General features: G+C 62.3%; 50 protein-coding genes, 1 tRNA gene and 1 pseudogene (1 of these 52 only partly in view). 18 read left to right on the top strand and 34 right to left on the bottom strand.

What is annotated here, in order from left to right; translation table 11 throughout:
* Nucleotides 1-586, bottom strand: the 5' portion of a protein-coding gene (locus M2375_RS16980) for a cytochrome c (RefSeq protein ID WP_259169059.1). The gene continues 95 nt to the left of window position 1, outside the view; the window shows 586 of its 681 coding nt (coding positions 1-586); its start codon is at nt 584-586; the stop codon falls past the left edge of the window.
* 103 nt (nt 587-689) lie between these two features.
* On the opposite strand from M2375_RS16980, the gene M2375_RS16975 reads away from it, so the two are divergent.
* From M2375_RS16975 to M2375_RS16965, 3 genes are read left to right on the top strand one after another with little or no spacing between them, the layout of a single operon-like run.
* Entirely contained in the window at nt 690-1,544 is an 855-nt protein-coding gene (locus M2375_RS16975) for a MoxR family ATPase (protein WP_259169058.1), read from the top strand.
* 7 nt (nt 1,545-1,551) lie between these two features.
* Nucleotides 1,552-1,779: a hypothetical protein gene (locus M2375_RS16970; RefSeq protein WP_259169057.1), complete on the top strand. Its 228-nt coding sequence runs from the start codon at nt 1,552-1,554 to the stop codon at nt 1,777-1,779.
* A gap of 23 nt (nt 1,780-1,802) precedes the next feature.
* A complete protein-coding gene (locus M2375_RS16965) occupies nt 1,803-2,396 on the top strand; it encodes a GNAT family N-acetyltransferase (protein WP_259169056.1) in 594 nt (197 codons plus the stop codon).
* 31 nt (nt 2,397-2,427) lie between these two features.
* Here M2375_RS16965 and M2375_RS16960 read toward each other — a convergent pair whose 3' ends face one another.
* Nucleotides 2,428-3,003 (bottom strand): hypothetical protein, encoded by a 576-nt coding sequence (locus M2375_RS16960; protein WP_259169055.1) that lies wholly within the window; start codon nt 3,001-3,003, stop codon nt 2,428-2,430.
* 72 nt (nt 3,004-3,075) lie between these two features.
* Between M2375_RS16960 and M2375_RS16955 the strand changes: the two genes are divergently transcribed.
* The 3 genes from M2375_RS16955 to M2375_RS16945 are packed head-to-tail and all read left to right on the top strand — an operon-like array spanning nt 3,076 to nt 10,552.
* A complete protein-coding gene (locus M2375_RS16955) occupies nt 3,076-4,263 on the top strand; it encodes a VWA domain-containing protein (RefSeq protein ID WP_021025348.1) in 1,188 nt (395 codons plus the stop codon).
* A 2-nt stretch (nt 4,264-4,265) separates the two neighbouring features.
* A complete protein-coding gene (locus M2375_RS16950; protein ID WP_259169054.1) occupies nt 4,266-6,152 on the top strand; it encodes an autotransporter assembly complex family protein in 1,887 nt (628 codons plus the stop codon).
* A gap of 2 nt (nt 6,153-6,154) precedes the next feature.
* Nucleotides 6,155-10,552: a translocation/assembly module TamB domain-containing protein gene (locus M2375_RS16945; RefSeq protein WP_259169053.1), complete on the top strand. Its 4,398-nt coding sequence runs from the start codon at nt 6,155-6,157 to the stop codon at nt 10,550-10,552.
* A gap of 107 nt (nt 10,553-10,659) precedes the next feature.
* Here the strand turns inward: M2375_RS16945 and M2375_RS16940 are convergent, their stop codons facing one another.
* From M2375_RS16940 to M2375_RS16930, 4 genes and pseudogenes are all read right to left on the bottom strand, one after another.
* Nucleotides 10,660-11,361, bottom strand: coding sequence for an MOSC domain-containing protein (locus tag M2375_RS16940; protein ID WP_259169052.1), 702 nt, complete (start codon nt 11,359-11,361; stop codon nt 10,660-10,662).
* A 956-nt stretch (nt 11,362-12,317) separates the two neighbouring features.
* Nucleotides 12,318-12,794, bottom strand: a pseudogene (locus M2375_RS22550) (midcut-by-XrtH protein); the annotation flags it as partial.
* Nucleotides 12,795-13,493: 699 nt separating this feature from the next.
* A complete protein-coding gene (locus tag M2375_RS16935) occupies nt 13,494-14,621 on the bottom strand; it encodes a fibronectin type III domain-containing protein (protein ID WP_259169051.1) in 1,128 nt (375 codons plus the stop codon).
* 140 nt (nt 14,622-14,761) lie between these two features.
* A complete protein-coding gene (locus tag M2375_RS16930) occupies nt 14,762-14,944 on the bottom strand; it encodes a hypothetical protein (protein ID WP_259169050.1) in 183 nt (60 codons plus the stop codon).
* A gap of 824 nt (nt 14,945-15,768) precedes the next feature.
* Here M2375_RS16930 and M2375_RS16925 point away from each other — a divergent pair.
* Nucleotides 15,769-15,843, top strand: a tRNA-Arg gene (locus M2375_RS16925).
* 875 nt (nt 15,844-16,718) lie between these two features.
* On the opposite strand, the gene M2375_RS16920 is transcribed toward M2375_RS16925, so the two are convergent.
* The 3 genes from M2375_RS16920 to M2375_RS16910 form a co-directional block, all read right to left on the bottom strand.
* On the bottom strand, nt 16,719-16,853 hold the full coding sequence (locus M2375_RS16920) for a hypothetical protein (protein ID WP_259169049.1): 135 nt from the start codon (nt 16,851-16,853) through the stop codon (nt 16,719-16,721).
* Nucleotides 16,854-17,154: 301 nt separating this feature from the next.
* Nucleotides 17,155-17,490: a hypothetical protein gene (locus M2375_RS16915; RefSeq protein WP_259169048.1), complete on the bottom strand. Its 336-nt coding sequence runs from the start codon at nt 17,488-17,490 to the stop codon at nt 17,155-17,157.
* 122 nt (nt 17,491-17,612) lie between these two features.
* Complete coding sequence (locus tag M2375_RS16910) at nt 17,613-18,419, bottom strand: sulfite exporter TauE/SafE family protein (RefSeq protein ID WP_259169047.1); 807 nt, start codon at nt 18,417-18,419, stop codon at nt 17,613-17,615.
* 105 nt (nt 18,420-18,524) lie between these two features.
* Here M2375_RS16910 and M2375_RS16905 point away from each other — a divergent pair, with 105 nt between their 5' ends.
* From M2375_RS16905 to M2375_RS16895, 3 genes are all read left to right on the top strand, one after another.
* Nucleotides 18,525-19,310: a helix-turn-helix domain-containing protein gene (locus M2375_RS16905; RefSeq protein WP_259169046.1), complete on the top strand. Its 786-nt coding sequence runs from the start codon at nt 18,525-18,527 to the stop codon at nt 19,308-19,310.
* A gap of 16 nt (nt 19,311-19,326) precedes the next feature.
* Nucleotides 19,327-19,728, top strand: a complete 402-nt coding sequence (locus M2375_RS16900) for a DUF705 domain-containing protein (protein WP_259169043.1) — start codon at nt 19,327-19,329, stop codon at nt 19,726-19,728.
* A gap of 129 nt (nt 19,729-19,857) precedes the next feature.
* Nucleotides 19,858-20,202 (top strand): c-type cytochrome, encoded by a 345-nt coding sequence (locus tag M2375_RS16895; protein ID WP_404979346.1) that lies wholly within the window; start codon nt 19,858-19,860, stop codon nt 20,200-20,202.
* A gap of 288 nt (nt 20,203-20,490) precedes the next feature.
* Here the strand turns inward: M2375_RS16895 and M2375_RS16890 are convergent, their stop codons facing one another.
* The gene (locus tag M2375_RS16890; RefSeq protein WP_259169038.1) at nt 20,491-20,844 is read right to left on the bottom strand and encodes a hypothetical protein; all 354 of its coding nucleotides are present in this window, start codon (nt 20,842-20,844) and stop codon (nt 20,491-20,493) included.
* A 509-nt stretch (nt 20,845-21,353) separates the two neighbouring features.
* On the opposite strand from M2375_RS16890, the gene M2375_RS16885 reads away from it, so the two are divergent.
* Nucleotides 21,354-22,463, top strand: a complete 1,110-nt coding sequence (locus tag M2375_RS16885) for an IPTL-CTERM sorting domain-containing protein (protein ID WP_259169037.1) — start codon at nt 21,354-21,356, stop codon at nt 22,461-22,463.
* Between the two features lie 240 nt (nt 22,464-22,703).
* Here the strand turns inward: M2375_RS16885 and M2375_RS16880 are convergent, their stop codons facing one another.
* Nucleotides 22,704-23,171, bottom strand: coding sequence for a PRC-barrel domain-containing protein (locus M2375_RS16880; protein ID WP_259169036.1), 468 nt, complete (start codon nt 23,169-23,171; stop codon nt 22,704-22,706).
* Nucleotides 23,172-23,262: 91 nt separating this feature from the next.
* On the opposite strand from M2375_RS16880, the gene M2375_RS16875 reads away from it, so the two are divergent.
* Nucleotides 23,263-23,889: an IPTL-CTERM sorting domain-containing protein gene (locus tag M2375_RS16875; RefSeq protein ID WP_259169035.1), complete on the top strand. Its 627-nt coding sequence runs from the start codon at nt 23,263-23,265 to the stop codon at nt 23,887-23,889.
* Between the two features lie 73 nt (nt 23,890-23,962).
* Here the strand turns inward: M2375_RS16875 and M2375_RS16870 are convergent, their stop codons facing one another.
* The 3 genes from M2375_RS16870 to M2375_RS16860 all read right to left on the bottom strand — a co-directional run bounded on the left by M2375_RS16870 (nt 23,963) and on the right by M2375_RS16860 (nt 25,422).
* Complete coding sequence (locus tag M2375_RS16870) at nt 23,963-24,499, bottom strand: Dps family protein (RefSeq protein WP_259169034.1); 537 nt, start codon at nt 24,497-24,499, stop codon at nt 23,963-23,965.
* A gap of 303 nt (nt 24,500-24,802) precedes the next feature.
* Nucleotides 24,803-25,012, bottom strand: a complete 210-nt coding sequence (locus M2375_RS16865) for a helix-turn-helix transcriptional regulator (RefSeq protein WP_259169033.1) — start codon at nt 25,010-25,012, stop codon at nt 24,803-24,805.
* Nucleotides 25,012-25,422, bottom strand: coding sequence for a hypothetical protein (locus M2375_RS16860; protein ID WP_259169032.1), 411 nt, complete (start codon nt 25,420-25,422; stop codon nt 25,012-25,014). Before M2375_RS16860 ends, M2375_RS16865 begins: the two co-directional genes overlap by 1 nt.
* A gap of 332 nt (nt 25,423-25,754) precedes the next feature.
* Here M2375_RS16860 and M2375_RS16855 point away from each other — a divergent pair, with 332 nt between their 5' ends.
* On the top strand, nt 25,755-26,858 hold the full coding sequence (locus tag M2375_RS16855) for an IPTL-CTERM sorting domain-containing protein (RefSeq protein ID WP_259169031.1): 1,104 nt from the start codon (nt 25,755-25,757) through the stop codon (nt 26,856-26,858).
* Between the two features lie 89 nt (nt 26,859-26,947).
* Here M2375_RS16855 and M2375_RS16850 read toward each other — a convergent pair whose 3' ends face one another.
* The 5 genes from M2375_RS16850 to M2375_RS16830 form a co-directional block, all read right to left on the bottom strand.
* Nucleotides 26,948-28,351 carry a phosphatidylserine/phosphatidylglycerophosphate/cardiolipin synthase family protein gene (locus M2375_RS16850; RefSeq protein WP_259169029.1) on the bottom strand — a complete coding sequence of 468 codons (1,404 nt, stop codon included), beginning with the start codon at nt 28,349-28,351 and terminating at the stop codon, nt 26,948-26,950.
* A 52-nt stretch (nt 28,352-28,403) separates the two neighbouring features.
* Nucleotides 28,404-28,760, bottom strand: coding sequence for an arsenate reductase (glutaredoxin) (gene arsC / locus M2375_RS16845; protein WP_259169028.1), 357 nt, complete (start codon nt 28,758-28,760; stop codon nt 28,404-28,406).
* 13 nt (nt 28,761-28,773) lie between these two features.
* Complete coding sequence (locus M2375_RS16840) at nt 28,774-29,178, bottom strand: hypothetical protein (protein ID WP_116924645.1); 405 nt, start codon at nt 29,176-29,178, stop codon at nt 28,774-28,776.
* Between the two features lie 55 nt (nt 29,179-29,233).
* On the bottom strand, nt 29,234-30,616 hold the full coding sequence (locus tag M2375_RS16835; protein WP_259169027.1) for an ATP-binding cassette domain-containing protein: 1,383 nt from the start codon (nt 30,614-30,616) through the stop codon (nt 29,234-29,236).
* A 382-nt stretch (nt 30,617-30,998) separates the two neighbouring features.
* Nucleotides 30,999-32,633, bottom strand: a complete 1,635-nt coding sequence (locus M2375_RS16830) for an iron ABC transporter permease (protein ID WP_259169026.1) — start codon at nt 32,631-32,633, stop codon at nt 30,999-31,001.
* A gap of 88 nt (nt 32,634-32,721) precedes the next feature.
* On the opposite strand from M2375_RS16830, the gene M2375_RS16825 reads away from it, so the two are divergent.
* On the top strand, nt 32,722-33,768 hold the full coding sequence (locus M2375_RS16825) for an ABC transporter ATP-binding protein (protein ID WP_259169025.1): 1,047 nt from the start codon (nt 32,722-32,724) through the stop codon (nt 33,766-33,768).
* A gap of 33 nt (nt 33,769-33,801) precedes the next feature.
* Here M2375_RS16825 and M2375_RS16820 read toward each other — a convergent pair whose 3' ends face one another.
* From M2375_RS16820 to M2375_RS16785, 8 genes are all read right to left on the bottom strand, one after another.
* Nucleotides 33,802-34,557 (bottom strand): 1-acyl-sn-glycerol-3-phosphate acyltransferase, encoded by a 756-nt coding sequence (locus M2375_RS16820; protein ID WP_259169024.1) that lies wholly within the window; start codon nt 34,555-34,557, stop codon nt 33,802-33,804.
* A gap of 24 nt (nt 34,558-34,581) precedes the next feature.
* Nucleotides 34,582-35,031: a Holliday junction resolvase RuvX gene (ruvX, locus tag M2375_RS16815; RefSeq protein ID WP_259169023.1), complete on the bottom strand. Its 450-nt coding sequence runs from the start codon at nt 35,029-35,031 to the stop codon at nt 34,582-34,584.
* Nucleotides 35,028-35,636, bottom strand: a complete 609-nt coding sequence (locus M2375_RS16810) for a YqgE/AlgH family protein (protein WP_259169022.1) — start codon at nt 35,634-35,636, stop codon at nt 35,028-35,030. The genes ruvX and M2375_RS16810 overlap by 4 nt, the downstream gene beginning before the upstream one ends.
* 100 nt (nt 35,637-35,736) lie before the next feature.
* Nucleotides 35,737-41,940: an Hpt domain-containing protein gene (locus tag M2375_RS16805; RefSeq protein WP_310473184.1), complete on the bottom strand. Its 6,204-nt coding sequence runs from the start codon at nt 41,938-41,940 to the stop codon at nt 35,737-35,739.
* A gap of 111 nt (nt 41,941-42,051) precedes the next feature.
* The gene (locus M2375_RS16800) at nt 42,052-44,316 is read right to left on the bottom strand and encodes a methyl-accepting chemotaxis protein (RefSeq protein WP_259169019.1); all 2,265 of its coding nucleotides are present in this window, start codon (nt 44,314-44,316) and stop codon (nt 42,052-42,054) included.
* 38 nt (nt 44,317-44,354) lie between these two features.
* Nucleotides 44,355-44,882 (bottom strand): chemotaxis protein CheW, encoded by a 528-nt coding sequence (locus M2375_RS16795; RefSeq protein WP_259169018.1) that lies wholly within the window; start codon nt 44,880-44,882, stop codon nt 44,355-44,357.
* A gap of 3 nt (nt 44,883-44,885) precedes the next feature.
* Nucleotides 44,886-45,251, bottom strand: coding sequence for a PleD family two-component system response regulator (locus M2375_RS16790; RefSeq protein ID WP_259169017.1), 366 nt, complete (start codon nt 45,249-45,251; stop codon nt 44,886-44,888).
* A 9-nt stretch (nt 45,252-45,260) separates the two neighbouring features.
* Nucleotides 45,261-45,647: a PleD family two-component system response regulator gene (locus tag M2375_RS16785; protein WP_021027286.1), complete on the bottom strand. Its 387-nt coding sequence runs from the start codon at nt 45,645-45,647 to the stop codon at nt 45,261-45,263.
* Between the two features lie 292 nt (nt 45,648-45,939).
* Between M2375_RS16785 and M2375_RS16780 the strand changes: the two genes are divergently transcribed.
* Both M2375_RS16780 and hemL read left to right on the top strand, forming a co-directional pair.
* Nucleotides 45,940-46,893, top strand: a complete 954-nt coding sequence (locus M2375_RS16780; RefSeq protein ID WP_259169016.1) for a hydroxymethylpyrimidine/phosphomethylpyrimidine kinase — start codon at nt 45,940-45,942, stop codon at nt 46,891-46,893.
* A gap of 68 nt (nt 46,894-46,961) precedes the next feature.
* Nucleotides 46,962-48,260 (top strand): glutamate-1-semialdehyde 2,1-aminomutase, encoded by a 1,299-nt coding sequence (gene hemL / locus M2375_RS16775; protein ID WP_259169015.1) that lies wholly within the window; start codon nt 46,962-46,964, stop codon nt 48,258-48,260.
* Between the two features lie 85 nt (nt 48,261-48,345).
* Here hemL and M2375_RS16770 read toward each other — a convergent pair whose 3' ends face one another.
* The 5 genes from M2375_RS16770 to dusB all read right to left on the bottom strand — a co-directional run bounded on the left by M2375_RS16770 (nt 48,346) and on the right by dusB (nt 52,776).
* Nucleotides 48,346-49,056, bottom strand: a complete 711-nt coding sequence (locus M2375_RS16770) for a Bax inhibitor-1 family protein (RefSeq protein ID WP_259169014.1) — start codon at nt 49,054-49,056, stop codon at nt 48,346-48,348.
* A gap of 145 nt (nt 49,057-49,201) precedes the next feature.
* Nucleotides 49,202-49,690, bottom strand: coding sequence for a c-type cytochrome (locus M2375_RS16765; RefSeq protein ID WP_259169013.1), 489 nt, complete (start codon nt 49,688-49,690; stop codon nt 49,202-49,204).
* A gap of 106 nt (nt 49,691-49,796) precedes the next feature.
* Nucleotides 49,797-51,395 carry a bifunctional phosphoribosylaminoimidazolecarboxamide formyltransferase/IMP cyclohydrolase gene (gene purH, locus M2375_RS16760; RefSeq protein ID WP_259169012.1) on the bottom strand — a complete coding sequence of 533 codons (1,599 nt, stop codon included), beginning with the start codon at nt 51,393-51,395 and terminating at the stop codon, nt 49,797-49,799.
* A gap of 77 nt (nt 51,396-51,472) precedes the next feature.
* Nucleotides 51,473-51,706 carry a Fis family transcriptional regulator gene (locus M2375_RS16755; protein WP_021027292.1) on the bottom strand — a complete coding sequence of 78 codons (234 nt, stop codon included), beginning with the start codon at nt 51,704-51,706 and terminating at the stop codon, nt 51,473-51,475.
* Complete coding sequence (gene dusB, locus M2375_RS16750; protein WP_259169010.1) at nt 51,703-52,776, bottom strand: tRNA dihydrouridine synthase DusB; 1,074 nt, start codon at nt 52,774-52,776, stop codon at nt 51,703-51,705. Before dusB ends, M2375_RS16755 begins: the two co-directional genes overlap by 4 nt.
* Before the next feature lie 307 nt (nt 52,777-53,083).
* Here dusB and M2375_RS16745 point away from each other — a divergent pair, with 307 nt between their 5' ends.
* Nucleotides 53,084-53,626: a YqaA family protein gene (locus M2375_RS16745; protein WP_259169009.1), complete on the top strand. Its 543-nt coding sequence runs from the start codon at nt 53,084-53,086 to the stop codon at nt 53,624-53,626.
* Nucleotides 53,619-54,173, top strand: coding sequence for a hypothetical protein (locus tag M2375_RS16740; RefSeq protein ID WP_259169007.1), 555 nt, complete (start codon nt 53,619-53,621; stop codon nt 54,171-54,173). The genes M2375_RS16745 and M2375_RS16740 overlap by 8 nt, the downstream gene beginning before the upstream one ends.
* A gap of 90 nt (nt 54,174-54,263) precedes the next feature.
* On the opposite strand, the gene ychF is transcribed toward M2375_RS16740, so the two are convergent.
* Nucleotides 54,264-55,358 (bottom strand): redox-regulated ATPase YchF, encoded by a 1,095-nt coding sequence (gene ychF / locus M2375_RS16735; RefSeq protein WP_259169006.1) that lies wholly within the window; start codon nt 55,356-55,358, stop codon nt 54,264-54,266.
* A 184-nt stretch (nt 55,359-55,542) separates the two neighbouring features.
* Complete coding sequence (locus M2375_RS16730; RefSeq protein ID WP_259169005.1) at nt 55,543-56,424, bottom strand: MOSC domain-containing protein; 882 nt, start codon at nt 56,422-56,424, stop codon at nt 55,543-55,545.
* Nucleotides 56,425-56,739: the final 315 nt, after the last annotated feature.

Genomic DNA, 56,739 nt, shown 5'->3' with positions numbered 1-56,739 from the left:
CAGCATGGGTCAGCTGCTTGGCCATGCCGACCATGATCGGGTGGTTGCGGCCGATGCGGGTGTTTTTCTCAACGGTGTAAGACTTCAGCGCCGCGTAGAGGTAGTCAGGGTGCTGACCACCCAGCTTGGCGTATGAAGGATCGAGCGGCTTGGAGAAGTTGTCGCCATGGCAGCTGACGCAGGTGCCTTTTTTCAGCAGCTCCGCCACCTCGGCACTGGGCACCTTGGACGGCTTGTCTGCCAGCTGGGTTTCGCCCACGGTGTGCTGCGCGTAGTAGGCGGCCAGGTCCGCAATATCCTGCTCACTCAGTGAATCGGCAATCGCGCGCATGGTGGGATGTTTGCGGTCGCCCTTCTTGTAGGCATGCAGGGCCGCATCAATGTATTTCTCGCTCTGGCCCGATATCTTGGGCACCTGGTAGACCTCGGGAAAGCTGGCCTTGTAGCCCACAATGCCGTGGCAGCCAATGCACATCGCTACCTTGCCTTCAGCCGCCTTGGCATTACCCTTGATCTCCTGCGCGCAGACAGCGCCGGTCGCTGACGCGACAAGCAAGGCAAATATCGTGGTCCATCTTTTATTCATTGTGCGCACAATCGTGTGGTTCAGGCCGCCGCTTTGCTGCGGAGATCTGGGTTTATAGTCAACGCTGTACCGGCCCCGTCATCACGATTCTGCATCCACTTCCATGAAATTCCAAGGCACACAGAACTACGTCGCGACCACTGACCTCATGCTGGCGGTCAATGCGGCCATTACCCTTCAAAGACCGCTTCTCGTCAAGGGGGAACCAGGGACAGGGAAAACCATGCTGGCGGAGGAAGTCGCACAGGCGTTAGGCATGCCGCTGCTGCAGTGGCATATCAAGTCCACCACCAAGGCGCAGCAGGGTTTGTATGAATACGATGCAGTCAGTCGTTTGCGTGACAGCCAGCTCGCCGATCCCGAAAGCGCCGGCCGCGTCAAGGACATCAACAACTACATCATCAAGGGCGTGCTGTGGCAGGCCTTCACGGCCGACCAGCCGGTGGCCCTGCTGATCGACGAGATTGACAAGGCGGATATCGAGTTCCCAAATGACCTCTTGCGTGAAATCGATCGCATGGAGTTCTACTGCTACGAGACGCGCCAGATGATCCGCGCCAAGCACCGCCCGCTGGTCTTTATCACCTCGAACAACGAAAAAGAGCTGCCTGATGCTTTTCTGCGTCGCTGCTTTTTCCACTACATCAAGTTCCCGGATGCCGAGACGATGCAGCAGATCGTTGAAGTGCACTTTCCCACCCTCAAGCAAGAGCTGCTGTCCGCAGCGATGCGGGTGTTCTTCGATATCCGCAACCTGCCCGGCCTGAAGAAAAAGCCCTCCACCAGCGAGCTGATCGACTGGCTCAAACTGCTGGTGGCCGAAGACATTCCGCCAGAAGTGCTGCAGACCGCAGACCAAAAGATCGCCATCCCGCCGCTGGTGGGTGCCCTGTTGAAAAACGAGCAGGATGTGAGCCTGTTCGAAAAGCTGGTCTTCATGAACCAGCGCAACCGCTAAAGCGCCCATGGCCACGCCACAGCAATTGCTGATCGAAGGGCTGACGGACGCCGTCGGCTTTGTCGCGGGCGCCATACTGGGCTGGGGCCTGGGCAGCCTGCTGGGCTGGGAGCTGTTCTCCGAAGGCTATGGCGCTGGCAGCATCGCAGCCATTGTGCTGGTGGGCCTGGGCGGTGGCGTTGGCCTGCAACTGGCCCGGCGCTGGCGCAGCCGCAGGGCCGACAAAAACTCCTAAAACAAGCAACCGGAAAGAGCCATATGGCCTTTGTAGAACCCATTGAACTGCGCGCCCGAGGCGTGCTGCTGACCCCCCTGACCTTGGCGCATGAGGCCGGCCTGCGCGCCGCCGCGCAAGACGGTGAGTTGTGGAACATCCGCGTCACCTCGGTGCCCGAGCCCGAGAACACCCGGGCTTACATCGAGCAGGCGCTGGCCATGCGCGAGGCCGGCAGCCGCATGCCCTTTGCCGTGGTGGACGAGGCCAGCGGCCAGCTGCTGGGCACCAGCAGCTTCCACGATATTGTCCCGGCGCTGAAGCGGGTGGAGATTGGCTACACCTGGTACGCCCGCAGCGTGCAGCGCAGCCATGTCAACACCACCTGCAAGCTGCTGCTGCTGACCCACGCTTTTGAGACGCTGGGCGCCGCCGTGGTCGGCTGGCGTACCGACAACTACAACTTTGCCAGCCAGCGCGCCATTGAGCGCCTGGGCGCCAAGAAGGATGGCGTCATCCGCCACCATGCACCGCGCCGCGATGGCACCGTGCGCGACACCGTGCTCTACAGCATGCTCGCCGGTGAATGGCCCGAGGCCAAGGCGCAGCTGCTGTACCTGCTGAACCAGCCGCGCTGACGAGTGTTTGACTGACTCGCTGCGTGGCTGCTTAGGCCGTTTGCAGGTTCAGCACGCCCAGGTACTGCTCCGGCAGAATCTGCCGCAAATGGGTTTTGACATTGTCGGCATAGCCGGTGTTGGTCATCTGCTCCAGAAAGCTGACCATGTCTAACAGGCCCAGCAGCAGCTCGGTCTCGTCGCCCGCTTGCTGCACCCGCACGGCCAGCGCCATCGCGTCGGCACTGCGCTGCATCTGCAAAATGCCCACCGCATACATCTTGCAGCCCGCCAGCGAACGTTTGCTGCCCTGGCTGGCGCGGGTTTGCTCGACATACACGGGCGCACTGGGCGCGCTGGGCACCCCCTGTAACGACGCAGGGGCTGCGACTGGCGGTGGAAGCGAAGGTGGTGGGGGTGGCGGCGGTGCCGGAGGCTGGTGCATGGCCAGATAACCCGCCGTGACCAAGGCATCCAAGACGCTGCCGGCACTGTCCCCGACCCAACGCGCAATCTCTTGACGCGAGCGGTTGCCATCGCACAAGATCAGAATCTGGCGCTCCTGCACGGACAGGCTGCCCCGATCACGCAAAGCCTGGCGTGCCTTGTCCGTTTTGATCATCACCATGACAGCTTGCCCTCTGAGTACCCTTTAGACTGGAGAGGCTAGCGCCAAACTGTTACGGATTGTTTACAAACCATGTTGATAGACTTTTTCTACACCTTGCGCGCGGCCAAGTTGCCGGTGTCGGTCAAGGAGCTGCTCACCCTGCTCGAAGCACTGGACAAGGGCCTGGCCGGGCCGCGCTCCGAGGATGCCTGGAGCCTGGACGATTTTTATTTTCTGGCCCGCCTTTGCCTGGTCAAGGATGAAAAGCTGTTCGACAAGTTCGACCAGGCCTTTGGCGCCTACTTCAAGGGCATGGAAATGCTCACCGACTGGAAGAAGGAGCTGCCCGAAGACTGGCTCAAGCAGGTGCTGGAAAAAGAGCTGAGCGCCGAACAAAAGGCCGCCATCGAGGCGATGGGCTGGGACGAGCTGATGGAGACGCTCAAAAAGCGCCTGGAAGAGCAAAAAGGCCGGCACGAAGGCGGCAACAAATGGATTGGCACCAACGGCACCAGCCCCTTTGGCCATGGCGGCTACAACCCGGCGGGCGTACGCATTGGCGGCCCCGGCAAAAGCCGCAGCGCTGTCAAAGTGTGGGAGCAGCGCGCCTACCGCGATTACGACGACACGCAAGAGCTGGGCACCCGCAATATCAAGGTGGCGCTGCGCCGTCTGCGCCGCTTTGCCCGCGAAGGCAATGAGCTGGAGCTGGACCTGCCAGACACCATTCGCGCCACCGCCGCCAATGCCGGTTATCTGGATATCAAGATGGTGCCCGAGCGCCATAACCATGTAAAGGTGCTGCTGCTGATGGACGTGGGCGGCACCATGGACGACCACATCCAGCGGGTCGAAGAACTATTCAGCGCCGTCAAAAGCGAGTTCAAACACCTGGAGTTTTATTATTTTCACAATTGCGTCTACGACTACATGTGGAAGAACAATAAACGCCGTTACGCTGAGAAATTCCCCACCTGGGACATCATCAGAAAATACAACAAAGATTACAAACTCATCTTTGTGGGCGATGCCACAATGAGTCCATACGAAGTCCTACAAGCCGGAGGCTCTGTTGAGTACAACAATGAGGAGCCTGGGGCCGAGTGGCTTAAGCGATTGACCCACGCCTTTCCCAAGCACGCCTGGATCAATCCGGAACCCCAAGGCGTTTGGCAATACCGCCAAAGCATCAGCCTGATACAACAACTCGTAGGCGACCGCATGTTTCCCCTGTCACTCAAAGGGCTGGAGGACACCATGCGCTTGCTGTCTAAGTGACCATGCGACAACGTCTGACGACGCCGGTCCTGCCGGCGTTTTTTATTCTTACTGCTGCCCTGCTGGCAGGCTGCAGCAGCACCCCCAAGGCCGACGACGCGGACGACACCGCGACGCATGCCAGCAGCGAGCCCGCGTTTGATATCACCGTCAAGGCGCCCAAGAAGGTGCAGGAGTACCTGGAGCAGTATGTGGAGCTCAAGCGCTACCGCAACTTTCCCGGGCTGCAGATGAGCGAGATGACGCGCCTGCTCGGCGGCGCTGATGAGAATGTGCGTGAGCTGCTGGGCACCCTGGGCTACTTCAGCCCCGAGATCAAGATCGATGTCTACGACACCGGCGCTGCACCCGCGGACAGCGGCATATCCACAGAAAACAGCCAGACCCGTCCCCAGCTGATGATCGAGGTCGAGCCCGGCCCGCAGACCACGGTCGCCGAGGTGCAGCTGGACTACAGCGGCGAAGTGACAGAGGAAAAGAATTTCGCCAGCCGTCGCGCCCGCTTTGAGCGCAACTGGGATCTGCAGCCTGGCGAGGGCTTTACCCAAAAAGGCTGGGACGGAGCCAAGTCAGAGGGCCTGCGCAGCCTGCAGCGCAACCGCTACCCCACGGCAAAAATCAGCAACAGCCGCGCCGACATCGATGGCGACACCAACCAGGCCAAGCTGTCCGTAGGCTACGACAGTGGTGCCCTGTACAAGTTTGGCCCGCTGCGTATAGAAGGCGCTGAGCGCTACGACGCCCAGGGCATTGCCCGCATTGGCCGCTTGCCCACCGGCCAGAACTACAGCGAAGCCGACATGCTGGACGCCCAGACCCGACTGGCAACCAGTGGCTACTACGACTCGGTGTTCCTGACCCTGGACACCGAAGCGCCCAACCCCAAGGAAGCGCCCGTGGTGGCCCAGGTGCGCGAGGCCAAGCTGCAAAAAGTGGTGTTTGGTATCGGTATGTCCACCGACACCGGCCCACGCCTGAGCCTGGACCACACCCATAACAAGATACCCGGTCTGGGCTGGCGGGCGGTGAGCAAGTTCTCTTTCGAGCGCGACAAGAAGCTGCTGTCCACCGAGTGGACCGACCTGCCCAAGGAAAGTGGCTGGGCCTATTTCGGCGCGGGGGAGCTCAAGCGCGAGCTCAATGGCGACTTCAACGTCAACTCCATGCAGCTGCGCGGCGGCCACAAAAAGAGCACAGACCACATCGACCGCAGCGCCTTCCTGCAATACGACTTCTCGTCCGTGCAGGGCCAGGAACGAATCCCCTCCAGCAGTGCCTTGAGCATCAACTACGGCTGGACGGGCCGCTACTTCAACAACAACACCGACCCCACGCGCGGCTACGGCATTGCCGCCGAGCTGGGCGCGGGCTACACCATCACCCCCGACCGCGAACCCTTTGTGCGCAGCTTGCTGCGCTGGCAGGGCTTTGTGCCAGCGGGCAAGGTGACAGCGCCCAACGGCAGCTCGCGCAGCGCCCGCATTGCGCTGCGCGCCGAGGGCGGTGCCATCGTGGCCAAGGACTCGGCCGTGATCCCCGCCACCCAGCTGTTCATCACCGGCGGCGACACCACCGTGCGTGGCTATGGCTACAAGAAGATCGGCACCCGCGTGGCCGATGACCAGGTCTATGGCGGCCGCTACATGTATGTGGGCAGTGTCGAATACCAGCGCCCCCTCGTGCGCAATGGCGAGATCAGCGCCTGGGAATCGGCCGTGTTTGCCGATGTGGGCTCGGTCGCCGACAAGGCCGGTGATTTGTCGCCCTACTGGGGCATTGGCACGGGCCTGCGCTGGCGCAGCCCCGTGGGTGCGCTGCAGGCCGATGTGGCCTATGGCTTGAAAGACGAACGCTTCCGCTTGCACGTGCGCTTGGGATACAGCTTTTAAACATGGCAGATACAAACGCTATTGCACCAACGGCCAGCGCAACGCAGGCCCCGGCTTCTCCGCCCTCCGGCCCCTCCTCCCCCAAAAAGCGCAGCGGGCTGCGGCGCGCCGCGCGCTACCTGCTGTGGCTGCTCATTGCGCTGGTCCTGCTGCTGGCTGCCCTGCTGGGCGGCGCCTGGTGGTGGAGCGGGCAAAACGATTCGCTCGCGCGCACCCTGGCCCTGGCCCAGCGCTTTTTGCCCGCTGACATGCAATTGCAAGCGCAGGATGTGAACGGCAGCCTGCGCGGCGGCGGCAGCATCGGCCAGCTGCAGTGGAGCAACCCGTCCATCAGCGTGCAAGTGGAGCAAGCCAGCATCGGCTGGAGCCTCGACAAGATCTGGGACCGCGAGCTGCGCCTGGCGCCCATCCATATCGCCAAAGTCACCATCACGCCTTCGGGCATCGAACAACCCAAGGAACCCAGCAAGCCTTTGGAGCAGCTGCCACTGCCTTTGCGCGTGCTGGAGGTCCCCTTTGCCGTGGACGAAATCGTCTGGGCCGCACCGCAGCCCATCACGGTGACACAGCTCAAAGGCCACTATCGGTATGCCGCCGACAAGCACCAGCTGCAGATCGACCAGGTCGAGGCCTTCAACAGCAGCCTGCAACTCAAAGCCGATGTAGATGCACTCACGCCCATGCACATCGCCGCCGATCTGAAAGCCCGGCTGGACCAGCCCGCCACCGAGACCCTGCCCGCCATCCTGGCCGATGCCGGCGTGCAGGTCACCGGCACCCTGTCCGGCCTGGATGCCGCTTTGCGCGTACAGGCCCAGGTCAACCCCCAGTTCGAAGCGGCGGCCCCCAAGCCCGCCGCTGCCAGCGCACCAGCACCCGCTGCCGCCCGTAAAAAGGCCGCTGCCAAGGCACCATCGGCACAAGAAAAAGCCGCCAAGGCCCAGGCCGCCCGCTCGGCCCAGGCCCTGGCTGGCGCTGCCCCCATGCAGGCCAATGTCGATGCCACCGTCTACCCCTGGCGCCCCTGGCCGCTGGGCCCCGCGCAGGCCCAGTTGCAAAGCATCAACCTGGCTGCCTTTTTGCCCAGCCTGCCAACCACCTTGCTCAATGGCCAGTTGGCGGTCAGCGAAGCGGCGCCCGAACGCATCAGCCACACCCATGCCGCCCATCCAGCGCCAGCGCTGGTGGATGTGCCCGTGGACCCGATGGCCACCAGCAGCGCTGCGACAGCAGGTTCCGATACATCAGATACCAAGCCCGCAACGCCGCCAGCCCTGCTGCCCGTGCCGCTGGATATCCAGATCGACCTCAGCAACGCCCTGCCCGGCCCGCTGAACCACCAGCACCTGCCCATCAGCGCCATCCAGACCCATGCGCTGTTTGACGGCCAGCGGGTGGACGTGCTCGAAGGCAGCGAAGTCCAGTTGGGCAGCGGCAGCCTGAGCGCCCAAGGCCACTACCGTCTGACGGACCAGCATGCCGGCATCCAGGCCGCGCTACGCGCCATCAACCCGGCGCTGGTCGATACCCGCATCGACAGCGCGCCGCTGTCCGGCACCCTGTCGGCCCAGTCGCAAAACGACGCGATTGTATTTGATGCCAACATCACATCCGACCGCCGCACGCCGGCCAAGGCCAGCGCGGCCAGCAGTACCCTGCCGATTGACCGCGTCGTGGCCAAGGGCCAGTGGAAGGCCCCCGAGCTGCAGCTGCAAAGCGCGCAGATCGATGCGCTGGGCGCGCATATCAGTGCCAAGCAGATCCGCGCCAACATCGACCAGCGCAGTGGCGCGGGCGAGCTGTCCGTTCAGGCACCCGGCGCCAACCTGGATGCCAAAGCCCAGGCCGCGCCCCAGCAAGGCCAGGGCAATATCGCACTGCGGCTGAGCAGTGCCGAGCAGTTGCTGCAGTGGCTGCGCAAGCTGCCCGGCATGGCCCAGGCGCTGCCCGAAGGCATGCTGGCCCAGGGCAGCCTGGATGCCAAGCTGCGCTTTAGCGGCGGCTATGGCGATGCGCTGCGCCAGCTGCAGCAAGCGGGCCTGCTGGCCCAGCTGCCAGCGGGCATTCCCTTAGGCGGCCAGCCCTTTGCGCTGGATGCCAACATCAGCACCCCGCAGCTGAGCGTACGCACCTCTGCCGATGCCGCTGACCTGTGGCAGCTGCGCGATACCGAACTGGCGCTGGTTGGCAACCTCAAGAAAGTGCAACTGGATCTGCGTGCGCAAGCCCAGCATGGCGAGCAGCAGATGGCCGCCCAGGTCAGCCTGGCCGCCAATAGCACGGCGGCCAAGCAGTGGAGCGGCGCCGTGAGCAAGCTCCAGGCGCGTGCCAGCCTGCCACCCAACAAAGAACCCTGGCAGCTGCAGCTGCAGCAGCCATTGGACTTCAAACTGCAGCTGCCCGCCGGCAAGCAGCCGCTGCGCGCCAGCACCGGCAGCAGCCAGCTGCAGCTGACCGGGCCCAAGCCCGGCACCGTGACCTTGCAGTGGAACCCCTTGCAGTTCAGCCAAGGGGCCGACCAGGCCGTGCAGCTGCAAAGCACCGGCAGCCTGCAGGGCCTGCCCGTGCGCTGGATCCGCGCTTTTCAAAAGCCCGACCCCAGCCAGGCGCAAAAGCACAGCCCACTCGATTCGGACCTCGTGGTCCAGGGCCGCTGGGATGTCAACACGCAAAACGGCCTCAACGCCAAGGTCGAAGTCGAGCGCGCCAGCGGCGATCTGCAGCTGCACACCCAAGGCAGCGCGCCCACCAACGTCACGTTCCACTCCAGCGGCAAGGAAGGTGCGGTGTCCAAGGCTTTCTCGGCCGAAGGGCAGACCATCACAGCCCGCATCCGCACCGCCAAGGTCGAGCTGACCGTGCAAGACCGCCAGGTGCGCAGCCGCGTGCAGTGGGATTCCGTCAACGCCGGCCAGCTCACAGCCGATGTACAAACGGCGCTGCAGTACGAAGGCAAGAACTACCTGGCTGCCACCCTAGCCCCCGATGCCCCACTGGCGGGCAATGTGCAGGCCCAAATGCCTGACCTGGGCATCTGGGCCAGCTTTGCACCACCGGGCTGGCGCGTGGCCGGCAGCCTGGCAGCCAATGTGCAACTGGCTGGCAATCTGCAAGACCCGCGCTGGAGCGGCTCCATCACCGCGGACAAGATGCATATCCAGTCGCAGCTGGATGGCGTGGATCTGCGCAATGGCAGCCTGCGCGCACAGCTCAACGGCAATGTGCTGGAGCTGCAAAGCCTGCACTTTGACGGCGGCGAAGGCAGCCGTGCCCGCATCGCCGGCTTTAGCGGCAACCTGACCGCCGCACCCACCAGCGGCGGCAGCTTGGATGCCACCGGCACCATCAGCTGGACCATGCCGCAAAACGGCGCTGCGCCCGACATCCGCATGGACATCCGCACCCAGGCCAAGGCCCTGCAGGTGCTGGTGCGCGCGGACCGCCAGGTCAGCATCTCCGGCCAGGTGCGCAGCCAGCTGCAGCAAGGCCAGCTCAGCATCACCGGCGACCTGACCGTGGACCGCGCCAGCATCATGCTGGCCGATGAGTCCTCACCCAAGCTGGGCAGCGATGTGGTGGTGAGCACCAAGGCCAGCCGCGCAGCCGCCGCCGAAAAGGCCAAGCAAGAAGCGGCCAAGGCCGCGCAGGCCAAGCTCGATGCCCCCGCCGGTCGGGTCGAGCCTGCCAAACCGCTGATCCTGAACGTCAAGCTCGACATGGGCCGTGACTTTGCGCTGCAAGGCTATGGCATCACTACCCGCCTGACCGGCACACTCAACGTGCAAAGCAGCGGCGGCGCCGGCATAGGCATGCCGCGCATCACCGGTGTCATCAGCACCGAAGAAGGCCGCTACCGCGCCTGGGGCCAGGTGCTGAATGTGGAAACCGGCCTGATCCGCTTCAACGGCCCCTACAACAACCCCTCGCTCGATATTCTGGCGCTGCGCCCCAATATCGCCGTCAAGGCGGGCGTGCAGGTCAGCGGCTCCGCCCAGGCACCGCGTGTGCGCCTGTATTCCAACCCCGAGATGCCCGATGCGGAAAAGATTTCCTGGGTGGTGATGGGGCGCGACCCTGCCGGCGGCGGCGCCAGCAGCGCGCTGATGCAGCAGGCCGCGCTCGCCTTGCTGAGCGGCGGCTCCGGCGAGAGCCTGACCGGCAATGTGGCCAAGAGCCTGGGCCTGGATGAAATCGGCTTTGGCGGCACCGACGGCGATTCCGCCAGCCTGTCGGTGGGCAAACGCCTGTCGCAGGATCTGTACGTCACCTACGAAGCAGGCCTGGCCGGCACCCTGGGCGCCCTCTACATCTTCTACGACTTCACCCGCAACCTGCAGCTGCGTGGATCAGCCGGAACCACCAGTGCGCTGGATTTGATCTATACCTTGCGCTACGACTGAGCGAGGCGACTTCTACCGCGTGCAGCGCTCAAAAACATGCCCCCGCAGTTGTGAAACGGCGGGGGCATGTTTGCGAGTGGACCGGCAGGAATTGGCTGGTTGAAAAATCAATCCATGGCCATCCCGAAGAATCCCGCCCCAGACCACGGCGCAGCTCCCGCAGCACGCTGCGGGCTGCCCACCCTTTTTGCGACGCGCTCTGGCAACTGGGACAGCACTTTGGGAAAGGCCCTGCAGTAGGCGGTATGGACCCCGGCCATCTCGGCCAGCTGCCGGTAGCTGATCCATGCGCCCTCCGGTACAGCGCGGGCCACCTGGATGACGCGCTCCTGCCAATGGTCACTCAACGCAGGCACCATTGCAGGGCACACCGATATCTCTGCACCGCTGTGGATGATTCCGCCTCTTAACACGCGAGCGAGCATCCCCCGATCCCGCCCAATCTTTGACAAGCTTCCCGGGGCCCTGCGCTCCAGCAGCCGACAAGGTTCACAGACGAAGGTGATCCAAATCACGACATCGCTGCCAATCCGCAACAGATCGCCTGAAGCAAGGCCACTGGTGGAGAAGTCCACCCGCAAATTCTCTCTGAGAGACGCTTCAACCAGGCCCCAGCGCCGGTAGGCATCGTCTCCGGCGATCAGTAGCTGCCTGGGAGACAACAGGGAAGCATGCCGGTCCCCTGCCAAACCATGGCCGCTGACGGCCTGGACATCGGCCACCGATCGGGGCTCTGGCTCTTTGCCCACCCTGACATAAAGCCGTTGAAGGGAACCCATCGGTTGCCAGCTGTCTTGCAGGGTTGCCAAAGCGAGGCGTTGGGAGGGATGAGCAGGGAGCATGCGGTGAATTGTGCGCTTCTCAATGCGGGAGGGTGACTGTCCAGCCGACCATCCACCCGGAATGCCGAGCACTGGGAAGTCCTAAAACCGAGAGAGCAAAGACGGCAGCCGGCCAGGTCAGAGGACCGCCCGAAACCGCTTACGAGCCAGTCCGCCAGCGGTGCCGGGGAACGGCAGCTTCTGGCGTCGCCAAGCGCATGCATCCCAGCCATTCCAAAACTGGAGTCATCTGGCGCAGCAGACTGGCAGATCGTCCGCGGGGCTTGGCAAATCCTCTACGACAAGCGGCTGTCACTCTCCGTAGTTCAGGGGGAGAATTAGGGGTAAATTCTATTACCCGTATTAATTCGTATCAACGAATATCCTCGAGGTATTGCCTTTCAGAGTGAATCTTGTATGAATTCACAAGGATGGACGCAAGGCACTACGCTATGCCTGCCCAGGACTTCGTGATGCAGCGATGTGCTGACATAGCGACACCGAGATCTAACCTGAAAGCACTGCGCCTTTTGCGCCGCCAGCCATACCGCTTAGTATTTTCGTTTGTAGATCGCTAGCGGTAGGCAGCCTGTCAGTCAGCGGCCTGTACAGCCATTCCATTACGAACCCACGCCATACCTGGTCGTTGAAAACTGGCTGTATAGATTTGTGGGCTTACCGCCGACTCAGGCAAGACGACCATCGCCGGCACCCATTCCTCCATCTAAACGTCACATCTACACACCACCGCCGCCTATACCACCACCTCCGCCACCGATACCACCACCCCCACCACCTATACCGCCACCTCCACCACCGATACCGCCACCCCCGCCACCGATACCACCACCTCCACCGCCTTCACCTCCACTGCAAGTGGGAAGGACGGTGCATGACGCACCAGGGGCAAGTTGGGTTCCCACGCTGCAGGTGCCGGCCTCATTTGGGTTACTCACTGCAGTTATGCGCAGGAGCACCCCGCTAGTATTGGTAACCACAAGGGGCTGAGCGGTGTCAGTAGATGGAATTGAAATAGCATCCTCTGCCAATGTGCCGCCCGAAGGAGCACTGAGCTCAAAAGGGCCTGCAGCGCGCACAGTGTTGACCAGAGGGCTGCCTCCAATGGCAATAAAAGAGGCTGCTGCGGTTAAACCTACAACGGTCAGGATTCGGTTCATGCCAGCCTTATTGCGATTGCGCCAAGCTATGCCAGCAATGAAAAGGCCCAATGTAGCAATCCCTATGAACGTGAGACTAGGAACAGCTGATGCGCTAGATCCTGGAACAATGGCAGGTACATAAGACAATGAAAAGGCGCAAGTGCTAGTCGCTTGTGCCCATGCCGAGGATCCAGCACCCAGCAAAGGAATGCTCACTGCGATCCCTGTTCTAGTTAGATGTTTCAGGTTTAAGTACTTCATGGCGTGGTCCTTAATAAATATAATTTATAACCCTATTAATGTATATGCTCTGTAGTCCGTAGTCGCACTCTGCCCGTCGGTTGCATCAACCGATCTTCGCTTGTAACATTGTTTTTCAATCATGACAAGCGTAAGTAATTCCCATGCATTAGTGGTGCTGTTGAACAAATAAAGCAGAAATCAGATCTTGCAGCTGCTGTTCGCCATGAAGGAGCGAAGAAAAGCGGCATGTCACAGGATTGCAGACCAGCGGTGTTAGCGGCTTTGAGGCATAAAAGGCATCACTTCATAACCTCACCTCAGGTGCAAGCTCAGTTGTTCGTTTTGGTCCTTAACCCCGACGCACTGGATGGCATAAGCTCGTAGGAATTCGAGCTTGGCTGCGTCTTCTTTGACGCTGGCTCGGAGATCAAGAACAGCGAGTCCAGTATCGCCATCGAGCGCGGTGCTTGCATCGCCCATGCTGCCGGCGGCGGCATCGAGGCCCCCACCATTGTTCAGATGAAGTAGGTAACCACGGCGGCCAGAGCAAGGGCAGACCCCAGCTGTGACTTGGCGGCTTCGAATAATTGGGTGAAGTCCATGCCGCCTCTTTCGGACAATAAAAAAGCCCGCTCAAAGGCGGGCCAGACAAGAAAAAGCCCTCCGAGGAGGGCTTCTAGATCAGTTCGATTTGCGTCGTCGCATGAGTCCCATGGATCATGCCACTACTCCGGAGAGAAGCAGCAGTCCGGCGCCGCCCAAGGCGGGCACTGGTGTTGGTGTGGCTTGAACCACTGGCGCAGCGGTAACCACGATCGTGAAGGTTTGCTCGGCAACGTGGAGTGCCTTGGCCGCCAGTTCAGCTTGCACTGCGCTATCCATAGCCATGACCGAAAAACTATACGTGCCGGGCGTCGTAGGCGTGCCAGAGACGACACCGGTTGCGGAGTCGAGTGCCAAGCCGGGAGGCAGTTCGCCAGTTACGGAGAATGTGTACGGAGGCAGTCCGCCAGTTACCTGTAGAGTTTGAGAATAAGCAGCTGCAACCACGCCTCCAGCAAGCGTGATATTTGGCCCGGCACCAACAAACGTGAGATCGGCACTTGGCACTGCTTCTGCGCTTTCGGGCGAAGCAACGCTGTCGCCATTCGCGTTGGTGGCTACAACGGTAAATTTATAGGCCGTACCGTTGGTGAGGCCAGTCACCGTGCAGCTTGTAGCAGGCGTGGTCGCTGGCGGAACAACTTCTGTTGTGCAAGATCCGCCAGGAACTCCCGTAACGGTGTACTTTGTGACGGCCGAGCCGTTGTCATTCGGAGCAGTCCAGTTGACTGTAAGCGCTCCATCCCCAGCATTCGAAATACTCACTGCCGGGACAGGCTCGGGTTTGGGTGGCTGAAACTGCACATCAAGAATAACCTTCATTGACGGATTAAAATTGAGCCCATTCCAATTGACCCAAATATGGTCCTCATCAAAGGATATTCTGGACGCATCAAGCCCAACCATGGATGTAGACTCATTTACCGTAACACCATAGATCTTTGGAATCGTTCCTTCAACATCAAAGAATTCTGGGCCATTGAATGAAGTGTTATTCCAAATTGACGAGGTATTAAATCCCAGAGTTATGGATGACGCGGAAACATCGGCATTGAAGTTACCGTCGCAGACAGAGGTAAACTCGACTCCTCCGCCTACTACAGCCGTTTGGGGAGCTTCATATTGAGTCGACTGTTCAGGGAACAAATACCTGATTTGTATTTTGTGACCTGAGAATTCTGCATGAGCTATAGATGAAAGCGCGACGAGCGCAACTCCTACTGATTTCTTGAAAAATTCCATTCCAAACTCCAAAGCAAAGCTAACAATTTGTCAATAAGGAAATATGCAGTTTTTTGTAAGCATGGTCAATCCCTGAAACAAGTGATAGGGTTACCACGTACTCACAACCCATCGATAAGGGATGCGAGTTGCCGACTGGGTCACTCAACTGCCGTGATAACGATGCCAGCGAAATCCATGTGAGCCTCGGGCGGCAGGCCGCTGTTGATTAGCTCACGGGCCACCTCCCAGCGTTTGCTATCCTTCGTCTCCGCAGTGAAGCTGGCCCGGCCGTCACTGAATGCGATGTTGATGAAGCGCATTGCGCCATCGGTACTGCGCATGGAAGAGGACAAGGCAAACGAAGGTCTGTTGATGATTGCGCAAGACTTTGGTGTTGATGCCAAGGCGGTAAAAGCGAAGACTAAAGCTATCAGCGCGCAGTAGATGCCGCTAAAAAGCAGGCAGAAGCCCAAAAAGCGGCACAAAGTACGCAATCTCCCGATCCACTGAAGCCCCGGGAAACCGCTTCTACCCCGCCCCCCCGGCTGCGCAAGCGCAGAAGTTGCGTGGGGGAAGAGGAAATCCAAGGTGGACGAAAAGCCCAAGCTCAGCGCTGCCGCTGCGCAGGCCGCGATTTCTGAGGCTATGCAAGCTGCCGAGTCGCAAAACCCCGCCGCTGACCCGGCCGAGCCCCGGGACGCTGGCCAGGGAGACATACCAAGTCGTCAACGCTCAGACGTTGCGCATCGAGTTACCCAAGATGCAAGTCAAGCGTCTTGAGCATGTAGTGCGAGTTGGATTTATCAGAGATGGGTCGGGTCTTCTCCATGAGCTTGCGGTACTCATGTATCAGCGCGTTGACGGTGAACGATCCCCCTCGTATGACATCACCCACAGGCACCCGCCCGGAGCCTAGATCCGCCTCGATGCGCGTTGCCCACGTCACGGCTTGCACCTTCACCGTAAAGGTTTTGCAATATGATGGGAACCCCTTGCGACGAACGAGTGCCCGCCACTTCCCGTTGACTGTCTGACGCTTGCCATTGCCCTTGATCCTCCAAGTGATACGGTATCAATCCCGTATCACTGAGCTAGTGAGAAGCAATGATCAATCATGATGCGTACAGAGGGAGACGCCTAAAAACGTCGTATAGTCTTGCCTCCCCTCCCTGTAGTTCAATGGATAGAACGAGTGCCTCCTAAGCGCTAGATACAGGTTCGATTCCTGTCGGGGGGACCATTTTTTCTCAATGAAATCAAGTGGCTCACTGTTTTGAAAACCCGCCGGGGACATTGCGGGGACATGAACCACCGATTTCTGTCTAATTTTGCTGGCTCCTTTTGGAGCCTTTTTTGCGCTCTGACGAGCTCTTTTCGCCGCCTTCCCCCGGCTCCAGCGCCAGGCTATCGCCGCTCCGGCGCGGCACCAGAGCGAGGTATTTGCCGCCGGACCATGGCGGAACCCCCACCCTCCGCCGAGTTAGTCTGGCGCTGCCTCATGGCCGCCGCCCAATGTTGATTTTTCGGACCTGGGTTGTTGGCCGGGAGAATCAACATTAGGGGGAGTCGAGTAGGACTCGACAGTGCAGGTTTGCGATTCTGTGCAAATCAATGAGATGGGGTTGGATGCCAAGCGCATAAGTTCCGCTTTTGCCCTGTGCGCTGCCGGACGCGGGCCGAATCCCAGGAATCCACCGCGCCGTCACCCTGGCCAGGCGCATAGAGCACACTGACCGCAAAGCGCCCCCATCGCTTGGCCTTCCATGAGGCGTAAAACCAGAAGATGAGCGAGCACGCCGAAGATGCAGGCCCAACGCGGGAAGGGCTCAGCACCTGCCGGCGACGTGATACTCGGTAGAAGCTCCAAGAACGGCGATGGCGATCTGCGCTATCTGCACTGCGAGACTCCAAATTACTGTGCCACCCAACAGCATTGAAAGCCTGGCACATCCCAGAATGTGGGCACCACCAACCACAAGATTGCCTGCCCAGTGCCATAGTGGCGCCGGGGAGGCGCTTTGCTTTTGCATCGGTGCCAATCCCACGCATGAGAAAGCCCACCAAGGTGGGCCATGAAAACGACCTAGGCCGTTGTTTCATTCAACGCAAGCACCATCACTTTGGTTGCGTGTTTGGCTGCTTGCTGTCTGGCTGCTTCTGATTAGGACTTTGCTGGTCCTGCTGGCCAGGTTTTTTCTGGTCTTGTCCGGGTTGCTGCTGACCAGTGTTCTGCTGTTGTTGCTGAGACATGATGATTCCTTAAATCGAGTGAGGGATAAGGTGCTTCTGTCGCTAGCGGGAGCGCCTCTTGAATCAGTGTTTTGCCTTTGCATTGCACTGATGGACAGTGTCCGCCGCCACCCTCTGCGCAGACGTAGGAGATGCAGGCGCTTACATCCTGATTTGTACTCTCTCAGTTTGAGACAGCTGTATCTGGGACCAAGGAGGGGCTCGATAAAGGACAAAAAACCCGGGCCCGATCCATGCCAAATGGACGAGATAGCGCAGCTCCCCACCGGGGCTCATCTCATCAGCGGCCAGAGACCATGGCTCATCGCTGCCGGCAGTTCGGCCCATACCAAGCGTTATGTGCGGTGTCCAAATTGTTGTCCATATCGCCTGCGGAGCAGATGGGAAAACGCGTATCGCCATTGCGCTCTATGCTCAAGGCTTTCATGCGGGCATCGCTGGGATGGTCCTTGGCATCGCGCTTGTCTCGCGCGACATCGATGGTCATCATGCAACGGGCAAACTGGTCGCTGCCGGGCTCGTAACCGTAGCCTGCGCAACGCCCGTGGTCGGCTTGCGCTTGGGTTTGCGACGGTGCAGATCCGCAGCCGGCCAAGACAACCATACCCACCAATAACACTGAGGAAATTTTCACCACTTGCGATCTCCTGAAGCTGGGAACACCAACCTGATGGAAAGCACTGCACCACCTCGAGCCACCGACCTGGTGCAGCTTCGTTCACATGGTAGCGGCATTGGCTCAAACCGCCACAGGTTTTGCTAGACGACGGCCATCGCCAGCAGCACCGCACACAGCAAGGCGATATAGGCTTTGGCATGGATGCTGTCAGGGATCTTGCCAATCCAGCGTGATGCCACCTGGATACCCAGCCAAGAGCCCGCAACAAGCACCAGACAGGCCCGCAGATCGATGAAGCCGATATACCAGTCACCCAAGGGGGCTGCGTTCCAGGCCAGCAGCGCGTAGGTGCCAGTGCCCACGATGGCCATGGGCAGCGACAGCGGGTTGGCAGCGGCCGTTGCCGCCGCCATGCTGGCACCGCGTCGGCGCATCAGGGGCACGGTCATCACACTGCCACCCACCCCCAGAAAGGCGGCGATCGCACCCATCGACAGCCCCGCCACAGCGGCCACAGGTTTGGCCAATGGGCGCATCTGTGCGGCATTCTTCCAGGTGAAACCGGACCGAAACAGGCTGTCCAGAATCGTCAGTCCCAGGTAAAAAATGAATGCCCAGCGAATCCAGCTTCCGCTCAAGACCATCGCCGCGATGGCACCCGGTATGGCCCCGATGGCGACATAGCCCAGCAGCGGCCTGACCTGGCCCCACGGCACCGTGCCTGCCTTGTGGTGCCGCAGGCTCGCCAGCCCTGCCCCAAAGATCATCACGCAGGTGGAGGTGGCCACTGCAATATGCATGGCGGCGCGCCCCAACGCACTGTCGGCGCCATACATGCCCAGCAGCACCGAATACAACACAGGCACAACGACAAAGCCGCCGCCAAAACCAAACAGCACGGTGGTCACACCGGCAAGAACACCAAAGCACAACAGCAGCAAATACATGGATCAGGACCATCAGAGGTTGCAAAGCTCCACGATAGAAAGATACGCAGCGGCTGACATTCGATAAATTGCCAACCATCCTTGCGTTTAGGCCAAAATCCAGCCATGCACAACGTCCCTCTCGCTTCTGTGGATACCGTGGCCCGGCCGCTGCTGGCCATCGGCACCGACTACGAACCCGGCACCCTGCTGGACACCCACAGCCATCGCCGCGCGCAGGTGCTGTATGGAATGAGCGGCTTGATGGCGGTGGAGACGGATGATGGGGCCTGGGTCATCCCGCCCTACAGCGGTGTATGGATTCCAGCCGGCAAGCCCCACCGGGTGCGCATGCAGGGCGTCAGCACCCGCAGCCTTTACATCGAGCCTGCTGCCGCTCCGCGAGAAGGCACGCACTGCGAAGCCCTGGTGATCAGTCCGCTGCTGCACCAGTTGCTATTGGCGTCGATGGCCATTCCGGCGCTGTATGACGAACAGGGGCGCGATGGCGCCTTGGCGCAATTGCTGCTGCATGAAGTGCGCTTGGCACCCACCATGCCCTTGTTCGCCCCCATTCCGCAGGATGTGCGCCTTGCCCAACAATGCAAGGCGTTTTTGCAGTCGCCGAACATCCAGACAGCACCAGACGATTGGGCGCTGCAGTTGCACAAGAGCTTGCGCAGCTTTAACCGGCTTTTTCGGCAGCAAACGGGCATGAGCTTTGGCGCCTGGCGCCAGCAGGCCTGCCTGCTCGCTGCGCTGCCGCGTTTATCGGCTGGCCAATCCGTCACCCAGGTCGCACTGGAGCTGGGCTACGACAGCCCCAGCGCCTTCTCGACCATGTTCCGCAAGCGGCTGGGGCGGGTTCCCAGCGGGTTCGGCCGGGCGGCATCAGCCGGCGTCAACAGATGATTGAGAGCAGCGACGATTGACGTGGGACCTGCGTTTGCGAGCGCGAGCAAGCAAGCTTTTGCAACGGCATGCCTTCGTCTACGATGACTGCTCCATCAACCCTATGGGGGCCCAGCATATGCACAAGAAAGTGATATTCATCGATGTCGACGACACCCTGGTACGCACGGTGGGGTCCAAGAGAATTCCTATGCCATCGGTGATTGCGCAGGTACGGCGCCTGCATCAAGAAGAGGCCGTCTTGTATCTCTGGAGCTCCGGTGGCGCCGACTACTGCCGCAATACCGCCGATGCGCTGGGAATAGCGGATTGCTTTTCAGGTTTTCTCCCAAAGCCCACCACCTATGTGGATGACCAGCCTGTACAGGACTGGCGTGACTGCCGGCACTTCTACCCCATGCAGGCCTCCGAGGCCTGAACCCGCCCAGAAAAAACGGCTGGGGCGTGACCAATATGCGGTGGAATACCTCTGGCCTGCTCCAAAATACCGAGGCAAAAAAAAATTCCACACACCATGCAAAAATCCATCGTCATTTCGCTAGCACTCATGCTCAGCGCCCATGCCACCTGGTCACAGGCAGAAAACAGCAATGGGAAAGGCATCTTTGTTCAGCGCTGCGCCATGTGCCATGGCACAGACCTCAAAGGCACGGGCCCATTGGCAAACAAAAGCCTGCCGCCTACGCCTGACCTCACCACGGCCGCGTTCAAAAAGCGCCTCAGCGATTACCCAGGCGTCATCGTCTCGTCGGTGGTGCTGCGCCCCAATGGCGATTTGATTCCGAAAACGCTGCAAGCCAACGGCGTAAAACTGCCGGCGTTTGCTTGGCGGGTGAAGGATTTGCGCGACCTGAACCAGTACATGGCGGCAGAGATTACGAAGCGGCGATAGCCAAAAGCCCAGCACAGGCCCGGTACAAGCCCCGCAGAACCCTTCTGGCTCAGCCCCTTCGACGGCCGTTTTGAACCGGATCTGTGGCCAACGCCGGCACAGCATCTCCAACCAGGTGGACAAGCCACTCACAGCCAACGCAGCGGCAAACGCTGAGCATTCCACAAAACCCGTTTCGAGACCGGTGGACCCGTGCACTCGGATGGGAGATGCCCAGCGGTATTTCTGAGCGCGAGACTCAGCGCGCAACGCCGTCACGCCGCCCGGCCACCACTCGCTGGCCTGCGTTCACGCTTGTGGCAAACCATCGGCAGCAAATACCACACCGCGCGCTTCCAACTTGGCACGCGCTGCATGGTGTACAACGCCGCGCTTGCGCACATCCGCCTCCAACAATCTCACAAGCGTAGCTTGGCTGACATTGGCGTGGTGCACGACCTCCATGCGTACGCCCCAGCACCGGTCACTCGCAAAGCGATCCAGGATGTCGGCGTCCGCATCCGGGTTCATCGCTGCGGCAGCCCGTATCGCCTGGTTGGGGTCCGTCAAAAATGGCTCCAGTTCCGCTGCGTTCGCAGCGCCTGAAGCGGCGATATAGCGCCGCTCCTCAGCGGCTTTTTGCTCAGCGGTTTTTTTGGCCATGGCTTGTCCTGATCCGGTGGAAGAAGCATCACTTGCCAAGCGATCTGAAGGAGCCTCTGAAAAAAATCCTTGCCGAGGTCTGCACGCGGTCTCGGGTGGTCCGCGTCCATCCCATTGAGCCAGGGCTCTGCAGCGGGGCTGGCCCTCTGCAGGGCATGCCTGGCATTTATGGCCGCAAGATGATTAATCGCTTTATTTTATTCAAATCACTATTTGGCGACTGAATGGATTGTCAACAATATAAATCTCATCGGTATTTTGCTAAATACCTCTTTTAAGCGCCATAAAAGCAAACGCTTGTCGTAAAAACCAAAGGCCAAGCCCCCGGCCACCATTGTATATTTTGCTTACTTTTTAGAGTCCGTCTATCGAGTATCCAATGGGGAATTTCAATAGTCAGACGATGGAATTAAATATGCCCTGGGTTACTGCCACGCGTGACCAGAAACTACACCGCCATGGATAACAAGCCAAGGCGCTAGCGGCTCAAAATGTGAATGGAAAGCATGATGCAAAAACAGATTCTGACCCTTGTCGCAGCGCTTGCGATGGCCTTGCCCAGTTTGTCTACGGCCGCGTTTGTATCAGGCCCCGTTTTCTATAACTACAGCGACATCTATTCTGGAACATCAGAAGATTTGACCTATGACGCCGATGGCACGCCGTACAGCGACTTGCCGGTGCTTTTGATTTGCATCGACCACAGCACACAACCCCCCTTTGACTACAAAGTCAATCCTGCTCAATTCGACACGCAAGCAGGCGCCAGCGCCATCAAAGGCCCCTCCGGTGCCGCAGGCGAGGCGGCGGTCTACTGGCTGCTCGACCAGTACTACCTCAGCTACTACAAGACCGGCACCACGGAGCAGCGGCGCGCATTGCAATACGCGCTGTGGGAGATTGGCAACGACTACGATGGAAGTGCCGGCAGCATCAACATCAGCGCAGGAGCCTCGCGCCCAGCCTCCGAGAACGTCCTTGACTATGGCGGTACTGACCAAGCCGCGTTTGTCACCGCCTACAACACCTTGTACGACGCCATGAAGGCCAGTCTGCCGACGCTGCGCACGTCCTACCGCTCCAACACCTACACGATGGACCTGTTCCGCAACCGGAATCCGGCGTACCAGCACATGGTGGCCCTGATCGAGCGCGCACCACCCAATATCGTACCGACTGCCGAGCCAGCCATTTCAGGAACACCCCAGGTCGGCTCGACGGTCACGGGCAGCTATACCTATGCCGACACCAACGCCGATGTGGAAGACCCCAGCGGCACGGGCAGCAGCTACCAGTTTGTTACCAGCGCCAACCCCAGCATTGGCAGCTCCAGTGAAGGCACGGTCGTAGCCAGCGGCACGACCGGGGGTGCTGGCCAAACCGTCAGCTACACCTTGCAGCCTGCCGATCTGAACCAGTACGTGTTTTTCTGCGTCACGCCCGCCGCACAAACCGGCGCTAGCCCCGGGCTTCAGGTATGCACAAGCCCGGTGGGTCGTGTCACCCCTCGCGTGGTGCAGCAAGCCCCAACGCCCGTGCCGGGCCTGGGACCATGGGCACTGGTCAGCCTGACACCGCTGATCGCCTTGCTGGGGATCCGGCGTCAGCGCAGGTCCTGACGCCATGGAGCCGCCTTCGGGCCAATGCCAGTCAGTTAAGCCCTGGCTGGCATTGACCGCAAGCTGGCTTTTTATCGTCAATAGATTCTTGGCGGATGTGCCAGCGGCTGCGGCAGCCCGCAGGTTTGCTTCGCTGGGATTTCCCGGCAGGAAGCGGGCAGCCCGACAGAAAGACCAGCACGGCAAAAGCGCCGGTGCTGCGTTTCACAGCACCCGGCGCTCTGCGGAAGACGGCAGGCCTTAAGCGGCTGCCTTGGGATACACAAACTGCGGCAGACCCTGCAAGGTCTCCTTGCTCGCGTCGGGCAGCAGCAAGCCATATTTACCCAGCTTGAAGCGCGAGAACTCAATGGCGACGTCATAGGTGCCCAAGCCCATGAAGCCACCGATCCCGACGATCGCAAAAATCAGGCTGTCCTCTTTGCCCACGATCACGTCATCGACGGTGCCGATCTCTTGGCCATTGGTGTCGTGCACCGGCTCGCCAATGAATTCTTTCTTGACGCTCCAGCCGGTGGCCAGCACTTCCGCCCCGCGGGGCGAGATGGCGAAGGGGGTATGAATTGTGACTTTTTCCTGGGTTTCCATAAACGCACCATAAAAAATGGAGTAGTCACAGACTGTATCAAGATCTGTGGGGCTCAAGAAAGACCCTATTGCTGCTTTTTGCAAAGACGGCGCGGCGTCTGACAGAGCAAGAATGGGCATTCAGACCGCCCGCACTCAGGCAGGGATGGACTTATCAATCATTGACATTTCTGATACATTTGCTTGCATTCAATCCCCTTGAGAATCCCCGATGAAAAAATTACTGTGCGCGGGCGCATTGGCGCTGGCGGTGGGTGGCTTTGCCTCGGCAGCCCATGCCGCCTTGGTGCAATGGACCCTGACGAATGTGACATTCGTTGATGGAGGCACTGCCTCTGGCTCCTATGTGTTCGATGCAGAAACCAACACCTTCAGCCGGATCAGCATTGCCACCACCGGCACGGAAGGCGTTCCAGCCGCCAGCTTTAGCAATACCTGCGATGGTACGAACTGCGCAGCTCCGTCGCCCCTGCCTGCCCAATTCATCTTTTTTGCGCCTGCTGATACCAGCGACATGACGGGCAAGCAGGTTCTGGCGCTGGATCTGCAAAGCGCCATGACCGATGCCGGCGGCACCATCGCCATCAACCCTCCCAACGTGGAGCCCGAGGCCACGGTGGCTTTGCGCAGCAAAGCCTTTTCCACGGTGTGCCCTGATGCCCAATGCCCATTCCCTGGCCCCATGCGCTTCATCGCCTCCGGTGACGTCGTCGGCCGTGCGTTTGTAGCGCCCACCGCAGTCGCCACCCCCGTGCCCACGCTGGCACCCTGGGGCCTGGCCTTGCTGTCGCTGCTGCTGGCCCCACTGGCCTGGTTGAACCAACGCCGCCAGCGGTAAGCGTCTACACCGGCGCACGCCCAGCGCCACGCTGCCCTGGGCTTACGCCACCGAGGGCAGCATGCGCGCTCAATCAGCCTGCGCTGCGGCTGGATTCAAACAGGAACCAGGTGCGGCGCTCGGTCTCATCGATCCAGTTTTCCAGCAGGCTCGATGATGCAATGTCGCGGTGCTCGTCCGTTACGTTGTGGGCCTCGCGCAGGCGGGCCGCCATCTGCTGGTTGTCCTCGCGCAGTTCAGCCAGCATATCCAGCGGATCGACATAGTCGGCATCGTTGTCGCTGATGCGCTGCAAGCGCGCGATATGGCCAATGGAGCGCAAGGTCGTGCCACCCACCTTGCGGATGCGCTCGGCAATGGGGTCGGTCATCGCATAGAGCTGGTCGGCCTGTTCATCGAGCAGCAGGTGGTAATCGCGAAAATGCGGACCACTCATGTGCCAATGGAAATTCTTGGTTTTGAGGTAGAGCGCAAACACGTCCGCCAGGATGCCGTTGAGCGCCGCGCTGATGTCCTTGGTGGCGCCAGCGGCCAGATCGCTGGGCGTTACCAGCGGCGCCTTGCGGCGAGCCTTGCTATCACTTTTACTGCTGCTGTCAGATTTGGCCATGGTGTAGCTTTCAAACAAAGGTCGACGATGAACGAAGCGAAAGCGAGCGATCAAGCCAGGGCGTATCTGCCGACCAGATGGCAGCCCGATGGCCATGGCTCGCCCGCCCGTGCAGGCTCTGCAAACCACCCGTCACCCGCCATAAATAGAACAGAAGACTAGGTTTATGCAGATGTTCTCTAGCTTCAACCGAAAGCAGAAATATTGCAAATAAAACCCTGTCAGCCTATGCCGATGATGCCGGCCACCGCGCAGACCCATGACCCAGATCAGTGATGCGCCAAGCATTTGGCCGTTAAAAAATCAGGCCTCGGCGCTGCGATAGGGGTTGCAGAAGATCGCCTCGACGGGCAGCGCGAACACCACGCTGATGCGGTAGGCCAGATCAAGCGAGGGATCGTGCTTGCCCGTCTCCAGCGCATTCACCGCCTGGCGCGACACCCCCAGGCGCTGCGCCAGATCGGCCTGCGTCCACTGGGCCTTGGCGCGCAGCGTGCGCAAATGGTTGTCCATCAGCCACGCACCCGCATGATGCACGTCACCAGCGCCCACACCAGCCAGAACAGCGGCACCACCAGCCAGGCCGGCGCATGGGGCGCTGCGGCATAGCTCTCGCCAAACCCCCAGACGCTGCACAGCATCAGCACCAGGCCGCAGGCAATCACCACGCTGCGAATGGCCTGCGCGCGCTGGTATTCATCCGCCGCCTGTATCCACTGCAAGGAGGCGCGCAGCTGCGCCGCAATCGGCAGCGAAACGGCCAGCGCCAGCAGCCAGGCCGCTGGGGTGCCAACGATGGCATCAAAAACGCCCACGATGACCAGTGCATGGATGGCGCAGTACAGGCCCATCCACAACGCGGTGCGGATGAGGTAGGCGCGCATGGAAGGGCTGGGGTATGGGGGAGGCAGTGCGTGTTGCATGGTCAAGATGAAAGCGAAAATGTAAAGTAGACCTGACTTTAGCAAATGTCAGGTTTACTTGTCAATGCATCCCAGCCCTTGTTGCAGCGGAGCGGTGGCAGACGGCCTGCTTGCTCCTGAACCTGTAGCAAATGTCACAACTCTGTGGACAATTCTCAACAGCTATAGATTGATCAGAATTGACTACAGACAATTTCTATTGGATTTGAAAGAATCATAAATCAATTGATTTATTAAATCCAATCGCCATGCTCCATCGACAAATACACCCAGGTCGCCCATGGGCCCTCCATGCCCTTCTGGCAGCGACCTTGGGGCTCTGCGCGCTGCAGGTGCAAGCACAAACCCCTGTCACCATCGATTGCAGCCCCAACTCGCTGGCGCAGCTCAACACCGGCCAGCCCAGCGCAGCCAACCCTGCCATCGACGGGCGTTGGCGCTTCCAGTACCTGCAGGCCTACGCGGGCAGCAGCCCGGTCAACTGGGGCAGCTTTGGTGATGCAGCCATCGTCACCAACCGCAATGCCAACTGGACCAGCACGCCAGCCAACAGCAGCGCTGCGCAATGGATTGGGCTGAATGCCTGGGGTAGCCAGCCCTACATCGACGGGGCCAACTACGGCAATATCGATGCGCTGTTCCAGGTGGAGTTCAATCTTGATCCCAGCGTCTCTCTGGGCAGCTTTCAGCCCTCGATGACTTACAGCGCGGACAACTCGGTGGTGGATATCTTCATCAACGGCCAATCGCAGCTGGCACGGGGCGCGGGAACCTGGGGCCTGCCCCAGGCGGGCACCACCAACCAGTTCAACTACAACGGCTTTGGCAGCTACCGCTGGCTCAGCATTGCCATGGCATCGCCCGATTGGCAGGCAGGGGCCAACACCATCACGGTCTATGTCAAAAGCGGCAACCCCGCCATGGGCTTTGCAGCGGCCATCTCGGGCGCCAATGCCTGCGTCGCCAATGATGCACCCAGTGCCGTCCCTGCCGTCAGCGGCCAGCCCGAAGTCGGCCAGACACTGACAGGCACCTACAGCTATGCGGACACCGAAACCGATCCGGAAGACAGCAGCAGCGCGGGCACGCGCTACCAATGGGTGCGCAGCGCCAATGCCAGCCTGACCCAAGCCGCTCAGGGCACGGTGCTGCAATCGGGCAGTACGCTGGGTGCAGCGGCCACGGTGGCCTACACCACGCAAGCAGCCGACGACAAGGCCTATCTGTACTACTGCGTCACCCCTGTCGCAGTGCGTGGCACCTTGGTCGGGCCCGAGGTGTGCAGTGCTGCCTTCGGCCCCATCAAGACCGCCACCCCGCCGCAACCCGTGGCTGCCAAGGCGGTTCCCACGCTCGGTATCTGGGGATTGCTGGGCCTGTCGGGCCTGATGGCGGGATGGGGCATGGCCCGTTCACGCCGACGCGCTCAACGATGATGCCAGCCGCCTTCGGGCGGTTTTCTTTTAGAGCCCGAGGGCCTGGTTTCACGGGTCCGAGCAGGTCTGGACCGCCAAGCCGCTCACGCCTACAGCTGGAAGGCCACCGCGCGCACCAGACCCTCGCCCACATCCCGCCACCAGCTGGGCCGGCGGTAGACATAGGCACTGCTTTGCTGCATCTGCTGGCTGCACCATTGGTGCAGCCAGGCAATCTCGGAGGCGCTGTAGAAAGCGGTCATGGCTTCGTAGTTCAAGAACAGGCTGCGCCCATCCAGGTTGGCCGACCCGCACAGCCCCATGCTGTCGTCCACAATCACCACCTTGGCATGCACCATATGCGGTGAGCAGAACACCTCGGCCCCCGCCAGCACCAAGGCGCGCAAGGCACGCTCACGGGCCCAGTCCGCCAGGCGGTGGTTAGAGCACTGGGGCACCACAATGCGCAGCCGCACACCCCGCCGGCAGGCCAGGCACCAGGCCTCCAGCAGCGCATCGTCGGGCACAAAATAAGGGCTCACCAAGGTGATGGAGCGCTGCGCGTGGAAGGCGCTGGCCAGGTACAGCGCATGCAGGGTATCGTCGGCATGGTCGGGCCCGCTGGGCAGCCACTGGGCCCAGGCCTGGTCGCCCCCGCCCAGCGCCATCGCGGGCGACAACCACATAGGGCGGCGCCGGCCCCGTGCGGCGCGCCAGTCGGCCTCAAACTGCGCGGTCACCACACCGGCCAGGGCGCCCTGCACGCTAAAGCTCAGGTCCACCCAGGCCGGGTGCCCGGCGCTGCTGGGCAGAAAGTACTCGTCGGCCAGGTTGCGCCCTCCGCTCCAGACATGCACGCCATCAGCCACCGCCAGTTTGCGGTGGTTGCGCAGGTTGCTGCCACCGCGAATCGGCTGCAGCATGGGCACCATAAAGCGGCGCACCAGCACCCCCGAGCGCCGCAACTGGCGCAGCCGCGAAGGCAGCAAGCGCCAGCAGCCCACGCCATCGATCAGCAGCCGCACCTTGACACCGCGCTGTGCCGCCTGCTGCAGCGCCGCGCCAATCTGGCGCCCCACCACATCATCGGCAAATACATAGGTGCTCAGGTCCAGGCTGCGCCGGGCTTGCTCAATCAACAGCAATAACTGCTGCAGCGCCTGCAGCCCATCCTCGTGAAAAACCACTTGTGCATTGGGCTGGGCCGCATCCAGCTCCATGCTGGCCAGCAGCTGGCCGGCCCAGGCGGGCACCTGCTGGGGCACGGTGCTGCGGCGCAGGCCAGCGTTGGGCGTAACGGCATGCGCCGGCGGCCGCACCGCCTTGCGCGGCCCAAACACCAAAAACAGCGGCAAAAACAGATAGGGAAACGTGAGCATGCCCAGCACCCAGCCAATCGCCGAGGCGGGGTGGCGGCGCTGGTGCCCGGCGCGGGTGACCAGGGTGTAGATCAGCAGCGCCACCATCACCGCAATCGTGTGGCCCAGGCCAGAAAGTACGGTCACGCGCAGCATGGTCTGGGCCCTGGCTAAGGCCGCTGCGCAGCGGGGGTCCGCGCCAGGCCCATCACAGCAGTTCGAGCACGCGCTCAGGTGGACGGCACAAACGCGCGCCCTTGGCGCTCACCACAATCGGCCGGTTGAGCAGCGCGGGGTGGGCAGCGATCTGCGCGATCAGCTCGGCATCGCTCAGGCCCTCGCGGCCCAGACCCAGTTCCTGGTAGAGGGCGTCCTTGCTGCGCATGACCTCGCGCACCGGCAGGCCCAGCTGGGCGATCAGCGCGCCCAGATGCGCGGCGTCCAGCTGCGCATGCAGGTAGTCGACGATCTGGGGCTGGACGCCTTGCGCCTCCAACAGCGCCAGCGCGCTGCGCGAGTTGCTGCAGCGCGGGTTGTGGTAGATGGTGATCGTGTCTTGGGCCATGCCCCCGATCTTATTACAGAGAGGCTTCGAGCTCGGGCATGATGATGCGCGCCTTGGTCAGCGCCATGCCCAGGTTGGCCGTGCGCCGGCACACCAGCACGGCCACATACTCGGGGTTGGTCTTGCCGCGCATGAAGATGTGGATCAGGTTGTCGCTGTTGACGATGATCTCCTGGAAGTAGTGGTGGCCATCGTCTTGCAGGCCACGCGACTTCTTGAACATGCGCTCGATCATCGACACATTGGGGCCGTTGAAGAGGTCGGCCGTCGCAGCGGCCACCAGGTCGATCACCTCACGGGGGTGCGAATCCACCGTGCGAATGGCCAGCAGCATGCCGGTGGCCACATCGACATAGCCGGCGGCCAGGCATTCGGGCACAAAGGTGGCAACTTTCTGCAAAACGGTATCCATGGACATGTAATGTGTTCCTTCAAAGGGGTTTGATGACAGGGGCCGGCGCCAGTCGCCGGTTTCAGCCCATTTTTTCCAGCAGCATTTCTTCGTAAGCCGAGAGCGCGTTTTCCTGTCGCTCCGACTGCACGTACTGCGGCTCGATCACGCGCACACGGCGCAGCGCTTCCTCGGCCGTGATGCCTTCAAATACCAGCCAGGCGGCCAGCACGGTGCCGGTGCGGCCCAGGCCTGCCAGGCAGTGCACGGCCAACACCTCGCCGTCCAGCAGCAGGCGTTTCATCTTGAGCATCAGCATCTGCAACTGCGATACCGAGGGCGGCTCGCGGTCATGCACGGGCAGATGCACATTGCGCAGGCCATGGCGGGCCAGCGCGGCTTGGTCGATGTCCTGCTCGGTGAGCGACACCAGCACGGTGACGCCACAGCGCTTCAAGGCCTGCATGTCGACATCGACGTCGTTGACCACACCGGGCAGCGGCGTGCCGGCCAGCTTGCCGGGCACCAGCCAGGCAAAGCCACGCGGCCCGCGCGCACCGGGCACATAGTGCGCGGCGGCCAGCACCGGGTTGGCCAGGGCCAGATCGGGCAAGACGGCACGCTGGCTTTGGCGCGCCGCCTGGGCGGCCGTAGGTGCCGGCACCGCCGCTGCAGGCGCAGGCTCGGCCTGCATGGCCTCCTGCACCGACAGCTCGGGCACCACCACCGCACAGCTGCCGCTGCGCACAAACTGCTGGCCGGCCGGAGAGTACGGGGCCGAGAAAAATGGCTCGGCACGGCTGGTCTCCTGCACCGCCCCGCCCGCCAGCAGCAGCACATGGTCGGCCACCTTGTGGGCATGGCGCTGGTTGTGGGTCACCAGCAGCACCGCCCGCTCCCGGGCAAGGCGTTTGAGCAACTCCAGCAGCAGGTAGCTGTCGTAATCCTGCAGATCGGCGGTGGGCTCGTCGCACATCAGCAAGGCCGGCTCAGCGGCTGCCTCGCGCAAGATGGCAATGGCGCGTTGGTAGAGCGGGGACAGCTCGATGGCTGGCTGCGCCAGCATGGGTTTGATATCGGCAAACCCCATGCGCTCCAGGTAGGCCTCGCACCAGGCGCGCCGGTCAAGACCGGACAGCGGATGGGCCAGTTGCAGCAGCTCACTGAGCGAGTCCTGCACGCTGGCCTGCATCAGCCGCACATGCTGGCGCACCAGGTGCGGCCGGTGCTCGCCCGCCAGGGGCTGGCCGGCATAGCGCAGCTGCCCCCATTGCACAAAACGCGGGTTCTCGTCATTGAGGCCGGCCAGGCTGCGCAGCAAGGTGGACTTGCCGCCGCCCACCGGCCCCATCAAGGCCGTGATGGCGCGCGGCGCGATCTGCAGTTGCAGGCCGGTGAGGATGACCTTGTCACCATAGGCCACGCCCCAGTTGTCTGTTTCCAGAACGGGTGTTGTTGGTTGCACGCGATGGAGGCCGCTGGGCGGCATTGGGAGTTGAGCGGTAAGCACAATGGCCGAAGCTGGAGCTCGCACCCCGGCGCAGCGCCAACCGCCCCCTTGCAGTGATCGCAACAACCACCGCCATTGGGAAAAGGAAACACCAATCGTCAATTAATGTTTCGAAAAAATCAGTTTAGGTGGAAACCCCTAATGCACATTTGATCTAGATCAAATGCGAAATAGACGGACGGTGGAACAGGCAAAAGTGCCACAGCCAGGCGACGGCCCGGGAAACGAGGGATGAAGTGCGGCCGGCGAGGTGTGGCCAAAGATGTGTCGCCGCTCAAGTACGGCCGCTGCGCCCCCATGGGCGAGCAGCCTGCGCAACACCTCGCCAAAGGCGGTGTCAGCGGCTGGCAGACACCCGCATGGTGCGGATCAGCAGGATGACGGGCACCAGGCCCACCAGCACCAGCGCCAGCGATGGCAGGGCCGCCTCGCCCAGCCGTTCATCGCGCGCCAGCTGGTAGGCGACGACGGCCAGGGTGTCGCTGTTGAAAGGCCGCAGCACCATGGTGGCGGGCAGCTCCTTCATCACATCAACAAACACCAGCAGGGCGGCCGTCAGTGCCGAGCGGCGCAGCAGCGGCCCATGCACCCGGGCCACCAGGCCGGCACTGCCAACCCCCAGCATGCGCGCCGATTCGTCCAGGCTTTTGGGAATGCGGGTGTAGCCACTTTGCAAGGACTGCAGCGCAATGGCGGTAAAGCGCACCAGGTAGGCCCAGATAATGCCCGTCGAGGTCGCGGTGATCAGGGCCGGAAAGCCCCACTGCGGAAACGACTGCTGCACCCAGCCGACCGGCAGCAGCAAACCCACCACAATCACCGCGCCCGGTACGGCATAACCCAGGCTGATGAGGCCCACCGTCGTGCGGGTGACCCAGTCCTGGCTGCGGCGCGCAGCGTAGGCCGCCAGCGAGGCAATGGCCACGGCCAGCACCGCCGTGATGGTGCCAAAGCGGATGCTGTTGCCGGCCCATTGCACAAAGCGCTCCAGCGGAATCACCGACCAGTCTGCCGCCAGCGGCCGCAGCATGAACAGGACGGGCAACACAAAACCCAGCAGCACCGGCAGGCCACAGACCAGCCACGCGGCCAGGCAGCGCGCGCCTTGCAAGCGGTGGGGCTGGGCCTCGGCAGACGATGCCCGCCCCACCCCGCTGGTGACAAAGCGCATGCGCCGCTGCGCGCGCAGCTCCAGCTGCAGCACCACCAGCACCAAGACCAGCAGCATCGTCGCCAGCTGGGCTGCCGCACTGCGGTTTTCCATCGATAGCCAGGCTTTGTAGATGCCGGTAGTAAAGGTCTGGATGCCGAAGTAACTCACCACGCCAAAATCGGCCAAGGTCTCCATCATCACCAGTGCAACGCCGGCCACCACCGCAGGCCGCGCCATCGGCAAGGCCACGGTCTGGATGCGGCGCGGCAGCGAAGCGCCCAGCAGGCGCGCGGCCTCCATCAGGTGCGCGGCGCGCTCGCTCAAGGCCGTGCGGGCCAGCAGGTAGACATAGGGGTAGAGCGAGACCACAAACACCAGCACCGCGCCGCCCAGCGAGCGCACCTCCGGCAGCAGCCGCCCTTCGAGCCCAAAGCTGGCGCGCATCCACACCTGCAGCGGTCCACTGAACTGCAGAAAATCGGTATAGGCATAGGCCGTTACATAGGCCGGCATGGCCAGCGGCAGCAGCAGCAACCACTCCAAGGTCTTGCGACCGCGAAAGTCGAACAGTGTCACCGCTGCCGCGCACAAGGTGCCCAGCACCGCCGAGCCCAGTGCCACCATCAGGCCCAGCGCCACCGTGGTGCGAATATAGCCTGGCAGCACCGTCGCAAACATCTCGCGCACCACGGCAAAGGCATCCGCATCATTGCCCGCGCCCGGCAGCCAGGCGCTGAAAACAGTGAGCACCGGCAGCACCAACACCAAGGCAATGGCTACGAGCAGAAGCTGGCGACGGAAGCGGGCAAGGTTTTGCAAATGCGAATCACTGACGGACCAAAAGCTGGCGATTCTACCTGCGGCGGCACTAAGCCCTCCTCGCCTATCGGCCCTCTACAATGCAGCCATGTTTCTTGAGGTCTCCCAACTGAATGTGCGCTATGCCGGGCGCCCCCAGCCTGCCGTGGCGCAGGTGTCTTTGCAACTGCAAGCTGGCGACATCGGTGTGCTGATCGGCCCCTCAGGCTGCGGCAAGACCACCTTGTTGCGCGCCGTCGCCGGTCTGGAGCCCATCAGCGGCGGCGAGATCCGCCTGCAAGGCCAGGTGGTCAGCAGCAGCAGCGCCAGCCTGCCGCCTGAAAAGCGCCGCATCGGCATGGTGTTCCAGGATTACGCGCTGTTCCCGCATTTGACGGTGGGCAAGAATGTGTCTTTCGGAATCCACCACCTGCCCAAGGCGGCACAGCAGCACAGGGTGCAGCAAGTGCTGGCCTTGGTGGGGCTGGAGAACAGTGCTGCGCGCTACCCGCATGAGCTATCGGGCGGGCAGCAGCAACGTGTGGCACTGGCCCGGGCGCTGGCGCCCAAGCCCCAGCTGATGCTGCTCGATGAGCCCTTCTCCAACCTCGATGTGGACCTGCGCGAGCGCCTGGCCCATGAGCTGCGCGACATCCTCAAGGCCGCGCAGGCCACTGCCCTGTTCGTCACGCACGACCAGCTCGAAGCCTTTGCCATTGGCGACCAGATCGGCGTGATGGAAAGCGGCCACCTGCACCAGTGGGCCGATGCAAGCACCTTGTTCCAAAAGCCCGCCAGCCGCTTTGTGGCCAACTTCATCGGCCACGGCAGCTTGCTGCCCGCCAGCCCGCTGGCCGCAGGCCAGGGCTGGCAGCTGGACACCCCTTTGGGCGCCATTGCCACACCCGAGGCCCCGCAGGCCTGCGATGTGCTGCTGCGCGCCAGCGAGGTCGTGTTCGACCCGGCCTCGCCCCACCGCGCCACCTTGCTGCGCAAATCGTTCCGGGGATCGCAGTATTTGTACACCTTGCAGCTGCCCAGCCAGCAGCTGGTCTACGCCCAGGTCTCCAGCCAGCTGCAGCACGCCGTGGGTGACAGCATTGGCCTGCGCGCCCAGCCCGAGCACCTGGTCTGCTTTGCGCCGCTGGCGCGCTGAGCCGCTGGCGCGCCCCGTTGGCGCACTAGCGCATCAGCGCTGCACCTGGCGCAATGCGTCAACAGCCGCTTGCAGGTCCGCCGACCAATCGCGCCGGTTGCGGCCTGCATGGGTCTGTGGCTCGCCATAGTTCAGCTGGGCCACCAGGGGCGGCGCCGTCACGGTGCGCCACATCGAGCCGATCAGGCTCTCGTCACCCACATAGCTGGGGGCGCTGCTCATGCGCCCGGTCTGCTTGTCATAAAAGCACAGGCCCAGCGGCTGCACGGCCGCATCGGCCGCAATCGCCGACTGCAGCAAGTTGGCATGGAAAGGCAGCAACTGCTGGCCATCGCCGGTGGTGCCCTCTGGGAACACCGCCACAATATCGCCCTTGCGCAGTGCCTCTTCCATGCGGCTGACGGTACGCATCGCATCGCGGCGCGAATGGCGCTCAATGAACAAGGTACCGGCTGCACTGGCCAGGCTGCCGATGATGGGCCAGGCCTTGACATCGGATTTGGAGACAAAGCGGCAGTGCTTGGCCGCATGGATGGCGGGAATATCCAGCCAGGACAGGTGGTTGGCCACCAGCAGCAAAGGGCCCTGTTGGGGCACGGCGCCCAGCACGCGCAGCTCAATGCCACTCATCTTGAGCAGCTGGCCGGCCCAGCGCTCTACGGCCCGGTTGCGCTCCTCATGGCCCAGGCGGCCAAACGTGAGCCAGATCTTGGTGACACCTAGCACGATGTGCAGGCCCATGCGCGCAAGGCGCCACAGGCCGACGAGGGAGCGAATCAGTGCGTGCATGGGGGTGTTCGAAAAAAACCGCCTTCAGGGGGCAGCATCCAGGTCGGGCACATCCAGGCTGCGCATGAACTGTTCAAGAATGATGCAGGCCGAGGCCGCATCGGCATCGCGCGCGCCGCTGGCCAGGGCCTCGGTGGTGCTGTAGCGCTCATCCACCTCAAACACCAGCAAGCCAAAGCGGCCGCGCAACTGGCGCGCAAAACGCAGTGCATGGGCGGTGTTCTCGTGGGCGGCGCCATCAGGGTGGTAGGGCACGCCCACCACCAGCGCCTCGGGTTGCCACTGCGCGATCAGGCTATCCATCGGGGTAAAGCGGGCCTTGCCCTCGGCATGGATGGTGGGCAGCGGCCGGGCCGTTCCCAGCATGCGCGTGCCATACGCGGCGCCGGTGCGCTTCATGCCAAAGTCAAAAGCCAGAAAGCTCTGCATACCCTGCGCCTGTGCCAGCAAGGGCTTGGTGGCGGCATCCGTCATGCGCGGCCGGCTGCGGCAGACAGCGCCCAGGACTGCACGCCCAGCAGGGCCAGCGCCATGTCGTAGCGCTCTTCCACAGGGGTGTCAAAAATAACGCCCGCATCGGCATGCACGGTGAGCCAGGCGTTCTCGGTGATTTCCGATTCCAGCTGGCCTTCGCCCCAGGTCGAATAGCCCAGCGAGACCAGCACGCGGTGCGGCCCGGCGCCGGTGGACAGGGCTTCGAGCACATCGCGCGAGGTGGTCATCTCCAGCCCGCCAGGAATGGTCAGGGTGGCGGAATAGGCTGATTCGTCACCGGCGCTGGCGTCCAGCACAATCCGGTCATGCAGCACAAAGCCGCGCTCGGTGTGCACGGGCCCGCCCTGGAAGACCGGCTCCAGCTCCAGGTCTTCGCGGCGCAGCGGCAGATCGACCTTGTCGAACAGCTTGCCCATGGTGATGTCCGAGGGCTTGTTGATGATGATGCCCAAGGCACCTTTTTCGCTGTGTTCACAGACATAGACCACGCTGCGGCCAAACATTTCGTCTTGCATGCCAGGCATCGCAATCAGAAAGTGGTGGGTCAGGTTCAGGGTCCCGGAAGTGTCAGTCGCAGCGCTCATAGGCCCATTGTACGGGCAGGCCGACCGCCTTTTTGCTGCGCAGCACGCACAAAAAAAGGGCTGCCCTAGGGCAGCCCTCGTCGCTGTGGCGGTACGCCGTTTACTGCAACGGAGCAGCGTCTGCCGCCTTGATCTCGCCGTCGAGCACACACTGGCGCACCAGCGACAGCAGCACTTCGTCGGCATAGGGCTTGCCCAGGTAATGGTCCACACCCAGGCTGGCCGCATGCTCACGGTGCTTGTCGGCAATGCGCGAGGTGATCATCACCACCGGCAGGTCCTTCATCGCTGCGTCGGCACGGATCTCTCGCACCAGCTCGAAGCCATCCATACGCGGCATCTCGATGTCCGACAGCACCATGACCGGGCGCTCCTCGCGCAAGCGGTCCAGCGCCTGCAGGCCATCGGCCGCCAGCGCCACACGGTAGCCTTCGCGCTGCAGCAAGCGCTGGGTGACGCGGCGCACGGTGATGGAGTCGTCGACCACCAGCACCAACGGCGTCTGCACCACCTGCTCGGCCAGCTCGCGCACGGGTGCCTTGGCCACCTCGGGGTGTACGGCCGCCTCGGCAATGCGGTCGGCAATCTGCTGGCCATACACGGTGTAGAGCGCCACCGGGTTGTAGATCAGCACAATGGCGCCGGACGCCAGCACCGACATGCCGGCCAAGCCAGGCAGACGCGCCAGTTGGGGGCCGAGGTTCTTGACCACGACTTCCTGGTTGCCCAGCACTTCGTCGACGTGTACCGCCAGGCGCTTGGTGGCCGAGCGCAGAATCACCACGGCACTGGTCTTTTCCGGCTCTTCCTGGCTGCGCAGGTTGCCCTGCAGCAAGGCACCGGCAAAGTAGTACGGCAATTCCTGGTTGTTGTCGGTGTAGACACTGTCCTTGTGCGCTTGCTCGATCAGCGCCTTGGGGACGCGCCGCACATACTCCACCAGGTTGGCCGGCACGCCGAACTTGATATCGCCGGCGCGCATCATCACCACCTGGGTGACGGCGGTGGTCAGCGGCATCACCATCTGGAAGCGCGTGCCCTTGTTCTTCTCCGACGTGGTCACGATGTGGCCACCCAGGGACTGGATCTCGGTACGCACCACGTCCATGCCAATGCCACGGCCCGACAGCTCGGAGACCTCGGTGGCGGTAGAGAAACCGGGGGCAAAAATCAGCTGGGCTGCCTTGTCCACATCCAGCGTCTCATCGGCCGCGATCAGGCCCGATTGCAGCGCCTTGTTGCGGATGGCATCGAGCTGCAGGCCCGCGCCATCGTCGTGGATGGAGACCGCAATATCGTTGCCCTCCTGGCGCACATCGATGGCGATAACCCCCACCGCTGGCTTGCCCTGGGCCTTGCGCACTTCGGGCAGCTCAATGCCGTGGGCCACGCTGTTGCGCAGCAAGTGCTCGAAGGCGGGGGTCACCCGGTCGAGCACGCCCCGGTCGATCTCGATCGAGGCGCCGGTGATGTCCAGCTTGACCTGCTTGCCCAGCTCCTTGGAGATCTGGCGCACGATGGCATACAGGCGCTCGGAGATGGAGTCGAACTCCACCATGCGCGTGCGCAGCAGGTCACGCTGCAGCTCACGGGCCTGGCGGCCCTGGGCAATCAGATCGTCTTCGGCACCTTCGGCCGTGCGCTGCAAGTTGCGCTGCACGGTGCCCACGTCGTTGACCGATTCGGCCATCATGCGGGTGAGTTCCTGCACGCGGGTGAAGCGGTCGAACTCCAGCGGGTCAAAGCCCGATTCCGAATCCTTGGCGAGCGCCATGCGCGACTGCATCTGCGACTCGGCCTGCATCTCCACGTCGCGCAGCAAGGTGCGCAAGCGCTCCAGGTTGCTCGACATGTCCTTGATCGATGCGCGGATATTGCTCAGGCGCATGTCCAGGCGCGAGCGGGCAATCAGCACCTCGCCGGCCTCGTTGACCAGGCGGTCGAGCAGCTGCGAGCGCACACGCACCGACTGGCCGGCAGCGGCGCGCACCGGCGCCATGCGCAGCATCAGCGGTTTGTGCTGCACGCCAGCGGCTGCGTCGGCCGCATCGGCCGCTTGCGCAGCAGCCTGTTGAGCGTCAGCGCTCTCCAGCGCGGCGGGGGTGCTGGCGGCCACTTCGGCCACCACTTCACCCATCTCGGTCGCAGCAGGCACCTGCTGGGGCAAAGCACCTTCTGCCAACACCTGGTTGCCACGCTCTTGCAATCCGACAAACTCGTGCTGCAGACCGTCGTAACGGGCGAGCAGGATGTCGATGTCCTGGCCGGTCAGGTTTTCCGTGCCGATGTCTTCCACCTCGGATTCCATGCGGTGCGACATCTCGCCCAGGCGCATGGCTCCCGCCAGGCGTGCACTGCCCTTGAGGGTGTGCAGGTGACGCAGCACTTCGCCGCGCGGCGGCAGGTAGTCCGGGTCGGCCGACCACTCCCGCAAGGCGCCGCCCAACTTGGGCAGCAGCTCCTGCGCTTCTTCTTCAAAGATCAGGAACAGATCCGGGTCGATGACATCGACGACTTCGATGGCATCGTCGTTGCGCAGCTCCAGCAGGTCTGGCAAAACCGGTGTGGAGGACGCTAGCGCTGGCACAAAGGCACGCACCGGCTGCACCACATCGGATGCCCGCTCGCGCAGCTCGGCCAAACCCGAGGGCTCGGCATCGAAATCGGCCATGCCATAGGGCGGGTGCAGCTGCGAGTTGACCTCCTGGTTGGCGATATCGACCAGGTCCTGCACGACGATCTCGCTGGCCGGTTTGACAAAGCCAGCGGCCAGTTGGTGCAGAAGTTTGCGGATCTCCGAGCCTGCGGCCTGGCAGGTGTTGAGCCAGGCCACTTCGGGGTTGGAGAAATTGTGGATGTGCGAGAGCGCATGCTCCAGTGCGCGTGCCAGCTCGGACAGCGAGCCAAAGCCCACCGTCGAGGAGCTGCCAGCCAGAGAATGGGCATAGGCAATCGCATCTTCGGGGAAGTTGCGGTTGGGCGCCTGGGCCCAGCTGTACAGCACCTTCTCCAGGTTGTGCGACCAGTTTTCTGCCTCTGCCAAATAGACATTGAACAGCGCCGTGCTCACGCCCAGCGCATTGGCCGTTTCGGCCTCTGTGTCGCTCGTGGCCACGATCTCAGCTTCAGCGTCAGTTTCAGCTTCAACGGGGGCTGGGGCCTCGATCTCGGCTTGCGCGTCGGTGGCGGCCAGTGCAGGGGCGGGCTCCGGCTCCGGCTCCGGCTCCGGCTCCGCAACGGGCTGCACTTGCACTTGTTCGGCAACCAGACGCGCTACGGTGCTGTCGTCGGCAAGGGGCAGCGCCTCGGGCAGCACCAGATCATCGGGCACCACCAGCAACACCTCGTTCAGCGGCTCCGGCGCCTGCGCCAGGGGCTCAAGATCGGGCAGCATCGTGTCTGCAAACTCGATGTTGTCGGCAAATGCGCTGTGGAACTCGGTCGCCACCGCAGGTTCGCTGGGCAGGTCCAGCGAGGGCAGATCCAGCGGCAAGCGGGTGGGTGCAGGCAGCGGCTGGGCGGTTGCCTCGTCGTCCACAAACTCCAGGGCCGCATCCATGGCGACAAAGTCCAGCGCGCTGTCCTGCAGTTCCAGGGGCTGGGCGACTTCGGGGGTTGCGCTGGGCGCCTGGGCATGGGCCATGGCCTGCGCAAACTCGGAGAAGTCCACCTCTTCGGCGCTCTCGGGCGCCATGGCCAGCGGCACCAGGCCCGAAGGCGTCGCCTGGGCGGGCTCCGGCTCAACGGGCTCCAGGTTCAGGTCAATGCCGTCCAGAGGCCAGACCAGCGCTTGCGCGCTGTCCACCACCGCGCCGGGCTCAGCCAGCGCATCGGCAGCGACCAGCACGGTGTCTGCACCCGTGTCGGTGTCCGCTTCTGGCTCGGCATCCGCCTCTGCGGTGGGCGCATCGGCCTCCAGCGCCATTTGCTGCGTATCGTGTACCCAGGGCTGGTCCGGCTCGCTGTGGCCCGGCGCTGCGGGCACGACCAGCGGAATATGCACGGCGTCCAGACGCATGGCGTCGGCCGAGATGCGGAAAATATCGGGGTTCCAAGTGGATTGGCGTTGCGCACCAATATCTTCAGCCCAGCGGCCAAACCCGCTAAGCGCCTCGGCACTCAGTGCCAGCAGCGGCGCATCGGCCGATTTGTGCTCGGTCAACCAGCTGTTGAGCACCTGCTCCATCGACCAGGCCGCATCGCCATACTGGACCAGGCCCACCATGCGCGAGCTGCCCTTGAGGGTGTGGAAGGCGCGGCGCAAGGTCGTCAAGGCCTCGGCATCTGCCGGATCGCGGCGCAAGGACTGCAGCGCCTGTCCGCCCGTCTGCACCACGGACTGGGCTTCTTCCAGGAAAATCTCCAGCAGCTCCTCGTCCAGCGCGTCCTGGGTTTCCAGCACGGGGACCGCCTGGGCCGCAGGCACCACAATCTGCAGATCGGGCGCCAACACGGCAGGGGCCTTGGGCGCCGGGGCGGGGCTGGCATCGAACAGCGGGGCCGGAATGGTGGGCGCAAAGTAGACGGAGTCGTCTTCGGGCTCTTCCGGCGCTTGCAGGGACGCAGCCAGCACCGGTGCGGCAGGCGCGGGTGCCACATCACCGGCACTTTGGGTGCCCATCACGATACGCAGCTCACCGCTGGTCGCATCAAAAATGAAGAGCTTGCGCGCCAGGGTACGTTGGTAGCCCAGCATGTCGAGCAAAAAGCCCAGCGCGCCCAGGCTGTTGCCCAGCTTTTCAAACACCACGGGTTTGTCGTCGTCGGACACCTGGCCGGCGGCCAGCTGGTCTACCACCGTGCGCAAATGCTGGGTGGCTGCCACGGCCTGGTCCAGGCCCAGCACCGACAGCACGCCGCGCATCTGCGACATGGCGCCGGTGACCGTGCCCAGCATCGAGACATCGTCGGGGTTGCGGAAATACTGGTCCAGGTGCTTTTCCGCCTCGGCCAGGGTGGAGTGGAGCTCATCAACCACACTGCCCATGGTCTGGTGGTCGCTGACCCGTCGGTACAGCTCTTCGACCCAGGTCTCCAGCGGCTCGGGGGGCTGGTCGGCCAGCACATGGTCCAGCCGCTGCGCCAGCCGGTCAGCGCGCTCGCGCATCAGCGCGGGCTTGACGTCCAGCGACTCCAGATTGGCCTGCAGGTACAGCACCGCCGTGGCCACTTCCATGGCCAGCGGCGTCGACGGCGGCGTGCCCGAAGCCACCAAGCGCTCGGTGACGCGGCCCAGCGCCGCGCCCAGCTCGTCGGCGCCGATATGGAGCTTGTGCAGCGATTCGCGGATCAGGTGGAACTGGTCGGCCACGGGCTTGATCTTGTAGCGGTCGCCATCGGCCAGCGACGACCACAGCTCGGCGGCCGACTCCAGGCGCTTGCGCGCCTGCGCCAGCACGGCCGGGTCGTACAGGCCAAAACGCTCCTGGCCGTAGTTGACGCCTTGCAGCGCTTCGGTCTGCAAGCTGACGCGCACGGCCTGCAACACCGCGGCCTTGGCTTCATCAGGCCCTTGGGCGATGGCGCAGAAAAAACTGAGCTCATGCTGCAGGCCCCGGTCTACCTCGGCACTGCCCTTGGCATGCGCGGCAAATTGCATGATGACGCGCGAGGCGGTGCGCTTGGCATACAGGTCCGCATTGAGCAGCTTGTAGGCCATCGCATCGAAAAAGCCTGCCGCCACTTTCCAGAAAATCTTCACGGGCTGCTGGCTCTGGGCTTGTGCCAGGCCCAGGCAGACAGCGGTCAAATCCTGCGCGGCACGGCTGTCGCCAGACTTGATGATCTGCAGCATGTCCGAGTCCAGGCGCTGGCGCGCGCTGCGGTCCAGCGGCAGTGCGGCCACGACTGGCGTCAGCGGCTCACGCTGGGCCTGGTCGCCATGCCACAGATCGGCAGGGTGAACGCGCTCGACGCCCACGAAGGCCTGCATTTCCTTGTACTGGGGAAACAGTGCCACAAAGGAGACGCTGCGGCCCTTGAGCACATGGCTGAGGTACTCCAGCAAGGCAAACGAGGTGCGCTCCATCAGGGCCACCGATTTCTCGGTACACAGATGGGGCTTTGCAGCAAAGCGCTGCGCGGCCACCTCCATCAACGCAACCAGCTCAGCGGCCTGGTCGACCCCCACCATCTGCAAGGCCCCCTTGACCTGGTGGAGGTACTGTTTGGCAACCCGGATACCCGTGTTATCCACGGCTTCCAGATCCGAGACCTTGGCTGTCTCTACGTCCCGGCTGTAGCGCAGCAATGCCTTGACCGTGGATTCCAGTGACCGGCGCACCTCGTCATTGATCCATGCCAATGGCCCGAGATCCCTCTCTTCTGTTGGCTGTGCGTTTTCCGCTTTATTTTCGATAGCTATAGACATGCAACAGTCCCCGATTGCGGGTCAAAATTAAACAGCAGGCATCGGTCAGGCGATCTTGAACCGAGACACCGACTGGCGCAATTCCTCGGCCATTTGAGACAGCTCGCGCACCTGCTGCGCCGTGGCACGGGTGCCATCACTGGTCTGCTCCGTCACCGCAAAAATATGCTGGATATTCTCTGCCACCTCGTTGGCCTGCACCGCTTCGTCGGACGCAGAACGGGAAATCTGTTGAATCAGATCGGCCAGTTCGCGGGACACGCGGTCAATTTCGTTCAGTGCGGTACCAGCGCTGTCCGACAGACGGGCCCCTTCCACCACACCCTGGGTGGAGCGTTCCATAGCGGCCACGGCATCCTGGGTGTCGGTCTGAATGGCCTTCACCAGCACCGAGATCTGGCGCGTTGCGTCGGCAGAGCGTTCTGCCAGACGCTGCACTTCTTCGGCCACCACCGAGAAGCCACGACCGGCTTCACCGGCCGATGCGGCCTGAATGGCTGCGTTCAGCGCCAGCACGTTGGTCTGCTCGGTAATGTCCGAGATCAGGTCGGTAATTTCACCAATCTCCTGCGACGACTCGCCCAGGCGCTTGATCCGCTTGGAGGTGTCCTGGATCTGGTCACGGATGGAGTTCATACCGCCGATCGCGTTATCCACGGCCTGCAGACCGGACTCGGCAGCCATCAGCGATTTGCGCGCCACCGAAGCCGATTCCTGCGCCTGGGAAGACACGAGGTTAATACGGGTTGCCATGTCCAAAATGGACTTGCCGGTTTCACGAATCTCGCGCAGTTGCTCGGTCGAAGCGGCCAGCAGCTCGGTCGAGGTGGCATCCACGGTCGAGGTGGTTTGCGCCACCCGGGTTGCCGTGTTCTGCACGCTGCCCACCAGCATGCGCAGCTCTTCCACCGTGTAGTTCACCGAGTCGGCAATCGCGCCGGTGATGTCTTCGGTCACGGTCGCTTCCTGGGTCAGGTCACCTTCAGCGACTGACTGCAACTCGTTCATCAGGCGCAAAATGGCGGCCTGGTTGGCATCGTTGAGGCGCTTGGCCTCTTGCTCCTGGCGGGTCGCTTCTTGCTGCAGCGATTCAGCAGCGCGGCGGCGGTTCGAGCTGTCCGCCAGCTGCAGACGCACCAGACCCCAGCCACCCAGGCCCACCAGCAACGCGGCCAGCACAATGCCCACCAGGTACAACCAGATACGGTCCGACCAGCTGTTGAGGTCGGCCTGCAGCGCTTCCAGGCCCTTGCGCAGTGGATCGCTGGCCGACTGGATCGAGACTTCGGCCTCGCGCGCTTCCGAGATGCCCTTGAGGTTGCTCAGCACCGAGGAGCCGTCCTTCAAGGTGATGTCGTACTGGGCCGAGAGCTCCAGCAGCTTGTCACGCACCGCACCATCGCGGGCAGCGCCCAGGCGCAGCTCAGGGCTGCCATTGAGCAGACCGGAGACGATTTCCTTGAAGGTGTTCAAGTCTTTGCCCAGCAGGAACACGGCCTCGGCATTGGCGCCAGAGCCACTTTGGAAGTCGTTGGCCGACTTGCCGATACGCTGGGTCAGCATGGCCAACTGGCTGGCCGCGGCGATTTCTGCCGTCGGTGCCGCTTGCTGCAGCTTCAGGCTCACCACCGCTTCGCTCAGCTCCAGCAGGGTCTGGGTGTTGCGGTGAATCGCCTGCAAGTCCTTGCTCATGGCCACCAGGGAGGCCTTTTGCTTGACCACCGAGTCGCTCTTGCTGGCCGTGCGGTCAGAGGCTTCCACCAGCGGCGCCAGCACCTCGGCGTAGGAGCCGGACAGCGCCTTGATATTGGGATCGTCCGAGCCGGCGTTCAGGCCGTCGATGTTCTTTTTCAGAATCGACGAGGCTTCGGCCACTTCGGCAAACGCCTGTTCGTTACCATTCACCGCCTGGCCCACCGACTTGGCCAAACGCTGCGACTGGGTCAGGGCCTGGCTGGTGGCAGCCAGCTGGCCGCCCGTGGTGCGCGACTGCAAAATAGCCCAGACCGCCAGCGCAAAGAACACCACCAGACCACCGACCACCACGGCCAGCAGCGTTTTTTGGTGCTTGGCCGCCGGCGCCGTGCCCAGCAGCGGCAAGGTCACCAGATCGTCGCCACTGGTCTCACCTTCGACCAACTGCGCCATGTAGTCGTCCTGTGCAGCATTGGCAGCGCCAGCGCTCTTGGCCGCAGAAGACGCACCGTCGCCGGTGGAGCCTTCGGACAGCATGACCTGGTCACCATCTGGGAAGATGCTGACACCTGGGTCTGCCGCTTCTTCTTTGCGTTTGAATAGTTTGTTGAACATACAAATACTGAAAAGGATGACGCCGCGGAAGCCCCGCACTAAACCGTGATATCGAGAAAATCGGGCGCATTGGCCAGAAGCTGCAAATTCAGCTCCTGCCACTGCTCACCGTTGGCAGATGTGTAGAGCGCACCAAAAAATTCCGGCGCATCGGCCGGTGTGTCTTTGGAGCGCGAAAAATCCGTGGTGCCGCGCAAGCCTTCGAGCTGCTCGACAAACAGCGCAGCATTGACGCCCATCATGGGGTTGAGCGCGACGACCGAGGCACTGGCAAACACCTGCTCACTGCGGGCCGCCGGCATGCCCAGCATGCGGGCCAGGTCCACCACCGTCAACAAAATACCCCGGATGCTGGTCACGCCGAGCATCCAGGGTTTGGTGTAGGGTACAGGCTCCACCCCGCTCCAGCCCAGCACTTCGCCGGACTGGCTCAAAGGCAGCAGAAAGTTCTTGCCGCTGATCTTGACCGCCAGCCAGGAGGCACCGACCGCAGTCTGGTTGCGTGCCTGGCTCAGACGATCGGCCAGCCGGGTTTGCAGCTCTCGCAAGTCTTCGCGCTGTGCCATGCCTTATCCCAGCGCCTCGATCTTGGCCTTGAGCTCGGCCGGATCCACCGGTTTGGTCACATAGCCACGCGCGCCCTGGCGCATGCCCCAGACGCGGTCAGTCTCCTGATTTTTGCTGGTGCACATGATGATCGGAATATCGGCATATTCCGGGCTGCGTGTGATCAGACGCGTCAGCTGAAAGCCGTTCTGTCCGGGCATCACCACGTCCATCAAAATCAGATCAGGGCGTTCTTCGGACAGACGCAGCATGGCTTCGTCCGAGTTTTGCGCAGTGCGCACCACCATACCCTGGCGTACAAGCAGATCACTCAAAAACATCAATTCGGTTTTTGAGTCATCAACGATAAGAACTTTTTGAATAGGCACGACCCCTCCTTAACGCTCGGCAACGAAACGTCCGACGGTTTCCAGTAATTGATCTTTGGTAAATGGCTTGGTGAGGTAGTCTTCACATCCCACCATCCGTCCCCGGGCCTTGTCGAAGACGCCGTCCTTGGACGACAACATGACCACGGGTGTCGATGCGAAAGCATCATTGCGCTTGACGATGGCGCAGGTTTGGTAGCCGTCCAGTTTTGGCATCAGGATGTCGCAAAACACCATGTCCGGCTTGAAATCGTTGATCTTGGAGAGGGCATCGAAACCGTCTTCAGCCAGCAGCACTTCATAGCCGCCTTGCTTCAGAAAAATCTCGGCACTTCTGCGAATGGTATTGCTGTCGTCAACCACCAATACCTTGAAGTTATCTGCGGAAACTGTCACCGGCCACCCTCCTCATTGCATGTCATGAAATGTGAATGCACGCGGCAGCCAAGGCTGACAAGCCCCTCCCACCCGTTTGCATTGAACACATACGCCCTATGGCAATTTTTCTTTCGACGAATCCGCATGTGCTTTGGGTGCATTTTGCACCACAGCGCGTACACTGCATCCGTCGTCCCTGCTCCTAATTTTGAAAAGCTTACAGAGCCTTTACATAGAATGCAACGATTGTAGCTTTTGAACACAGATTTATCGGTGATTTCTGCCGCAATGTGCCCTATCTCGTTGACCTATGACATCCTCCTTGACAAACCAGCCAGAATCCTTTCCAAGTGAAAGCACGCTGGCAGCCACCATCGATACGGCCAGCATCCTGTGTTTTAACGCCAATGATCCGAGTGGCGCAGGCGGTGTCAATGCAGACAGCCTGGCTGTGGCATCCATGGGCGGCCACCCCTGTACCGTGGTCACCGGCGCGCTCATCCGCGACACGCTGGACACCATTGATTTCTATGCACTGTCCGATGAGGCCGTGCAGCAGCAGGCCCAGACCGTGTTGCAAGACATCCCCATCCGCGCCATCAAACTGGGCTTTCTAGGCTCCATCGAGAATGTACGAGTGTGTGCGGAAGTAACCAACGACTACCCCGATGTGCCTGTGGTCGCCTATGTGGCGGGCATGGCCTGGTGGGACAGCGAGCTGATCGACGACTACCTGGACGCCTACCAGGAGTTGCTGCTGCCCCAGGTGACCGTGCTGGTCGGCGCCTATGGCCTGCTGTGGCGCTGGCTGCTGCCTGACCGCACCTCCGAGCACCGCCCCAGCCCGCGTGACATTGCCAAAGCCGCCGCCGAGCATGGCGTGCCCTTTGTGCTGGTCACCGGCATCCCCACCCACGACCAGCATGTGGAAAACGTACTCGCCTCAGCCGATACCATCTACGGCAGCGGCGAGTTCGAGCTGTTCGAGACCGAGTACATCGGCGCCGGCGATACCTTGAGCGCCGCGCTCACCGCCTTGCTGGCCACCGAGGTGCCGCTCAGCGATGCCACGGCCGAGGCCATGACCTACCTGGACAAATGCCTCGAAGGCGGTCTGCGCCCGGGCATGGGCAAGACCATTCCCGACCGCCTCTTCTGGGTGCATGCCGATGACGAGGAAGACGAAGACGGCAGCGAGCAAGACGCAGAGGACGCCGACGACACGGCTGGCGGCACCCAGAACCTGCGCAATCCACTGCAGTGAATACCGATTTGACAGCCCCGCGCTGGCGCTTGGCCGACAATCCAAGGCCAGTCTAGTTGTGAGCCCATATGACGATTGATAAAAACGCCCAGTTGTTCGAACGCGCACGCCAGGTCATCCCCGGCGGCGTGAACTCGCCCGTGCGGGCCTTCAATGCCGTAGGCGGCACGCCCGCCTTCATCGCCCGCGCCCAAGGTGCCCATCTGTTCGATGCCAATGGCAAGCAGTATGTGGACTACATCGGCTCCTGGGGGCCGATGATTCTGGGCCATGGCCACCCGCAGGTGCTGAGCGCCGTGCAGGCCGCGCTGCTGGAAGGCTTTTCTTTTGGCGCCCCCACCGAGCGCGAGATTGCGCTGTCCGAAGCCATCTTGAAGCTCATGCCTTCGATGGACATGGTGCGCCTGGTCAGCTCCGGCACCGAAGCGGGCATGAGCGCCATCCGCCTGGCCCGTGGTTACACCGGCCGCAACAAGATCATCAAGTTCAATGGCTGCTACCACGGCCATGCCGATGCGCTGCTGGTCAAGGCCGGCTCGGGTCTGGCCACCTTTGGTGCCTCATCCTCGGCGGGCGTGCCCGGCCATGTGGTGCAGGACACCATCGTGCTGGAATACAACGACATTACCCAGCTTGAAGAGGCCTTTGCCAAGTACGACGACCAGATCGCCTGCGTGATCATGGAGCCGATTGCCGGCAACATGAACTTTGTGCGCGCCAGCACCGCCTTTACCCGCCGCATCAGCGAGCTGACCAAACAGCACGGCGCCTTGCTGATCTACGACGAGGTGATGACCGGCTTCCGCGTGGCCCTGGGCAGCGCACAAAGCCTGTACGCCCAGCAGATTCCCGGCTTCCAACCCGACATCACCGTGCTGGGCAAGGTGATTGGCGGCGGCATGCCGATGGCCGCCTTTGGTGCGCGTCGCGAGATCATGGAAAAGCTCTCGCCGCTGGGCCCGGTCTACCAGGCCGGTACCTTGTCAGGCAACCCCATTGCCACGGCCTGCGGCCTGCAGACCCTGGCACTGATCAGCCAACCGGGCTTCCATGAAGCGCTGCATGCCAAGACCGGCCAGCTGATGGCCGGCCTGAAGGCGGAAGCCGATGCGGCAGGTGTCCCCTTCAGCATCGACCACCAGGGCGGCCTGTTTGGCTTTTTCCTGCTGCCCGAGCTGCCCAGCCACTACGAAGCCGTGATGAAGAGCGACAAGCCGCTGTTCAACAAATTCTTCCACGGCATGCTCGCCCGGGGCCACTACTTTGCACCAGCGCTGTACGAGGCCGGCTTTGTCAGCAGCGCGCATACCGATGCCGACATCCAGGCCACCATCGAGGCCGCCCGCGAAGTCTTCAAGACCTTGTAAGGCGTCGCCCTTGCCCCCTGCCCCATCTGGCGGGCACAAAAAAAACCTCGGCATGCCGAGGTTTTTTGTTGCCTGCCGCTGGCGATCAGTCGTCGCTGCCGCCCAGTTGCATGATCAGGCGCAGCACATACCAAAACAGCATGGCCACCGATGCGAACAGGTGCAGGGCCGCGCCGGCGGGGCGGTCTGCGGGGTAGTGGCGCATGATCTGCGAGGTGTCATACAGCACGCAAGCGCCGGCAAACAGCACCATCGCGCCCGAGAACCAGATGCCCAGCTTGAAGCCGAACACCACGCCGGCCAAAATGATGCCGATCGCCACCAGGCCCGCAATCTTCAAGAAGCCACCCAGGAAGGAAAAATCCTTTTTGCTGGTGAAGGCGGTGAAGGTCAGGCCCGCCACCAAGGCCAGGGTCGCAATCGATGCGGCCTGGATGGAGCCCGGCGCCACAATGCTGGCCATGGCCAGCATGGGTGCAAAGATCAGCGACTCGGCAAACACAAAGCCGCCCAGCGCCAGGTACTGCACGCCGGTGCTTTCCGAATTGTCCGCCGCATTGGTGGCCAACCAGGCCACCACCATGAAGGCGCCCATGACGGCCAACCAGCCCCATTTGCTGACACCCAGCATTTTGAGCATGGCAAACGATGCACCGCTGGCGTACAGGCCAAACGACAGCACGGCAAAAGCCAAAATGGCCACCGCCAGATGGCTGTAGGCGGCCTTGATGAATTGGCCTCGGCTTTGCGCCTCGGTCAAGCCAGCGCCATGGCCAGCATATTCGGGAAAGTTCATGCATCCTCCTTCAGGTCTATGTCGCTGCAGTATCGCAGATTTGCTTTACAAAGCAGGGCCTTTCCAGACCCCGCCTACGGGCATTGCGGCGGCGCACAAAAAAGCCCGCTTTGCAAGCGGGCCGGTCAGCAAATTCAGACAGCATTCAGGGTGGGTTGGCCGCCGGTGTCTTCGCGGGGCTGAGCGCCATCAACCAGGCGGCCATCAGCTCGGCCTGCTCCTGCGTGACCTGTGGGTGGCGCGGCATCACGATGCGGCCCCATTCGCCCACACTGCCTTCGCGGATCTTGCCGGCCAGATAAGGCACGGCATCATCGCGGCCCGCATAGCGCTTGGCAATGTTTCTGAACCCCGGACCCACGACATCCAGCTCCATGGTGTGGCAGCGCATGCAGTCGCTGCTGCGGGTCACCAGGTCGCGCCCCTTTTGCAACTGGGGGCTGGCCTCGATCAGGCGGTCAGCGGCCGTTACCTCGGCCTTGGGGCGGATGATCAGCCGCCCGATATTGAACATGCCCAGGCCCACCACCAGGGCAAATGCCACGATGAGTACCCCCAGCCAGCGCGAGCGGCGCGGTGGTTCGGTGTCCGAATCGGGGGCGGGAGGGGGGTCTTGGTGCTGCGAATCGCTCATGCTGGAATCGGCCGGGGGGCCAACGCTGAAAACAGGCCGGCGAACAGGTTAGGTTCGCGGCGCTTGGTGAAGAGCAGCAGCGCCTTCGCAGGCGCTGCCCGGGCCATCAATGGCGGAAGTGGCGCACGCCGGTGAACACCATGGCCACGCCGCGCTCGTCGGCAGCGGCAATCACTTCCGGGTCGCGCATCGAGCCACCCGGCTGGGCCACGCAGGTTGCGCCGGCATCCACCACCACATCCAGGCCGTCACGGAACGGGAAGAAGGCATCCGACGCCACGACGGTGTTCTGCAGCGACAGCTTGGCCGCCTCGGCCTTGATCGACGCGATACGTGCCGAATCCAGACGCGACATCTGGCCAGCGCCCACGCCCATGGTCATGCCGTTCTTGCAGAACACGATGGCATTGGACTTGACGAACTTGGCTACCTTCCAGGCAAACAGCAGGTCTTGCAGTTCTTGCGGGGTCGGCTGCTTGACGGTCACCACCTTCAGATCCGCCAGTTGCAGCTCGTGGTTGTCGGCCGATTGCAGCAGGATGCCCGAGCCCACGCGCTTGGACTCAATGGCGTTGCGGCCCTGTTCCCAGTCGCTGTTGCCGCCAGCGGGCAGTGCAATCTTCATCAGGCGCACATTGACCTTGGACTTGAAGACCTCCAGCGCCTCGGCGCTGAACTCAGGGGCCATCAGCACTTCGACAAACTGCTTGGACACGGCCTCGGCAGCCGCCTTGTCGACGGCGCGGTTGAAGGCGATGATGCCGCCAAAAGCGCTGGTCGGGTCGGTCTGGAAGGCCTTGGAGTAGGCCTCGAAAGCATCTGCGCCCACAGCCACGCCGCAGGGGTTGGCGTGCTTGACGATCACGCAGGCAGGCACGTCGAAGCTCTTGACGCATTCCCAGGCGGCATCGGCATCGGCGATGTTGTTGTAGCTCAGCTCCTTGCCCTGCAGCTGCACGCCCGTGGCCAGCGAGCCAGGTGCGGGGTACAGATCGCGGTACCAGGCCGCTTGCTGGTGGCTGTTTTCGCCATAGCGCAGGTCCTGGATCTTGATGAACTGGCCATTGCTCTGGCCGGGGAAGGCGGCGCGCTCAGGCACGTATTCTTCGGACAGCTTCTCGTCTTCGAACGTGACCGACGACAGGTAGTTGCTGATGGCGCCGTCGTACTGGCTGATGCGGTTGAATGCCGCCACCGACAGCGCAAAGCGCAGCTTGTGCGACAGCTTGCCCGCGGCCTTGAGCTCGGCGAGCACGGCGTCGTACTGGTCGGCGGCGGTGATCACGCCCACATCGTTCCAGTTCTTGGCGGCAGAACGCACCATGGCCGGGCCGCCAATGTCGATGTTCTCGATGGCATCGGCCAGGGTGCAGCCGGCTTTGGCGACCGTGGCTTCAAACGGGTAGAGGTTCACCACCAGCAAGTCGATGGTCTCGATGCCGTGCTCCTTGAGCGCAGCCATGTGCTCGGGCAGATCACGGCGGGCCAGCAGGCCGCCATGCACCATCGGGTGCAAGGTCTTGACGCGGCCGTCGAGCATCTCGGGGAAGCGGGTGACCTCGGCCACTTCGGTCACGGGCAGGCCCTTGTCAGCCAGCAGCTTGGCGGTGCCGCCCGTGGACAGCAGTTGCACACCCAGCGCGTGCAGGGCCTGGGCAAACTCGACAATACCGGTTTTGTCGGAAACGGAAATCAGGGCTTTCATGTCAATCACTTCAAAGATAGAAACAGGCTTGTGCCGCTTGCGCAGCGGGCGCAAGCAGCACTGAAATCATTGGGGGATCAGAGCATCTTGTGCTCGACCAGCTTCTTGCGCAAGGTGTTGCGGTTCAGGCCCAGCCATTCGGCCGCACGCGACTGGTTGTTGTCGGCGTGGTTCATCACCACTTCCAGCATCGGGCGCTCCACCATGCGGACTACCATCTCGTACACACGGTCCGGCACTTCGCCTTCCAGATCCTGAAAATAGGTCTGCAGGCTGTCCCGCACGGACTGCTCAATCGTCGTCTTACTCATACAAAGTCATCACTCGTTGTTGTTGCTTGGGCCATCGCACTCCCGCTGGCCTCTTGTGCTGGCGCCATGCCCGGCAGCCGATCCATCTGCTGCCCCAGGGCCCACAGGTAATCGGCTACGGCCTGCCATTGCGCCGCACTGTTTTCAATCAGATTCATCTCGCGCCTGAACGCATCGCCCCCCGGCAGATCGCGCACATACCAGGCAATGTGCTTGCGCGCCGAGCGCACACCCGTGCTCTCGCCGTACAGCGCATAGTGGTCTTGCAGGTGCTCCAGCAAGTGCCTGCGCAGCTCCGCCACCAAGGGCGGCGCCAGCAGCTCGCCGGTCTGCAGAAAATGCACGATCTCGCGAAAAATCCAGGGGCGGCCCTGGGCCGCCCGTCCCACCATCACCGCATCCGCACCGGTCAAGGCCAGCACATCGCGCGCCTTGGCGGGGCTGGTGATATCACCATTCGCCACCACGGGCACCGACACGGCCTGTTTGACGGCACGGATCGTGTCGTACTCGGCCAGGCCCCGGTAGCCCTGCTCGCGCGTGCGGCCATGCACGGTGAGCATCTGGATGCCCGCTTGCTCAAACTGGCGCGCCAGCTGCACGGCATTCTTGTGGTCATCGCTCCAGCCAGTGCGCATCTTGAGGGTGACCGGCACGCCATGGGGGGCAGCTGCCGCCACCACCGCAGCGGCAATCTCTACCGCCAACGGCTCGTTTTGCATCAGTGCAGAACCTGCCCACTTGTTGCAGACCTTCTTGGCCGGGCAACCCATGTTGATGTCGATGATCTGCGCGCCGCGCTCAATGTTGTAGACCGCCGCCTCGGCCATCATCGGCGCGTCGGTGCCTGCTATCTGCACGGAGATTGGCCCGGGCTCGCCCGCATGGTTGGCGCGGCGGCTGGTCTTGAGGCTGTCCCACAGGTCCTTGCGGCTGGTCACCATCTCGCTGACTGCATAGCCCGCCCCCAGCGCCTTGCACAGCTGGCGAAAGGGCCTGTCTGTCACGCCCGCCATGGGCGCCACAAACACATTGTTGGCCAGAGTATAGGGACCGATGCGAACGGACATGGAATGCAAAAAGCGAGCACTTCGCCACCGAAGTGCTGGTTGTTGTGGTGAGGGGAAGGGGCAGATTGTACTGCTTAAAAAAGCAGCAAACCTCAAATCTACCCGCTTGACATTTAGGAATGCCCAAAAATTGAGCGATGGTGCCGCAATAGGCGACACCCTTGGGCAGCGCCTGACAGCTGCAGTGAGCGCTCAGGCCACAATGCCGCAACGGCTTGTCCATATGGGATTTTTCGGCCTCTTGGCTGACACGACACCGGCCCGCGCTGCCGCTGGCACGCAGGCACCAGCCGCTACACTGGCAGCCATGGAAGCTTGGATTCATCAGTTGCTGGCATGGCTGGCCTTGCCGCAGTTCGGGCTCAGCACGGTATTTATCGTCGCCCTGATCTCGGCCACCTTGCTGCCCCTTGGGTCCGAACCCGCTGTGGCCGGCCTGCTACACCTCAACCCCGATCTGTTCTGGCAGGCCATCTTGGTGGCCACGGCCGGCAATACCTTGGGCGGCGCCATCAGTTGGTGGACGGGCGCGCTGGCGCGCACCGCCTGGTACAAGGCCCGCCGCCTGCGCCATGCCGGCCATGGCGCAGCCCCCGCGAACCCTCTCATCCCCGCCACGCCCCCCAACAAACAAAGCCGCCACCAGCGCATGGCCCGCATCTGGCTGCGCAAATTTGGTGCCAAGGCCTGCCTGCTCAGCTGGCTGCCCATCGTGGGCGATCCGCTGTGCGCTGTGGCCGGCTGGCTGCGCCTGCCGTTCTGGCCCTGTGTGTTCTATATGGCGATTGGCAAATTTTTGCGCTACTTGCTGATGACGATGACCATCCTGCATTTCTGGCCCGGTGCTTAAAACCGTGTTCCCCGCAGCAACCACCCAGGCGCCACTGGCGCATCAACGCATCAACATCGTTGGCGCATCGGGCTCCGGCACCTCCACCCTGGGCCGGGCACTGGCTGCTCGCACCGGCATGGCCTGGGCCGACGCGGATGATTTTTACTGGAAGCCCAGCCACCCGCCGTTCCAGCACAAGGTAGATCCGGCAGAGCGGCTGCAGCGTCTGCTGGCTTATTTGGCCCCGCACCCCGGCAGCATGGTGTCCGGCTCAGTCTGCGGCTGGGGCTCGGCATTAGAGGACAGCTTCGACCTGGTGGTCTTCCTCAGCCTCCCCACCGACCTGCGACTGGCCCGCATCGAGGCACGCGAAATCGCCCGCTATGGCCATGCCAATCCCGATTTTCTGGCTTGGTCTGCCCAATACGATCAAGGCCTGCTACCTGGCCGCAGCCGCGCCCGCCACGAAGCCTGGCTGGCAAGCCGCACCTGCCGGGTGCTGCGTTTTGAGGGGGATGAGGAGGTGCAGGCGCGGGTGACGCGAATTCTGAACCTTTGCGCCTGAGGCCCAGCGTTACGTAGGGGCCAGCATGCATGCCCGACCCACCGCAATGAGAAGATGATGTGCCGGGCACTGCGTGCCCAGCCCTGGAACTTAAACGTTGAACAAGAAGTTCAGCACATCGCCATCCTTGACGATGTATTCCTTGCCTTCGGCGCGCATCTTGCCCGCTTCCTTGGCGCCTTGCTCACCCTTGTACTGGATGTAGTCGTCAAAGGCGATGGTCTGGGCGCGGATAAAGCCGCGCTCGAAGTCGCCGTGGATGACGCCTGCAGCCTGGGGGGCGGTGGCACCCACGGGGACGGTCCAGGCACGCACTTCCTTCACGCCAGCGGTGAAGTAGGTTTGCAGACCCAGGAGGGTGAAGCCAGCGCGGATCAGGCGGTTCAGGCCCGGCTCTTCCAGGCCCATTTCCTGCAGGAACATGTCGCGGTCTTCGTCGCCCATCTCGGACATTTCTGCTTCGATCTTGGCGCAAATAGCGACCACGGGCGCACCTTGGGCCTCGGCGTAGGCCTTGAGGCTGTCGAGCAGCGGGTTGTTCTCAAAGCCGTCTTCGCTGACATTTCCGACAAACATCGCGGGCTTGGCGGTGATCAGGCAGAACTGCTTGAGCAGCGGTGCATCTTCCTTGGACACGGGCACGATGCGGGCGGGCTTGCCTTGGTCGAGCGCGGCCTGGATGGGGGTCAGCAGGGACACCACCTTGGCGGCTTCCTTGTCGTTGCCCGACTTGGCGGCCTTGCTGTAGCGGTTCAGCGCCTTGTCCACGGTGGCCAGGTCGGCCAGGCACAGCTCTGTCTGGATGACTTCGATATCGGCGATCGGGTCGACCTTGTTGGCCACGTGGATCACATTGGGGTCTTCGAAGCAGCGCACCACGTTGACGATGGCATCCGTCTCGCGGATGTGGGCCAGGAACTGGTTGCCCAGGCCTTCGCCCTTGGAGGCACCTGCCACCAGGCCGGCGATATCAACAAACTCCACGATGGCGGGAACGACGCGCTCGGGCTCGACGATCTTCGAGAGTTGGTCCAGGCGCGGATCGGGCACTTCCACCACGCCGGTATTGGGTTCGATCGTGCAGAAAGGATAGTTTTCGGCGGCAATACCTGCCTTGGTCAACGCATTAAAAAGGGTGGACTTGCCAACATTGGGCAAACCGACGATGCCGCATTTGAGGCTCATGGCAGTGCTTTCTCTATTCTTTCGGACAAACCCGGCATTTTATGCCGACTGCATCGCAATCGCGAATTCAGGCGTATTAATAGGGCGCGTCTGCAAAACTCCCAGCCCTGGTCTGCATGCGGAGTCAGGCGATCCGCGTCCATCTCCGTGGACGAGGGTTGTGCAGAAGCGCCCTTGGCTGCGTTCAGTCAAACTGCAAAGCGCCGCCCACCGCATCACCCACCCGCAGCACGCCGCCGGTGCCGGCAGGCACATAGGCGTTCATGCCAAAGGTGACAGCGCCATCCAGCCGCGCATCGTGGCGGTAGGTCTGCAAGGTATCGGTCACGCGGGTGCCGCGGTCGGCGGTGGCCGGGTCGACATCGGGGATGGGACAGCGCGCACAGGGCTTGACCAGCGGCAGATCGGCCCATTGCTGGCTGCCCGGGCCACCTTGCTGTACCGACAGGCTCTCGATCCGGTCTTCGTCATGGGACTGAAAGCCGTCGACCACGATATTGGCGCGAAAGCGCTCTGTGACCACAGGCACTTCGCCCGCCTGGGTCAGGCGCGCGTTGAGCTCTTCGACCGAGGCCTGGCTGACCACCAGCACAGGGAAGCCATCGGCAAACTGCGTGGGCGCATCGGCGCCGCCGGTCCAGTTCTTGCTGGCCAGGCGAACGGCTTGCGGGGCCATGCGCACCAGCGTGCACTCGGTCTGCAAAAACGCGCTGAACCAGGCATTGACTGCGTCGGGCGCCTGCAGGGCCGAGACCTGGTCGCTCCAAACGCGTACGGTGCGCTCGGGGCCAGCAAATGCCATATCCACGGCCAGCGCCGCCATGCCGGGGGCCGTTACCGTCATCACGCCGTCGGCAATGGCGGGTTGCACCAGCACCATGCGGGCGATCTCGCGCTGCGAGATGAATTCGCCCCGCCCGTCGACCAGCATGAAGGCCCGGTCATGCTCCAGGCCCGTCGCCAACAGGCGCGCACTTTGCACGGCGATGCCGGCACAGGATTTGATGGGAAAAACCCACAATTGGCCAATATGGCCGGTGACATCAAAAAAATCGCTATTAGCCATGCTGCTCTGCGCCTGCGTTGATCTGGGCAAACCACACTGTAACGAGTAAAAGGCCGCCAGCCTAGGGAGGCTCTGCAAAACCCTCGCCCAGCGGGATGGGCGCGGATCGGGATGATGCGCAAGGCGTCTTTTGCCGTCGAGCCGTAGCGATTGCCAACGAAGACAACGCCGCGGATCGCCCGAACCCGCGCTCAGACCACGGCAGGGCGTTTTGCAGCGCTTCCCTAGGTGTGATGTTTCAATAGGTTGTTCAACCGGACAGGTCTGGGAAACTGGAGTTACCACGCTTCAGCAACTCAGAGGAATCCTGCCGGA

Origin of the sequence: Comamonas sp. BIGb0152 (genome assembly GCF_024809975.1) — a bacterium.
GTDB lineage: Bacteria > Pseudomonadota > Gammaproteobacteria > Burkholderiales > Burkholderiaceae_C > Comamonas.
Note: the sequence above shows the minus strand (reverse complement) of the source record. Positions and strands in the feature narration are given on the sequence as shown.

What these genes read in the sequence shown, in the direction of transcription:
- M2375_RS16975 (WP_259169058.1), top strand. Translation starts at nt 690, where the DNA reads ATGAAATTCCAAGGCACACAGAACTACGTCGCGACCACTGACCTCATG.
- M2375_RS16970 (WP_259169057.1), top strand. Translation starts at nt 1,552, where the DNA reads ATGGCCACGCCACAGCAATTGCTGATCGAAGGGCTGACGGACGCCGTC.
- M2375_RS16965 (WP_259169056.1), top strand. Translation starts at nt 1,803, where the DNA reads ATGGCCTTTGTAGAACCCATTGAACTGCGCGCCCGAGGCGTGCTGCTG.
- M2375_RS16960 (WP_259169055.1), bottom strand. Translation starts at nt 3,003, where the DNA reads ATGGTGATGATCAAAACGGACAAGGCACGCCAGGCTTTGCGTGATCGG.
- M2375_RS16955 (WP_021025348.1), top strand. Translation starts at nt 3,076, where the DNA reads ATGTTGATAGACTTTTTCTACACCTTGCGCGCGGCCAAGTTGCCGGTG.
- M2375_RS16950 (WP_259169054.1), top strand. Translation starts at nt 4,266, where the DNA reads ATGCGACAACGTCTGACGACGCCGGTCCTGCCGGCGTTTTTTATTCTT.
- M2375_RS16945 (WP_259169053.1), top strand. Translation starts at nt 6,155, where the DNA reads ATGGCAGATACAAACGCTATTGCACCAACGGCCAGCGCAACGCAGGCC.
- M2375_RS16935 (WP_259169051.1), bottom strand. Translation starts at nt 14,621, where the DNA reads ATGGAATTTTTCAAGAAATCAGTAGGAGTTGCGCTCGTCGCGCTTTCA.
- M2375_RS16930 (WP_259169050.1), bottom strand. Translation starts at nt 14,944, where the DNA reads ATGCGCAGTACCGATGGCGCAATGCGCTTCATCAACATCGCATTCAGT.
- M2375_RS16920 (WP_259169049.1), bottom strand. Translation starts at nt 16,853, where the DNA reads ATGTCTCAGCAACAACAGCAGAACACTGGTCAGCAGCAACCCGGACAA.
- M2375_RS16910 (WP_259169047.1), bottom strand. Translation starts at nt 18,419, where the DNA reads ATGTATTTGCTGCTGTTGTGCTTTGGTGTTCTTGCCGGTGTGACCACC.
- M2375_RS16905 (WP_259169046.1), top strand. Translation starts at nt 18,525, where the DNA reads ATGCACAACGTCCCTCTCGCTTCTGTGGATACCGTGGCCCGGCCGCTG.
- M2375_RS16895 (WP_404979346.1), top strand. Translation starts at nt 19,858, where the DNA reads ATGCTCAGCGCCCATGCCACCTGGTCACAGGCAGAAAACAGCAATGGG.
- M2375_RS16890 (WP_259169038.1), bottom strand. Translation starts at nt 20,844, where the DNA reads ATGGCCAAAAAAACCGCTGAGCAAAAAGCCGCTGAGGAGCGGCGCTAT.
- M2375_RS16885 (WP_259169037.1), top strand. Translation starts at nt 21,354, where the DNA reads ATGCAAAAACAGATTCTGACCCTTGTCGCAGCGCTTGCGATGGCCTTG.
- M2375_RS16880 (WP_259169036.1), bottom strand. Translation starts at nt 23,171, where the DNA reads ATGCCCATTCTTGCTCTGTCAGACGCCGCGCCGTCTTTGCAAAAAGCA.
- M2375_RS16875 (WP_259169035.1), top strand. Translation starts at nt 23,263, where the DNA reads ATGAAAAAATTACTGTGCGCGGGCGCATTGGCGCTGGCGGTGGGTGGC.
- M2375_RS16870 (WP_259169034.1), bottom strand. Translation starts at nt 24,499, where the DNA reads ATGGCCAAATCTGACAGCAGCAGTAAAAGTGATAGCAAGGCTCGCCGC.
- M2375_RS16865 (WP_259169033.1), bottom strand. Translation starts at nt 25,012, where the DNA reads ATGGACAACCATTTGCGCACGCTGCGCGCCAAGGCCCAGTGGACGCAG.
- M2375_RS16860 (WP_259169032.1), bottom strand. Translation starts at nt 25,422, where the DNA reads ATGCAACACGCACTGCCTCCCCCATACCCCAGCCCTTCCATGCGCGCC.
- M2375_RS16850 (WP_259169029.1), bottom strand. Translation starts at nt 28,351, where the DNA reads ATGCTGCGCGTGACCGTACTTTCTGGCCTGGGCCACACGATTGCGGTG.
- arsC (WP_259169028.1), bottom strand. Translation starts at nt 28,760, where the DNA reads ATGGCCCAAGACACGATCACCATCTACCACAACCCGCGCTGCAGCAAC.
- M2375_RS16840 (WP_116924645.1), bottom strand. Translation starts at nt 29,178, where the DNA reads ATGTCCATGGATACCGTTTTGCAGAAAGTTGCCACCTTTGTGCCCGAA.
- M2375_RS16825 (WP_259169025.1), top strand. Translation starts at nt 32,722, where the DNA reads ATGTTTCTTGAGGTCTCCCAACTGAATGTGCGCTATGCCGGGCGCCCC.
- M2375_RS16820 (WP_259169024.1), bottom strand. Translation starts at nt 34,557, where the DNA reads ATGCACGCACTGATTCGCTCCCTCGTCGGCCTGTGGCGCCTTGCGCGC.
- ruvX (WP_259169023.1), bottom strand. Translation starts at nt 35,031, where the DNA reads ATGACGGATGCCGCCACCAAGCCCTTGCTGGCACAGGCGCAGGGTATG.
- M2375_RS16810 (WP_259169022.1), bottom strand. Translation starts at nt 35,636, where the DNA reads ATGAGCGCTGCGACTGACACTTCCGGGACCCTGAACCTGACCCACCAC.
- M2375_RS16800 (WP_259169019.1), bottom strand. Translation starts at nt 44,316, where the DNA reads ATGTTCAACAAACTATTCAAACGCAAAGAAGAAGCGGCAGACCCAGGT.
- M2375_RS16795 (WP_259169018.1), bottom strand. Translation starts at nt 44,882, where the DNA reads ATGGCACAGCGCGAAGACTTGCGAGAGCTGCAAACCCGGCTGGCCGAT.
- M2375_RS16780 (WP_259169016.1), top strand. Translation starts at nt 45,940, where the DNA reads ATGACATCCTCCTTGACAAACCAGCCAGAATCCTTTCCAAGTGAAAGC.
- hemL (WP_259169015.1), top strand. Translation starts at nt 46,962, where the DNA reads ATGACGATTGATAAAAACGCCCAGTTGTTCGAACGCGCACGCCAGGTC.
- M2375_RS16770 (WP_259169014.1), bottom strand. Translation starts at nt 49,056, where the DNA reads ATGAACTTTCCCGAATATGCTGGCCATGGCGCTGGCTTGACCGAGGCG.
- M2375_RS16765 (WP_259169013.1), bottom strand. Translation starts at nt 49,690, where the DNA reads ATGAGCGATTCGCAGCACCAAGACCCCCCTCCCGCCCCCGATTCGGAC.
- purH (WP_259169012.1), bottom strand. Translation starts at nt 51,395, where the DNA reads ATGAAAGCCCTGATTTCCGTTTCCGACAAAACCGGTATTGTCGAGTTT.
- M2375_RS16755 (WP_021027292.1), bottom strand. Translation starts at nt 51,706, where the DNA reads ATGAGTAAGACGACGATTGAGCAGTCCGTGCGGGACAGCCTGCAGACC.
- dusB (WP_259169010.1), bottom strand. Translation starts at nt 52,776, where the DNA reads ATGTCCGTTCGCATCGGTCCCTATACTCTGGCCAACAATGTGTTTGTG.
- M2375_RS16745 (WP_259169009.1), top strand. Translation starts at nt 53,084, where the DNA reads ATGGAAGCTTGGATTCATCAGTTGCTGGCATGGCTGGCCTTGCCGCAG.
- ychF (WP_259169006.1), bottom strand. Translation starts at nt 55,358, where the DNA reads ATGAGCCTCAAATGCGGCATCGTCGGTTTGCCCAATGTTGGCAAGTCC.
- M2375_RS16730 (WP_259169005.1), bottom strand. Translation starts at nt 56,424, where the DNA reads ATGGCTAATAGCGATTTTTTTGATGTCACCGGCCATATTGGCCAATTG.